The 57,671-nt window shown below is 62.1% G+C and carries 51 protein-coding genes, 1 pseudogene and 1 riboswitch (1 of these 53 running past the window's edge); of the genes and pseudogenes, 25 read left to right on the top strand and 27 right to left on the bottom strand.

Annotated features, from left to right (window positions below; translation table 11 throughout):
* The 3 genes and pseudogenes from IG122_RS21990 to IG122_RS22000 all read left to right on the top strand — a co-directional run.
* Positions 1-221, top strand: a pseudogene (locus IG122_RS21990) (SDR family NAD-dependent epimerase/dehydratase); the annotation flags it as partial.
* 92 nt (positions 222-313) lie between these two features.
* A complete protein-coding gene (locus tag IG122_RS21995) occupies positions 314-1,657 on the top strand; it encodes a surface carbohydrate biosynthesis protein (RefSeq protein WP_193188713.1) in 1,344 nt (447 codons plus the stop codon).
* A gap of 203 nt (positions 1,658-1,860) precedes the next feature.
* Positions 1,861-3,204, top strand: coding sequence for a surface carbohydrate biosynthesis protein (locus IG122_RS22000; RefSeq protein WP_193188715.1), 1,344 nt, complete (start codon positions 1,861-1,863; stop codon positions 3,202-3,204).
* Positions 3,205-3,235: 31 nt separating this feature from the next.
* On the opposite strand, the gene hisH is transcribed toward IG122_RS22000, so the two are convergent.
* Genes hisH through IG122_RS22015 form a run of 3 tightly spaced genes read right to left on the bottom strand, consistent with a single transcriptional unit; the run spans position 3,236 to position 5,992 of the window.
* Positions 3,236-3,877, bottom strand: coding sequence for an imidazole glycerol phosphate synthase subunit HisH (gene hisH, locus IG122_RS22005; RefSeq protein ID WP_193188717.1), 642 nt, complete (start codon positions 3,875-3,877; stop codon positions 3,236-3,238).
* Positions 3,874-4,644 (bottom strand): imidazole glycerol phosphate synthase subunit HisF, encoded by a 771-nt coding sequence (hisF, locus tag IG122_RS22010; RefSeq protein WP_193188719.1) that lies wholly within the window; start codon positions 4,642-4,644, stop codon positions 3,874-3,876. The genes hisH and hisF overlap by 4 nt, the downstream gene beginning before the upstream one ends.
* Positions 4,645-4,669: 25 nt before the next feature.
* Positions 4,670-5,992, bottom strand: coding sequence for an N-acetyl sugar amidotransferase (locus IG122_RS22015; protein ID WP_193188721.1), 1,323 nt, complete (start codon positions 5,990-5,992; stop codon positions 4,670-4,672).
* Between the two features lie 259 nt (positions 5,993-6,251).
* Between IG122_RS22015 and IG122_RS22020 the strand changes: the two genes are divergently transcribed.
* The 4 genes from IG122_RS22020 to IG122_RS22035 are packed head-to-tail and all read left to right on the top strand — an operon-like array spanning position 6,252 to position 10,138.
* Positions 6,252-7,151: an SDR family oxidoreductase gene (locus IG122_RS22020; RefSeq protein ID WP_193188723.1), complete on the top strand. Its 900-nt coding sequence runs from the start codon at positions 6,252-6,254 to the stop codon at positions 7,149-7,151.
* A gap of 35 nt (positions 7,152-7,186) precedes the next feature.
* The gene (locus IG122_RS22025; protein ID WP_193188725.1) at positions 7,187-7,840 is read left to right on the top strand and encodes a NeuD/PglB/VioB family sugar acetyltransferase; all 654 of its coding nucleotides are present in this window, start codon (positions 7,187-7,189) and stop codon (positions 7,838-7,840) included.
* A gap of 6 nt (positions 7,841-7,846) precedes the next feature.
* On the top strand, positions 7,847-8,875 hold the full coding sequence (neuB, locus tag IG122_RS22030) for an N-acetylneuraminate synthase (protein ID WP_193188726.1): 1,029 nt from the start codon (positions 7,847-7,849) through the stop codon (positions 8,873-8,875).
* Positions 8,876-8,920: 45 nt separating this feature from the next.
* Positions 8,921-10,138: an adenylate/guanylate cyclase domain-containing protein gene (locus IG122_RS22035; protein ID WP_193188727.1), complete on the top strand. Its 1,218-nt coding sequence runs from the start codon at positions 8,921-8,923 to the stop codon at positions 10,136-10,138.
* Positions 10,139-10,159: 21 nt separating this feature from the next.
* On the opposite strand, the gene cobO is transcribed toward IG122_RS22035, so the two are convergent.
* The 3 genes from cobO to cobW are packed head-to-tail and all read right to left on the bottom strand — an operon-like array spanning position 10,160 to position 15,658.
* A complete protein-coding gene (gene cobO / locus IG122_RS22040) occupies positions 10,160-10,792 on the bottom strand; it encodes a cob(I)yrinic acid a,c-diamide adenosyltransferase (RefSeq protein ID WP_193188728.1) in 633 nt (210 codons plus the stop codon).
* Between the two features lie 48 nt (positions 10,793-10,840).
* Complete coding sequence (gene cobN, locus IG122_RS22045) at positions 10,841-14,599, bottom strand: cobaltochelatase subunit CobN (protein WP_193188729.1); 3,759 nt, start codon at positions 14,597-14,599, stop codon at positions 10,841-10,843.
* Positions 14,600-14,629: 30 nt separating this feature from the next.
* Positions 14,630-15,658, bottom strand: a complete 1,029-nt coding sequence (gene cobW, locus IG122_RS22050; protein WP_193188730.1) for a cobalamin biosynthesis protein CobW — start codon at positions 15,656-15,658, stop codon at positions 14,630-14,632.
* Positions 15,659-15,747: 89 nt separating this feature from the next.
* Positions 15,748-15,959, bottom strand: a riboswitch (cobalamin riboswitch).
* 127 nt (positions 15,960-16,086) lie between these two features.
* Between cobW and IG122_RS22055 the strand changes: the two genes are divergently transcribed.
* Complete coding sequence (locus tag IG122_RS22055) at positions 16,087-16,479, top strand: hypothetical protein (RefSeq protein WP_193188731.1); 393 nt, start codon at positions 16,087-16,089, stop codon at positions 16,477-16,479.
* Positions 16,480-16,532: 53 nt separating this feature from the next.
* On the opposite strand, the gene IG122_RS22060 is transcribed toward IG122_RS22055, so the two are convergent.
* Positions 16,533-17,123, bottom strand: coding sequence for a class I SAM-dependent methyltransferase (locus IG122_RS22060; protein ID WP_193188732.1), 591 nt, complete (start codon positions 17,121-17,123; stop codon positions 16,533-16,535).
* A 98-nt stretch (positions 17,124-17,221) separates the two neighbouring features.
* The gene (locus IG122_RS22065; protein WP_193188733.1) at positions 17,222-17,869 is read right to left on the bottom strand and encodes a 2OG-Fe(II) oxygenase family protein; all 648 of its coding nucleotides are present in this window, start codon (positions 17,867-17,869) and stop codon (positions 17,222-17,224) included.
* A 45-nt stretch (positions 17,870-17,914) separates the two neighbouring features.
* On the opposite strand from IG122_RS22065, the gene IG122_RS22070 reads away from it, so the two are divergent.
* Positions 17,915-18,148, top strand: a complete 234-nt coding sequence (locus IG122_RS22070) for a hypothetical protein (protein ID WP_193188734.1) — start codon at positions 17,915-17,917, stop codon at positions 18,146-18,148.
* Positions 18,149-18,165: 17 nt separating this feature from the next.
* On the top strand, positions 18,166-19,323 hold the full coding sequence (locus IG122_RS22075; protein ID WP_193188735.1) for a glycosyltransferase: 1,158 nt from the start codon (positions 18,166-18,168) through the stop codon (positions 19,321-19,323).
* A 69-nt stretch (positions 19,324-19,392) separates the two neighbouring features.
* Here the strand turns inward: IG122_RS22075 and IG122_RS22080 are convergent, their stop codons facing one another.
* The 7 genes from IG122_RS22080 to IG122_RS22110 form a co-directional block, all read right to left on the bottom strand.
* Positions 19,393-20,583, bottom strand: coding sequence for a class I SAM-dependent DNA methyltransferase (locus tag IG122_RS22080; protein ID WP_193188736.1), 1,191 nt, complete (start codon positions 20,581-20,583; stop codon positions 19,393-19,395).
* Positions 20,584-20,639: 56 nt separating this feature from the next.
* Positions 20,640-21,353: an acylneuraminate cytidylyltransferase family protein gene (locus tag IG122_RS22085; protein WP_193188737.1), complete on the bottom strand. Its 714-nt coding sequence runs from the start codon at positions 21,351-21,353 to the stop codon at positions 20,640-20,642.
* Positions 21,350-22,012, bottom strand: a complete 663-nt coding sequence (locus IG122_RS22090; RefSeq protein ID WP_193188738.1) for a glycosyltransferase family protein — start codon at positions 22,010-22,012, stop codon at positions 21,350-21,352. Before IG122_RS22090 ends, IG122_RS22085 begins: the two co-directional genes overlap by 4 nt.
* A complete protein-coding gene (locus IG122_RS22095; protein ID WP_193188739.1) occupies positions 22,009-22,689 on the bottom strand; it encodes a glycosyltransferase family 2 protein in 681 nt (226 codons plus the stop codon). Before IG122_RS22095 ends, IG122_RS22090 begins: the two co-directional genes overlap by 4 nt.
* The gene (locus IG122_RS22100) at positions 22,686-23,228 is read right to left on the bottom strand and encodes an SAF domain-containing protein (protein ID WP_193188740.1); all 543 of its coding nucleotides are present in this window, start codon (positions 23,226-23,228) and stop codon (positions 22,686-22,688) included. Before IG122_RS22100 ends, IG122_RS22095 begins: the two co-directional genes overlap by 4 nt.
* Before the next feature lie 8 nt (positions 23,229-23,236).
* Positions 23,237-24,112, bottom strand: a complete 876-nt coding sequence (locus IG122_RS22105; RefSeq protein ID WP_193188741.1) for a shikimate dehydrogenase family protein — start codon at positions 24,110-24,112, stop codon at positions 23,237-23,239.
* 116 nt (positions 24,113-24,228) lie between these two features.
* A complete protein-coding gene (locus IG122_RS22110) occupies positions 24,229-25,050 on the bottom strand; it encodes a hypothetical protein (protein WP_193188742.1) in 822 nt (273 codons plus the stop codon).
* 31 nt (positions 25,051-25,081) lie between these two features.
* Here IG122_RS22110 and IG122_RS22115 point away from each other — a divergent pair, with 31 nt between their 5' ends.
* Positions 25,082-26,002, top strand: a complete 921-nt coding sequence (locus IG122_RS22115; RefSeq protein ID WP_193188743.1) for a pirin family protein — start codon at positions 25,082-25,084, stop codon at positions 26,000-26,002.
* 38 nt (positions 26,003-26,040) lie between these two features.
* Here the strand turns inward: IG122_RS22115 and IG122_RS22120 are convergent, their stop codons facing one another.
* From IG122_RS22120 to IG122_RS22130, 3 genes are all read right to left on the bottom strand, one after another.
* The gene (locus IG122_RS22120; protein ID WP_193188744.1) at positions 26,041-27,072 is read right to left on the bottom strand and encodes a hypothetical protein; all 1,032 of its coding nucleotides are present in this window, start codon (positions 27,070-27,072) and stop codon (positions 26,041-26,043) included.
* 36 nt (positions 27,073-27,108) lie between these two features.
* A complete protein-coding gene (locus tag IG122_RS22125) occupies positions 27,109-27,894 on the bottom strand; it encodes a class I SAM-dependent methyltransferase (protein ID WP_193188745.1) in 786 nt (261 codons plus the stop codon).
* Between the two features lie 129 nt (positions 27,895-28,023).
* The gene (locus IG122_RS22130; protein ID WP_193188746.1) at positions 28,024-28,890 is read right to left on the bottom strand and encodes a phytanoyl-CoA dioxygenase family protein; all 867 of its coding nucleotides are present in this window, start codon (positions 28,888-28,890) and stop codon (positions 28,024-28,026) included.
* Between the two features lie 53 nt (positions 28,891-28,943).
* On the opposite strand from IG122_RS22130, the gene IG122_RS22135 reads away from it, so the two are divergent.
* The 7 genes from IG122_RS22135 (at position 28,944) to IG122_RS22165 (ending at position 36,710) form a co-directional block, all read left to right on the top strand.
* Positions 28,944-30,272 carry a nucleotide sugar dehydrogenase gene (locus IG122_RS22135; protein ID WP_193188747.1) on the top strand — a complete coding sequence of 443 codons (1,329 nt, stop codon included), beginning with the start codon at positions 28,944-28,946 and terminating at the stop codon, positions 30,270-30,272.
* Positions 30,273-30,380: 108 nt separating this feature from the next.
* Entirely contained in the window at positions 30,381-31,391 is a 1,011-nt protein-coding gene (locus IG122_RS22140) for a methyltransferase domain-containing protein (RefSeq protein WP_193188748.1), read from the top strand.
* 106 nt (positions 31,392-31,497) lie between these two features.
* Complete coding sequence (locus IG122_RS22145) at positions 31,498-32,496, top strand: GDP-mannose 4,6-dehydratase (protein ID WP_193188749.1); 999 nt, start codon at positions 31,498-31,500, stop codon at positions 32,494-32,496.
* A complete protein-coding gene (locus tag IG122_RS22150; RefSeq protein WP_193188750.1) occupies positions 32,496-33,680 on the top strand; it encodes a LegC family aminotransferase in 1,185 nt (394 codons plus the stop codon). The genes IG122_RS22145 and IG122_RS22150 overlap by 1 nt, the downstream gene beginning before the upstream one ends.
* A 6-nt stretch (positions 33,681-33,686) precedes the next feature.
* Positions 33,687-34,835 (top strand): UDP-N-acetylglucosamine 2-epimerase, encoded by a 1,149-nt coding sequence (gene neuC / locus IG122_RS22155; RefSeq protein ID WP_193188751.1) that lies wholly within the window; start codon positions 33,687-33,689, stop codon positions 34,833-34,835.
* Positions 34,836-34,860: 25 nt separating this feature from the next.
* Positions 34,861-35,796: a glycosyltransferase gene (locus IG122_RS22160; RefSeq protein ID WP_193188752.1), complete on the top strand. Its 936-nt coding sequence runs from the start codon at positions 34,861-34,863 to the stop codon at positions 35,794-35,796.
* The gene (locus IG122_RS22165) at positions 35,793-36,710 is read left to right on the top strand and encodes a glycosyltransferase family protein (RefSeq protein ID WP_193188753.1); all 918 of its coding nucleotides are present in this window, start codon (positions 35,793-35,795) and stop codon (positions 36,708-36,710) included. Before IG122_RS22160 ends, IG122_RS22165 begins: the two co-directional genes overlap by 4 nt.
* Here the strand turns inward: IG122_RS22165 and IG122_RS22170 are convergent.
* The 4 genes from IG122_RS22170 to IG122_RS22185 all read right to left on the bottom strand — a co-directional run bounded on the left by IG122_RS22170 (position 36,699) and on the right by IG122_RS22185 (position 39,960).
* The gene (locus IG122_RS22170; protein ID WP_193188754.1) at positions 36,699-37,799 is read right to left on the bottom strand and encodes a glycosyltransferase; all 1,101 of its coding nucleotides are present in this window, start codon (positions 37,797-37,799) and stop codon (positions 36,699-36,701) included. The genes IG122_RS22165 and IG122_RS22170 overlap by 12 nt on opposite strands.
* Positions 37,792-38,994 (bottom strand): glycosyltransferase family 4 protein, encoded by a 1,203-nt coding sequence (locus IG122_RS22175; protein WP_193188755.1) that lies wholly within the window; start codon positions 38,992-38,994, stop codon positions 37,792-37,794. The genes IG122_RS22170 and IG122_RS22175 overlap by 8 nt, the downstream gene beginning before the upstream one ends.
* Before the next feature lie 32 nt (positions 38,995-39,026).
* Complete coding sequence (locus tag IG122_RS22180; RefSeq protein WP_193188756.1) at positions 39,027-39,398, bottom strand: hypothetical protein; 372 nt, start codon at positions 39,396-39,398, stop codon at positions 39,027-39,029.
* Positions 39,399-39,519: 121 nt separating this feature from the next.
* Positions 39,520-39,960 (bottom strand): hypothetical protein, encoded by a 441-nt coding sequence (locus IG122_RS22185; RefSeq protein WP_193188757.1) that lies wholly within the window; start codon positions 39,958-39,960, stop codon positions 39,520-39,522.
* Positions 39,961-40,082: 122 nt separating this feature from the next.
* On the opposite strand from IG122_RS22185, the gene IG122_RS22190 reads away from it, so the two are divergent.
* The 5 genes from IG122_RS22190 to IG122_RS22210 all read left to right on the top strand — a co-directional run bounded on the left by IG122_RS22190 (position 40,083) and on the right by IG122_RS22210 (position 47,068).
* On the top strand, positions 40,083-41,099 hold the full coding sequence (locus IG122_RS22190; RefSeq protein ID WP_193188758.1) for a GDP-mannose 4,6-dehydratase: 1,017 nt from the start codon (positions 40,083-40,085) through the stop codon (positions 41,097-41,099).
* 143 nt (positions 41,100-41,242) lie between these two features.
* Positions 41,243-42,319, top strand: a complete 1,077-nt coding sequence (locus tag IG122_RS22195) for a Gfo/Idh/MocA family protein (protein WP_193188759.1) — start codon at positions 41,243-41,245, stop codon at positions 42,317-42,319.
* A gap of 251 nt (positions 42,320-42,570) precedes the next feature.
* Positions 42,571-44,247, top strand: a complete 1,677-nt coding sequence (locus IG122_RS22200; RefSeq protein ID WP_319024951.1) for a tetratricopeptide repeat protein — start codon at positions 42,571-42,573, stop codon at positions 44,245-44,247.
* A 442-nt stretch (positions 44,248-44,689) separates the two neighbouring features.
* Positions 44,690-46,300, top strand: coding sequence for a calcium-binding protein (locus IG122_RS22205; RefSeq protein ID WP_193188761.1), 1,611 nt, complete (start codon positions 44,690-44,692; stop codon positions 46,298-46,300).
* Positions 46,301-46,372: 72 nt separating this feature from the next.
* Positions 46,373-47,068, top strand: coding sequence for an acylneuraminate cytidylyltransferase family protein (locus IG122_RS22210; protein WP_193188762.1), 696 nt, complete (start codon positions 46,373-46,375; stop codon positions 47,066-47,068).
* 32 nt (positions 47,069-47,100) lie between these two features.
* Here the strand turns inward: IG122_RS22210 and IG122_RS22215 are convergent, their stop codons facing one another.
* The 5 genes from IG122_RS22215 to IG122_RS22235 form a co-directional block, all read right to left on the bottom strand.
* On the bottom strand, positions 47,101-47,910 hold the full coding sequence (locus IG122_RS22215) for an FkbM family methyltransferase (RefSeq protein ID WP_193188763.1): 810 nt from the start codon (positions 47,908-47,910) through the stop codon (positions 47,101-47,103).
* A gap of 32 nt (positions 47,911-47,942) precedes the next feature.
* The gene (locus tag IG122_RS22220; RefSeq protein WP_193188764.1) at positions 47,943-50,315 is read right to left on the bottom strand and encodes a tetratricopeptide repeat protein; all 2,373 of its coding nucleotides are present in this window, start codon (positions 50,313-50,315) and stop codon (positions 47,943-47,945) included.
* Between the two features lie 28 nt (positions 50,316-50,343).
* Positions 50,344-51,621, bottom strand: coding sequence for a tetratricopeptide repeat protein (locus IG122_RS22225; RefSeq protein ID WP_193188765.1), 1,278 nt, complete (start codon positions 51,619-51,621; stop codon positions 50,344-50,346).
* Between the two features lie 62 nt (positions 51,622-51,683).
* Positions 51,684-53,072, bottom strand: coding sequence for an HlyD family type I secretion periplasmic adaptor subunit (locus tag IG122_RS22230; RefSeq protein ID WP_193188766.1), 1,389 nt, complete (start codon positions 53,070-53,072; stop codon positions 51,684-51,686).
* A gap of 12 nt (positions 53,073-53,084) precedes the next feature.
* A complete protein-coding gene (locus IG122_RS22235; protein ID WP_193188767.1) occupies positions 53,085-54,947 on the bottom strand; it encodes a type I secretion system permease/ATPase in 1,863 nt (620 codons plus the stop codon).
* 126 nt (positions 54,948-55,073) lie between these two features.
* On the opposite strand from IG122_RS22235, the gene IG122_RS22240 reads away from it, so the two are divergent.
* Entirely contained in the window at positions 55,074-56,360 is a 1,287-nt protein-coding gene (locus IG122_RS22240) for a glycosyltransferase family 4 protein (RefSeq protein ID WP_226893852.1), read from the top strand.
* A protein-coding gene (locus IG122_RS22245) for a tetratricopeptide repeat protein (protein ID WP_193188769.1) crosses the window boundary here: on the top strand, positions 56,357-57,671 show its 5' portion. The gene runs 377 nt beyond the window's last position; the window shows 1,315 of its 1,692 coding nt (coding positions 1-1,315); the start codon lies at positions 56,357-56,359; the stop codon falls past the right edge of the window. Before IG122_RS22240 ends, IG122_RS22245 begins: the two co-directional genes overlap by 4 nt.

Consider the following 57,671-nt stretch of genomic DNA (forward strand, 5'->3'; position numbering starts at 1 on the left):
TCGGCGATATCGAGATCGTCACGACGCCGAGCGACGACAACCGGTCCTACCATATCAATTCGGACAAGATCGCGGAGAAGCTCGGCTTCCGTCCGCAGCATTCGATCGAGGATGCGGTGCGCGATCTGGTGACGGCCTTCAAGGCCGGCAAGCTGCCGGACCCCATGACGGACGATTTCTATTACAACGTCCGACGCATCAAGCGCCTCGGCATGAAGTAAGACCGAGGCGCGGACTTTCCCGAATCCGGGCCATCATGCCGGCGCTTTCCGGTTCAGGTTCGAAAACAGCCGCAGTCTGGCAGGAAATCGACGTGAGCAGTGATTCTCATCAGAGCTACAAGCATCTCTATCTTCCGATCGAGGAATCCGCGCGGGAGTTGAATGCGCGTCTTCTGCTCGTTATCGCGGCGATCAGCAAAGGCTATCGCGTGGTCATCGGTCAGCAATGGCTTTTGGCGCACAATCTCTACAACCTCGCGCCGGGCGTGGTTTTCTTCAAAGGGACGAACCGAATTCAGTGCAACTGGATGAGGATCGCGAAGAAATACGGGCACAAGGTCGTCGCGATCGACGAAGAGGTGACGGCAATTGCTGACGAACGGTTCGTCCTGAAAGAGGTTTGGCCGGAGTCCCTGCCTCTGGTCGACCGGTTTTTTCTCCAGGGTCCCAATCAGTACGAGATCTATGAACGGGCCTTTCCGGAGCACAAGAACCGGTTCGAGATCACGGGAAATCCGAGGTTCGATCTGCTGAGGAAAGAGTTCACCGAAGCGTTCTTGTCCGATGCCATGCAGTATCGTGAGCGCTATGGCCGCTACATTCTGATCAATACGAACTTTGGATATGTGAACACCGCATGGGGGCAGCCTGCGGACTTCGAGCGCATCTGCGGGGAGGTCGGCTATGTCGACCACAACGATCCGGAGGACAACAAGTTTCTCCGGGACTTCCTCCAGCTCGAGACGGAAAACCTCGCCGGCTTCAAGCGCATGATCCGGGGGCTTCGAGACCGGTTCCCGGAACACCAGATTATTCTGCGGCCGCATCCCGCCGAGAATGTAACGACCTGGCGGGATGAACTTCAAGGCGAGGAACGCATACACGTCGTGTTCGAAGGCTCTGCGGTTCCCTGGATGCTGGGGGCCGATTTCTTCGTGCACAACACCTGTACGACCGGAACGGAGGCGATGGTGCTCGGTGTCCCGGTCGCAGCCTATGCGCCGTTCACCAACTGGGTCGAAGCGATCTTCCTGTCCAATCTGGTGACACCTGTGCATCGGGACATGGAGAGTCTCTTCGGAGCCGTTGCCGCGGGAATAGCGGATCGTGAGGCCTTCGTCGCCGCCATGCATTCCGAGAAGGGCGAAATACTGCGTTCGCACATTTCAGGTCTGGACGAGCGGTATGCCATGTCCGGGATCTTTCGCGGCATCGATCAGCTTCCGATAGAACCGGTATCAGGAAGTCTTTTCCGGAACGGAACCCGTCTGACAACGCAGGTGCGGCGAACCGACTACCAGCGCAAGAAGATCGATCTCGATACCGCCGAGTTGAACAAGCGTATCACCAATCTGCTGAAGGCAACGGGACTTGGCTTCATGGCAAAAGCCGAAAAGATCGGCGACTCGCTCTTCGTCATTGCCCCGGTCGACTAGGCAGGGGCGGTGCGGAAACCCCTTGGTAAATTGCCACCGCCTTCGGTTGCTTCCCGATTACCGAGTGCGTTTGCTGTCGTGACTTAAATCCGTGAGTATTTCCGAGACTTTTCGGATTGAATTTTGATAAACCTCCGGCCTTGGTCCGGCGGTCGGCCCGCCGGCGTATTCGATACTGGGATCGGGTCTGACAGGTAATTGACGTGAGCAGTGAATCTCCGCGGAGCTACAAACATCTTTATCTGCCGATTGAAGAATCCGCACGCGAGCTGAATGCGCGGCTGCTTCTTCTCGTGGCTGCAGTCAATCGGGGGTATCGCGTGGTGATCGGCCAGCAGTGGCTGATGGTCCATAACCTCTACAATCTCACACCAGGCGTCGTGTTCTTCAAAGGCCTGAACAGAATCCAGGCAAACTGGATGGGACTGGCGAGGAAATATGGCCACCGCGTTGCCGCGATCGACGAGGAAGTCACCGCAATCGCTGCCAAGCGCTTTGTCCTGAAGGAAGTATCCGAGGAGTCCCTGCCGCTGATCGACAGGTTCTTTCAGCAGGGCCAGAATCAGCACGACATCTACGAAGAGGCTTTCCCTGACCATCATGAGCGGTTCGTGATTACCGGCAATCCCCGGTTCGATCTGCTGCGAAAGCAGTTCACCCGGGCGTTCGAGGGGGATGCCGTACAATACCGGGAACGGTACGGCCGTTACATCCTGATCAACACGAACTTCGGCTTCGTGAACACGGTTTACGGCGCGCCCGAAGACTTCATCGATACCTGCGAGAGGGTTGGCTACGCCTATCGGAATGACCCGGAGGACGCCAAGTTCTTCAAGGATTTCCTGGAGCTGGAAGCGAGGAATATGGCGGCCTTCCAGGTCATGATCCGGGCACTGCGGGACCGCTTTCCCGGGCACCGGATCGTGCTGCGCCCGCATCCGGCGGAGAACATGGCAACTTGGAAGGAGGCCTTGGCCGGCGAGGAGCGCATTCACGTCGTGTTCGAGGGCTCTGCCGTTCCCTGGATGCTCGGGGCCGATTTCTTCATTCACAATACCTGTACGACCGGAACGGAGGCGATGGTGCTGGGCGTTCCGGTCGCGGCCTACGCCTCTTTCACCAACTGGGTTGAGTCGATCTTTCTCTCCAATCTGGTAACGCCGGTATACCGTGACCTTGAGAATCTGTTCGGAGCCGTCGCCGCCGGGATCGCGGATCGTGAGGCTTTCGTCGCGGCCATCCACGCTGAGAAGGGCGCAATCCTGCGCCAGCATATCTCGGGTCTGGACGAACGCCTGGCGACGGGCGGTGTTTTTCACGGCATAGAACAGATTGCTCCCGAGCCGGTCGCGTGCAGCATCTTCAGGGAAGGCGGGCGGCTGAAACATGGTTTCCGGCGCACAGACTATCAGCGCAAGAAGATCGACCTGGATACAACAGAGTTTAAGTTGCGCTTGTCGAATATTCTGAAGGCGACTGGCCTAGGGCTTAATGCGGAAGCCGAGAAGATCGGCGACTCGCTGTTTCTCGTGACGCCGACGGATTGAGGCTGCTGGGCGACGGGTCGCGCCCGGTTTCTCATCCGGCGATGAACTGTTTCAGAATCCGGAGGCCCACCGGTCCGCTCCGCTCCGGATGGAACTGGACGCCGGTGACGTTTTCATGCGCAACCGCAGCGGTCACCCTCGTCGATCCATAATGCGTGGTCGCCAGGATAGCCGAGGGGTGTTCGGGCATGCCGTGGAAGCTGTGCACGAAATAGGCATATTCACCCGGCAAGACCGACCTTAGCGGGGTTCCGTCCCACCTGTCAGGCGCCGGCCGTTCCAGCGGTGCCCAGCCGATATGCGGAAGCTTGAAGGCGTTTTCTCCGGGGGCCGGAGCGAGTTTCTGAACTCTGCCCGGGATTAGCCCGATTCCGGGATGTTCGCCGAATTCCTCACCGATCTCGAACAGCGCCTGCATGCCGACGCAGATGCCGAGCATAGGGCGGCCGGTCTCCGCGAATTCCCGTGCCAGATCGACCGCGCCGTAGCGCCGCATCGCCGCGAGGCATTTGGCGAAGGCGCCGACGCCGGGCAGGATCAGCCGCTCGACCTGGTCGGCCCGCGGACAGGTGTCGACAAGCTCGACATCTGCGCCGCATTTCTCGACAGCACGGCAGACGCTGAAGAGATTGCCGATCCCGAAATCGAGCACCGTGACCTTGGGACTGCTCATGCCTTTGCGATCTCCCGGATCGGAATCTCACGTGAGAGGGCCTGTTCCCGGATTTCGGCGATGGTCATCCGGTCGTAGTGCAGGATATCGGCCATCGCGATGGCGTCGGCATGGCCCTGTAGCACCGCCTTTGCCAGATCGTCGACAGAACCCATGCCCCCGGAGGCGATGACCGGAATGCTGACACGGTCCGCAACTGTGCGGACCAAGTCGATGTCGAAGCCCTTCCGGGTGCCTTCCTGGTCGATTGAGGTCAGTAGCAGCTCTCCCGCGCCAAGCTCCTCGGCCTCGCGGATCCACTCGATCGCATCGCGCCCGGTATGTTCCCGCCCGTTGTCGGTATAGGCTTCCCAGCCACCATTGCCGAGGCGCTTCGCCTCCACGGAAAGAACCACCGCCTGGCTGCCGAACTCCTCGGCGATCTCGGTTAGCAGCGCCGGGCGGGCGATCGCCGCCGTGTTGATCGCTACCTTGTCCGCCCCCGAGCGGAGCAGCTTGCGGGCATCCTCGACGGAGCGCACCCCGCCGCCGACCGTGATCGGCACGAAAACGTGGCGCGCCGTATGTTCGAGGATATCGGTCAGGTTGTTGCGCCCGTAGAGGCTTGCGACCGAGTCCATGTAGATGATCTCGTCGATCCCCTGCTCGTAATAACGCTGGGCATAGAGCTGCGGGTCGCCGATGACCCGGAGACCCTCGAGGTGGATCCCCTTGATCAGGTTCGGGCCCTTGATGTCCAGGCGCGCAATGAGGCGGATGGGGCGCACGGCTGCTGCTTCCGTTCTTCCGAGGTCAGTTTTGCTGCCAGACGGTGCGGCGCAGGGACCAGGACCCGTCCTCCGCGCGCTGCCAGAGATGCGGCGAGCGGAAGCGGTCCGCCAGATGCAGGAAATATTCCTTGGTCATTTCCTTCTGTTCGAAATTCTTCGAGGCGACAGGGAATTCTTTCTCGGGGATGCTCATATAGGCGAAATTGTCCGCCTCGAAGCGGTCCGGATATTCGCCGTCGAAGCGCTTGACCAGCGCCACGCCCTCTTCGCGCAGAATGTCGCGGGAGCGGATTTCCTGCGCCGCGTCGTAGGTCGCCCGGCCGATGCCGAATTTCACATGGGTGCAGAAATAGTGCAGGTCGTCGATCTTGTCGTCGATGCTGTTGTACTTGCTGTAGGTGCCCGGCGTCCGTTCCGGCGAGGCCTGGAAACCGCCATGTTCGACGGCGTAATAGTAGGCGCTCTGCGGGTGCCACTTCAGATAGTAACCCAGATAGTGCACCGAGACCCCGACATCCTCGAGCCGGTCCGGATCTGCGGGCATATAGGGGATGAAATCCTGCTCCTCGAGCCCGAAATCTTCCTGCAGCTCGGTCAGCGAGACACCGCCGAGATAGATGTTGTCGAAATCCTTCGACGCATAATAGGTGTTCGAGCGGATCGGCGAGACCACGTCGCTCTTCGGATTGCCGTACTCGGCCTCGTTCTCGCCGTAGAATACGAGCGGAATGTCAAACTGTTCGGCGAGCTTCGGCGCCAGGTTCTTCTGCCCGAGAATGAACGGTTGGAACGGGTGGTAGAGATTCTCCACCGCGAGCCGCGTCAGCAGCCGGTGTACCCGGCCGTTCGGGGTGCAGAGATAGTTGTCGAAGCCGGCATGGATCCAGGCCTCGAAATTCTTCCAGCCCCAGTCAGTGTGAATGTGCGGCGCCCAGGTGGCGGTGAGCGGATGCATGCCGTACTTGGTTTTCAGGATATGGGCCGCGTAGAAGCTGTCCTTGCCGCCCGAGCCGGGGAGGAGGCAGTCATATTTGCCGTCCTTGCTGCGATATTCGTCGCAGAGCGCGACCAGTTCCTGTTCGCGGGCATCCCAGTCGATCGCGCCATGTTTCTGTTCGGCGACACGGCAGGCATCGCAGACGCCTTCCTCATCGAGCGCGATGGTCTGCTTGCGGCTCTCCTTCGTGTGCTTGAACTCGACGCTCGAGTTCGGGCGCTGGTTGGAGATCACGCAGCGGCTGCAGAACTGCACGTCCTGGGGCAGACCGTAGCGTGTCTGCAGGTCGGAAGTTTCGGGCGCGAATTTCGAGAAATCGATATCGATGTGCGCGGGATACTTGAACATGAAGGCCTTGCATTTTCCGGAGGCGCAGGAAGCCTGTGTCCTACCACGTTTGCCACGCGCCAGATCAAGAAATTTTATCCTGTTTCCCGCCGCGTAAAGCCGACTCCGCCCAAGCTGTCGCACAATCCGGAAGCGCTGCATGAACTCTGCGCGCTTGTGTCTCCACCGGCTCCCGGCTAGGCAGTAGCCGCATTGCTGAATTTCTCCGGGACTCCCGGACTTCTCCAGGTACGGCACGGTTGGCGGAATGCAGGGCCAGATGGACGAATTCAACTCTTTGCCGAAAGGCTCGCTGTTCTGCTTCGGGCTCGGGTTTACCTGCGCACGTCTCGCACGAAGGGTGCAAGAGCTGTCCTGGGCGGCCGCGGGCACAAGGCGGCATGTCGAAAGTCCGGACCGTGAAGGCGAGGGCATTCCGGTGCATGCTTTCTCCGGTCTTGCTCCGATGGAACGGGCGGCGGAGATTCTCGCGAACGTCACCCACATCGTCGCCTCGATCCCACCGGGAGAGCATGGCGATCCGATACTCCGTTTCCACGAAGCCGATCTGCGGTCGCTCCCGAACCTGCAGTGGGTCGGCTATCTCTCGACCCCCGCGGTCTATGGGGACCGGCAGGGTGCGATCGTTCATGAAGATGACGAACCGAACCCCGGATCGGTCCGGGGCGCGCGGCGGCTGGCCGCGGAGCGGGCCTGGGTATCGGCCTTCGACGGGACTGGCGTTTCGGTGCAGGTCTTCCGTCTTTCCGGGATCTATGGGCCGGGCCGGAACGCCCTCGAGCAGCTCCGCGCGGGAACCGCGAGGATCATCAACAAGCCGGGGCAGGTCTTCAACCGCATCCATGTCGACGATATCGGCACGATCCTGATGGCCTCGATGGCGCGGCCGTCGCATGGGCGGATCTACAACGTCGCCGACGACGAGGCCTGTGCGAGCGGGGACGTCATCTGCTACGCGGCCGAACTGCTGGGCATGGAACCGCCGGCGCCGATTCCCTACAACAGCGCGGAGCTCTCCCCGATGGCCCGGTCGTTCTATGCCGAGTGTAAGCGGCTGGACACGGGCCGGATCAGGACCGAACTCGGCGTCGAGCTCGCCTATCCGACATATCGAGAGGGACTGAGGCGCATTCTTGACGATATGGAAGCCGCCGCGTAGAGCGAGTGTGTAGAGGGATCAGAGGGGGGACGGGCATGTCGCGGACACCGGTCCATATCGTCGGCTGCGGAGGACATGCGAAAGTCATCACCTCCATGATTGCGGCCGGCGACCGCTTCGAGATCGCCTCCTTCATCGACCGTGCGCCGGCGGCCGGCACCCGGTTTCTCGACCGGCCCGTCGTGGCCGAGGAAGTGTTCCTCGCCGAGGGGGGCGGCGACGCGGTGGTATTCGGGCTCGGCGAATGGCAGCACCGCGCCGCAGCGGTGGCGCGCTTTAAGGCCGCGGGCTTTTCCAGCTTTCCGGCCGTCGTGGCGCCGTCCGCCACCGTATCGCCGGATGTGACAGTCGGCGAAGGCAGCGTCCTGATGCCCGGCGTCTACGTCAATGCGGGCAGCGAGATCGGTGATTTCTGCGTCCTTAATACCGGCGCGATCCTCGACCATGATTGCTGGCTCGGCCGTGGCGCGGCTCTGGCTCCCGGAGTGACCGTCGGCGGTGGGTGCCGAATCGGTGGCGGTGCTTATATTGGCATCGGCGCCTCGGTGTCGCACGGACGGACGCTCGGAGACGGCGCGGTTCTGGGCGGTGGCGGTTTCCTGAAGGATGATGCTGGGGCGGGCGAATTCTGGGCCGGGGTTCCGGCGTCCTTTATCCGCAAGCGTGCGCCCGGCGAAACGATACTGTGAGTTCGAATGACCCAAGGATCTGACGGCCGGCGCACCTTCGTCATCGCCGAAGCCGGTGTGAACCATAACGGCGATCTCGCGCTTGCCCGGCAACTGGTCGAGATCGCGGTCGATGCCGGCGCCGACGCGGTCAAGTTCCAGACCTTTTCCGCCGGGGGGCTGGTCGCGGCTAATGCGCCCATGGCGGAGTACCAGAAAACCAATACCGGCAGCGACCGCTCCCAGCTCGACATGCTGGCAGAGCTCGAGCTGTCCCTCGAGGCCTTCGCCGAACTCGCCGAGTTTGCGGCTGCCAAGGGCATCGAGTTCATGTCGACGGCCTTCGATCCGGAGAGCCTCGCGCATCTCCTCACGCTCGGCGTCGGACGCCTCAAGATCCCCTCCGGCGAAATCACCAATCCCGAACTTGTCCGCGCTATCGGTGAGGCCGGGCTTCCGGTGATCATGTCGACAGGCATGGCCGACCTGGAAGAAGTCGGTCAGGCGCTCTTCTGGCTGAAGGAGAGCGGAGCGGCGGATATCTCGCTGCTGCATTGCGTCAGCGATTATCCGGCGGACCCGGCTGACGCCAATCTCGCGGCGATGGATACCATGCGGACCGCCTTCGGTCTGCCGGTCGGCTGGTCCGACCATACGCTCGGCGATACCGTGACGATCGCCGCCGTCGCCCGGGGCGCGTCCATCGTGGAGAAGCATTTCACCATCGATACCTCCCTGCCGGGCCCGGATCACAGGGCCTCGCTCGATCCGGCCGCGCTGAAGCGGATGGTGGAGAATATCCGCATCACCGAATCCGCCATCGGCACGGGTCTGAAACAGCCGACCGCGGCGGAGCGCAAGGTGGCACTGGTCGCCCGCCGCAGCGTCGCCTCGCGGCGCGAGATCGCGGCGGGTGCGGAGATCGCCATGGCGGATCTCGCCTTCCTGCGCCCCGGAACCGGGATCCCTCCCGCGAAGGCGGAAATGATCGTCGGCAGACGCGCGGCGCGCACCATTCCGGCGGGGACAATCATCGAGCTTTCCGACCTGGCCTGACCGGTAGCACTTGCGCCGGGCGCCGCGGCACCCTATTTCCCGCGGATGCCGACGAAAACGCAGCCTCTTTCCGCCCCGTCCTCGATCCTCTCGGTTGAGGATTCCCTGACCGCGCGTGAGATCGCGGACTGGCTTCTGCAGGCATCACGCAATCAACTCGACCTCGGAACGCTCTGGGGCGAGTTCTGCCATCGCCTCGCGCTTGCAGGCGTGCCCGTCGAACGCGGCACCGCGATCCTGATGGCCCTGCATGCGATCAGGGAGGGCGTGCATTGCGAATGGCGCATGGGGCAGCAGACAGAGGTAAAACCCTGGCATTACGCGCCGGGCAATGCGCAACTCTATCAGGAGAGCCCGCTCCGTCTCGTGCACGAGACGAAAAGCTGGCTGCACCGTCGGATCGACGCGAAGAGCGCGGCCGAGTTCCCGATCCTGAAAGACCTGCTGGCGCTCGGCTACACCGACTATGTCTGCGTGCCGATCATCTTCGCCAACGGAATGCAGAACGCGCTCACCTTCGCCAGCCGGGAAGCGGAGGGCTTCTCGAAACGCGATCTTGCCCTGCTGCGCGAGGTCATGCCGACGGCGAAGATCGTGCTCGAGCTTATGACCATCTACCGCAGCATGGACGATGTGCTGGCGATGTATGTCGGCCGCGAGCCGGGCGGACGCATTCTCGCGGGTGAGGTCCGGCGCGGCACCGTCAACCGAATGCAGGCGGCGATCCTGGTCGCCGACATGCGCAACTACACGCTGCTTTCCGACCGGCTCGGCGATCTGCAGACGGTCGAGCTGCTCGACGCCTATTACGACTGCATCATTCCCCCGATCCTTGAGCGCGGCGGGGAGGTGCTGAAATTCACCGGTGACGGCGTGCTGGCGATCTTCCAGGACGCGAGCGGATGCGGTGAATGCCATATGTGCCGGGGCGGCGCGCTCGAGGCCGCGATCGAGGGCCAAAAGCGGCTCGCGGCGCTCGACACCTCACGCTGGGGCGAGGATGTCGAAGTGCGGGCCGGGATCGCCCTGCATCACGGCGACGTCGCCTTCGGCAATGTTGGCTCCGGCGAACGGCTCGACTTCACGGTGATCGGCAAGGACGTCAATCTCGCCGCCCGGCTCGGCGCCAAGTGCCGGACGCTGGACGAGCCGATCCTGATGTCTGAAAGCTTCGTGGAAGGCCTGGAGCAGGGCGCCCGCCATCTCGGCGATTTCGGCCTGCGCGGCCTGCCCGGAAACCACGCGATCTACGTGCCGGCCTGAGCCGGAACCGCTGTCTCTCGATTAGAACTCGATCCCGGCCTGCGCCTTGAAGCCCGAGCGGAAGGGATGCTTGATCTGCGTCATCTCGGTGACGAGATGGGCGGCCTCGATCAGCTCTTCCTTGGCGTTGCGGCCGGTGACGATGACATGCAGGTCTGGGCGCTTGTTCCTGAGCGTCTCCAGCACCTCCTCCAGCGGCAGGTAATCGTAGCGCAGGACGATGTTGAGCTCGTCCAGCAGCACCATGTTGATCTTCGGGTCCGCCATCAGCTCCTTCGCCTGTTCCCAGGCGGCGCGGGCGGCGGCGATGTCGCGGTTGAGGTCCTGGGTGTCCCAGGTGAAACCCTCGCCCATGGTGCGGATGAAGACCTGGTCGGCGAAGGCCTCGAGGATCTTGCGCTCGCCGGTTTCCCACTTGCCTTTGACGAACTGCACGACGCCGACATTCATGCCGTGGCCGATGGCGCGGCAGACCATGCCGAAAGCGGCGGTGCTCTTGCCCTTGCCCTTTCCGGTATGGACGATCAGCAGCCCGCCGGTCTCGGTCTTGGTCGCCATGATCTTGTTCCGGGCGGCCTTCTTCTTCGCCATTTTCTCGGCGTGACGGGCGGCCTTTTCCGGATCGATCTCGCTGCCGGTGATGTCGTCGCTCATGATCTCTCTCCCATGTCCCTCATCATGGCACCCCGGAACCCATCGGGGTCAACCGGCGAGCGCCGTCAATTCCCCGTGCACTGCGTTCCGGCGCGGGCGCCAGAGTCCGCGGTCGAGCGCTTCCTTCAGTCGCGCCGCCATCTCCTTCAGCGCCGCCGGATTGTGCCGCTCGAGAAATTCGCGCACTTCCGGATCGTCCAGATAGGCATCGAACACGGCGTCGAAATGATGATCGCCGACGCAGCGCGCGGTGGCGGCGAAGGCGAACATGTAATCGACCGTCGCCGCCATCTCGAAGGCGCCCTTGTAACCGTGCCGCATCACGCCCGCGATCCATTTCGGGTTCACGACGCGCGCCCGCACCACCCGCGCGATCTCCTCGTCGAGCGAGCGGATGCGCGGGCTCTCGGGCCGCGAATGGTCGTTGTGATAGACCTTCGGCTGGCTGCCGGAGAGGTGCCGGATCGCGGCGGTGATGCCGCCCTCGAACTGGTAATAGTCGTCGCTGTCGAGCAGATCGTGCTCGCGGTTGTCCTGGTTGTGCAGGACCAGCTCCACATCCTTCAGCCGGGATTCGAAGAGCGCGTGCGCGGCCTCGCCCTCGGCGCCCTTGCCGTAGGCGTATCCACCCCAGGCGACATAGGCCTTCGCGAGATCCTCCTCGCTCTCCCAGAGCTGCTCGTCGATCATCGCCTGCAGGCCAGCCCCGTAGGCACCGGGCTTGGAGCCGAACACCCGGTAGCCGGCCTGCTTCTCGGCGGCTTCGCGGCTGGCGCCGGCCTCCTCAAAGGCGGCCGCATCGGCGCGGTAGCGGGCGGCGAGCGGGTTCTCGGCCGGCGTCTCGTCGAGCTTCGCGACGGCGCGGGCGGCACTGTCGAGCAGGTCGATCTGGAACGGGAAGGCGTCGCGGAAGAAGCCTGAGACGCGGAAGGTGACATCGACGCGCGGGCGGTCGAGTACCGAAGTCGGCAGGATCTCGAAGCCGGTGACGCGGCCGCTGGCGACGTCCCATTCCGGCCGGACGCCCATCAGCGCTAGGGCCTGGGCGATATCGTCGCCGCCGGTGCGCATGTTCGCTGTGCCCCAGGCGGAAAGGGCGAGCCTTTCGGGCCAGGTGCCGTTCTCCTGCCGGTAGCGTTCCAGCAGCAGCGCGGCGGATTTCCAGCCGAGCTGCCAGGCCGCCGGGGTCGGAACTGCGCGGGTATCGACGGAATAGAAGTTGCGGCCGGTCGGCAGCACGTCCGGCCGCCCCCGCGTCGGCGCGCCGGAGGAGCCGGGGGCGACGAAGCGGCCGGCGAGGCCCTTCAGGAGGCCGTCCAGTTCGGCATCGCCGCAGCTCGTGACGGTCGGGCGGAGATGCGCGTCGACCGCGTCCAGCACGGCGCGCGTGCGCTCCCAGGCCGGCTCCGGGTCGGCGTTCCCGGCGACAAGCGCGTGGGCCAGCAGTTCGAGCCGCTCGACCGTATCGCCGTGACTGCGCCAGGGGGACTCGTCGATCGCAGCGAGCGCTTCCGGCCTGTCGCCGGCCCAGTCCTCGGCCATGTCGGCTGCCAGCGGGTCGAACGGTTCGCCGGCCACCTCGAGTCCGAGATCGCGGGCGAGCGCGCGCTGCAGCGAGGCGTCGCCGCCTTCGCCCTGTGCCCGCGGCACGCGAACCAGCGCCGTCAGCAGATCGTCCAGCAGCCGCCCTTCCGGTGCGACGCCGAAGATGTGCAGCCCGTCGCGGATCTGCAGTTCCTTCAGCTCGCAGAGATAGCCGTCGAGCCGGTTCAGCTTTTCCGCCGCGTCGTCGGTGGCAATGAGGCCGAGATCCTTGTCGAGGCCGATGGCGGCCATCTTCTCCAGGATCTGCTCCGAGAGCAGCTTCAGGCGGCGCGGATCGACCCCGGCGGCCTGGTAATATTCGTCGACCAGCCCCTCCAGCTCCTTCAGCGGGCCGTAGCTCTCGGCGCGGGTCAGCGGCGGGGTCAGGTGGTCGACGATGACGGCGGCCGACCGGCGCTTCGCCTGCGTGCCCTCGCCCGGATCGTTGACGATGAAGGGATAGAGATGCGGCACCGGGCCGAAGACGGCTTCCGGGTAGCACTCTTCCGAAAGCGCCAGCGCCTTGCCCGGCAGCCATTCCATGTTGCCATGCTTGCCCATATGGATGACGGCATGGGCGCCGAATTCGTGGCGCAGCCAGATGTAGAAGGCGAGGTAGCCGTGCGGCGGAACTAGGTCCGGGGAGTGGTAGGTCTCGGTCGGATCGATATTGTAACCGCGCGCCGGCTGGATCCCGACGACCACATTGCCGAGTGTGAGCACGGAGAGCCGGAAGGTGTCGCCGACGACGAAGGGATCGCTCTCAGGCGCTCCCCAGCGATCTTCGATATCGCTCCGGACCTTCTCGGGTAGGCTCGCGTAAGCCGCCTTGTAGGCATCGAGAGAGAGCGTGGCGCCCCCTTTGCGGCCGGCGCGGTCGGAGAGATCGTTGGTCGGGCCGGAGGACATGCGGCCGATCAGGGCGTCGCCGTTGATCGGCATGTCGCGGACGCCGTAACCGGCATCGCTCATGGCGCGGAGCACGTTGATGGTTCCCGCCGGCGTGTCGAGCCCGACGCCATTGCCGAGCCGGCCGTCCCGGTTCGGATAGTTCGCCAGCACCAGCGCGATCCGGCGCTCTTTGGCCGTCGTCGCACGCAGCTTCGCCCAGCCCGCCGCGAGCTTCGCGGTGAAGGCGATGCGGTCCGGGACCGGGGCGTAGGTGACGATGGAACATTCCGTCGCCGCGTCCCGCCGCGCCTCGGCCTTGAAGGAGACGGCACGGGCGAGCACCCGTCCGTCCACCTCCGGGAGGGCCACGTTCATGGCGATGTCGCGGGCGGAGAGACCGGCGGTGGACGTTTCCCAGCCCTCGCGGTTGCCGCCGGAGAAGATCACCTGCAGCACGGTGCAGTCGGCCGGATCGAACGGTGTTGCGCCGCCGGGCGCGCCCGGTTTGGAGACGGCGAAGCCGGTGGCGTTCAGGATCACGCCCGGCGGTGCGCCTTCGATCGCATCCCGGATCAGGTCGGCAGAGACCGGGTCCTTCAGGCTGGAGACATAGAGCGGCACCGGCGCGAGGCCCTCCGCGCGCATCGCCTCGACGAGCGCGTCGACGGGCGCCGTGTTCCCCGCTTGCACCAGCGCCCGGTAGAAGGCGATCGGCGCCGGGATCGCGTCCGGCGCGGAGGCGGCGAGCACTTCCTCCAGCGACGGATGGTTGCGGCCCGCGAGGTAGTATCCCGCCTTCGGCAGCGGTGCAGGCTCGCGCCAGTCGGTTTCCGTTCCGATCAGGCTCGCGGCATAGCGGACGGCCTCCGCCGCGTTGCCGATCCCGCCCTCGATCAGGTAGCGCCAGAGCCGCTGGCAGGCGGCGGTATCGAGCGTGCCGTGCCCGCTCAGGTCCGGGTCCGGCTGGTCGTCTCCGGGCAGGAAGGCGAGCGGGATCTTCTTGCGGCGGCAGAAGGCCGAGAGCTGCTCGACGCCGTAGGGCCAGTAGCCGGTGCCGCCGATCACCCGCGCGACGACGAGTTTGGCGTGCGCAACCATCTCCTCGACATAGAGATCGACGGAGAGGTTGTGGCCGAGTTGCATGAGATTGGCGAGACGCAGGCTCGGGAACGGGCCGTCATGGCCGGCCGTCACCTGCGCATAGCCCTGGGCGAGGCAGGAGAGTTCGGTGTCCGCCGCGCTCAGGATCAGGATGTCGCCCGGCGTCTGGCCGAGATCGACCGCCTCGCTGCCGTCGGTGACCGTGCCGGGTGTTGCCGCCAGAAGATGCATGGGGCCTCCGCTGAGGAGAGGCCGGGTCTGTTACCCGGCGATGGCGGCGGCGATGGCGGCGCGGTCGAGCCCGTGATGGCCGATCACGACGAGGCGGGATTCCCGCGTCTCCCCGCCCTTCCAGTCGCGGTCGAAATAGCGCTGGATGCGCGGGCCGACACCTTGGATCACCTGGCGCATCGGCTTGCCCGGGATGTCAAGGAAGCCCTTCACGCGGAGGATGTCGTGGTCGCGCACGGCGGCGACGATGCGCTCCTCCAGCGCCTCGACGTCCTCGACGGACGCGAGCGGCAGCACGAAGCTGTCGAAATCGTCATGGTCGTGCTCGTGGCCGTCGTCATGGTGCGAGGGCCGGCTGTCGAGATCGTCCTCCGCCGCGGCGCCGAGGCCGAGCAGGATTTCCGCGCCGAGCTGGCCGTGTGCGCTGGCGACGGTCTTCACGCCGCCCCGGAGATAGGGAAGGACGGTCTCCCGCACTTTCGAGAGACTGGTCTCGTCGAGCAGGTCGGTCTTGTTCAGCACCACCATGTCGGCGCACTGCAGCTGTTCCTCGAACAGCTCCTCCAGCGGACTCTCATGGTCGAGCGACTCGTCGGCCTCGCGCTGGCCCTGCACCGCGTCGTGATCGTCGGCGAAACGGCCCTCGGAGACGGCGGCGGCGTCGATCACCGCGATGACACCGTCGACGGTGGTGCGGGTGCGCACTTCCGGCCAGGCGAAGGCCTTGACCAGCGGCTTCGGCAGGGCGAGGCCGGAGGTCTCGATGATGATGTGGTCGGGCTTGTCCGGGCGGGCGAGGATCGCCTCGATGGTCGGCAGGAAATCGTCCGCGACCGTGCAGCAGATGCAGCCGTTGGCGAGCTCGATCACGTCCTCGTCGCTGCAGCCCTCGATGCCGCAGCCGGTCAGCAGCTCGCGGTCGACGCCGAGATCGCCGAATTCGTTGATGATGAAGGCGAAGCGGCGGCCGCCATTGTTCTCCACCAGGTGCCGGATCATGCTGGTCTTGCCGGCACCGAGAAATCCGGTGATGACGGTGGCGGGGATCTTCTCACTCATGTCTGCCTCCTCGGGCCTTCCAAAGGCCGGTGATGTCACGTCTCGTCACCGAACGGAAGACCGTGCCCCGGACACACCCCGGACCGAAGCGGGCGACGATGCTGACGGCAGGTCTCCTGGCTCGCCGGGTCTTCGCGCTCCATCCGCCTTCCCGGCGGCAGTTCCCTGCCTCCAGTGGCCTCCGGTCGAAGCGCTCGCCGGCTACAGTTGCGGGGGCAGCCGCGGCTTGGACCGGCCAGATTGACCGGACCTCCACGTTCCCTTTTGATCCCCGAGGGGAACCGTCTGCGGGACTCTTGTCTGATGGGGCGGCTTTCGAGTCAAGGACCGTCGGAGCCGGAATCGACTCCGGAGGACAATATCGGTTACATTGCCTGCGAAAAAATGAGTCGATTGGACCTGAACGGACGAGAATCGAAAGTCACCAGATGGCGATTGCATCAACGACTTCGGTATCCCAGCAACTGAGTGCGCTCAACCTTGTCGGAGCGGCGCAACCGGCGGCTTCCGGGGGCTCCCCGACGACCACCACCCCGCAGCCCGTATCCGCCGCCGAAAGTCCCGCCGTCGCGGCCAGTTCCGTAATCGGCAGTTCCAGTCAGCAGAGTGCGGCTGTCTCGCAGGCGCAGTCCGCGCTTCAGGCGGCCGAGCGGGTCGTCGCCCAGCGCGAGGCCGACCTGCGCGACGCGAGAAGCGCCGTGGATGCCGCTTCCGATACGGCTGATCAGAGGCGTCAGGCCCTGTTCGATGCGGAATCGGCGGAACGCGTCGCACTCGCCGAGCAGCTCGAACGCGGCTCGCTGGTCAATATTTCCGTCTGAACATCGTCAGAGGACAGGGGCGGGCCCTGAAGTGCCGGGCCGCCCGGAAATCTTCAGATAATCACCAGTGTTTCAGCGGGGGGCTTCAGCAGGGAGCGTTCTCTCGGTCTCGCGGGCTTGATCGCGGTGAGCTCCACATAAAGCTCCTTCACGATGCTGTTGCACGTTCTGACCATCATCATGACTTCGTTCTTCGTTTTCCCTTGCACAACGTGCCGCTCGATGCGGAGCTCGCACCGTGTCAAGTCCCAGTCGCCGGTATAGCCGTAGTCCATGCCGTAGTATTTCGGCTGCCCGAAATACTGAAACGTTTTCGGGAAGTACGGCCGTGTGTGCGTCGGATCGACCCATGCGTCCTCATGAAACCCGTGCGGGATGGCGATCTGAAACACGGCCCCCGGTTTGGCGACCCGATAGAGCTCCTGCATGACGTCGAGCGGTTTCTGCAAGTGCTCGAGGGTGTGATGCATCAGAAATTTCGAGAAACGGTTATCCGCGAATGGCAGCGGGTTGGAGGCCACCGCATCCAAGTCAAACGCGAGATCAACCCCGTCGCCGGCAACGATGTCCAAGTTGATCATATCATCGAGAATTTGGCTTCCGCAGCCAAGATGCAGTCCGTCTTTCTGGTCGAGGTGATTCAAGGATCCGGATCCTTCATGAAATCGGCATTGTTGACGCACGAATACGCACCTGTTTGGCCGGATGTTAGCGTCTTGATGGCGGTAAGCCGATGCCAGGCTTAACGAGTGGTGCCGATTCTTTCCAAATTGGTTACCGTTGCCGTAAGCGTCAGCGTGACGCGCTCCCCGTCCCCGAAATAAGGATTGGTGCGTATATGCAGCCAGCTAGGCAATACGATCAGCTGACCGCTCTTGGGGGTGATCATCACGGAACGCCCCACCGTATCGATCGGCAGGCCGGCAAGTTCCGCCTGGGCGCGCGGATCGTCGATCTCGATGGTGCCGCTCTCCGGCGCGTCCTCGTTCGGCGCGTCGCCGGCATCGATGCTGTAGATCATTGTCAGATGGTGGCCTGGCGAAAGATGACGCTTCTCGTAGCCGCCATAGCGTAGAACGCTGACGTATCCGGACAACTCGGTCTCGAAGCTGCTTGCACCGCCTGCGATCTGCGGAATGACCGCTTGCAGGGCGCCGGTCGCGGTCTGCCGGATCGTGTCAATGCCGTGATCCGCCCAGTTGAAAAGGTTACCGCTCGATCTCCAGCCGCCGATGACGCCTGCCGCGCCGGGTTCGCCGGAGGACTCGCGGGTCAGGGCGGCGGCTTTCAGCGCTTCGTTGAGCGGCTCCGCGCCATGGATCGAGAACATGAAAAGGCGGGTTGGAAAGACCTCGATAATGTCCGTGCGTGAATCAAACTTGAGCTCCATAGGCCGGTCCCCCTCGGCATGCCATGCGGTGCCAGTATGATTAGCATGGGCCAGCGCGACGGGGACAAACTCTGCAATGTCGCAGATTTGTGGAGTCGGCAATTTCGGCGCGGGCTTCACAATGCTGCGGCGATTGCGATCTTCGGCGCTGCGGCGAAGAAATTCGATCGCTATAGTCTGGGCTGGTTCGCTCCGATCGGGTTGATGGACGGTTGTCTTAACGTTGGTGTCGGGTATTTCGGTGTCTTCAATAATAAGAATGGTAAATATCGCACCTAGTCTGGGAGTTTGAAGATTTGAGAAGAAGAGCGTTCGTCAACATTATCAATCGCACGAATGAATTTACCTATTTTGCATCGCAGGACATCGTAAACGAGCTGAGCGCGCGCCGGTGGAGCGTTGTCAACGGGCCATTCGACAGTTTTGTGGAGTATGTTTACGAGGACATTTCCGCTGAGGATATCTGTTTTCTGATGAACAACTCGGCGGAGTCCCTCGGTCTGCCAAAGCACTTCAACGCGCTGAGCTGGCATCAGGACAATCCGTTTCAGATCCATCACTCTCGCGTGCTGGGCAATTCGGAGAGGCAATTCTGGCTGTGCGCCGATGGCGATGCGATCGATGATATTCCCTACTGGTTCGGATCGACGAATACGGCGCGTCATTTTCCGCATTGGGCCACGGACCTCGGACCGATGGTTGCCGACGAGGATTTTGTTTCCCGGACATTCCGGAAGCGCCCGGTCGAGTTGCTCTTTGTCGGCAGCATCGACCTGGAGAAAATGAAGCCCTCCAGTGAGAGATTGAACGCGCTGCAGCCGCCCTATCGCAAGTTTGCCGCCGCCGTGTCGGAGCGCTTGCGAAGCGGGGAGCGGAAGTCCCTTACGCAATTGGCGTTCGATACGGAACGGGACCTCGGAATCGACATATCCGGTTCCGACAAGCCAGCATTGCGGCGGATCCTTTGCTGGATCGACAATCTTTATCGCGCCGAAAACCGGCTCCGTATGTTCAAGGCTCTGAAGGGGTTCGACAAACTGACCGTTGTCTCGCCGCAAAAGGAGCTGATCGAGAGGATCATCGAGCGGCCGGTTACATATTCCAACCTCAACCCGGGTTTCGGCACCGGGCTCTTTACGATGTGCCTTGCGAAAATGACGTTCAACCACCTTCCGAACTATACCAACGGAGTGACGGAGCGCTTTTTCAATGCCCAGAACCGGGGGAGTGCGGCTCTCACGGAGCGCAACCGGTTTATCGAGAACAATTTCGAGACTGGCAAAGAGGTTCTGACCTTCAATCCGTTCGATCTGACGCATCTCAAGGAATACATCGAGGATTCCCTGGCGGATGTGGACGCGCTGCGCGATCTGGCAGTGGCCGGAATGATGAAAACGCGTACCGAGCACAAGCTGAAGAACCGCTTCGACAGTCTCCAGGGTGAGCTTATCTGAGAAAGTCCCGTTCTCGATTTTGCGCTTTCGGGAGCGGCTCCACCTTGCGAAAGCCGAACCGGTGCGGTTTCAGACGGGTTTCGCGAATGCAAGGAAGAGGGTGGCAAGGGGCACTCCGCCCTCCTCGCGCATTGAGCCGCGACGGGCTTCAAGAAGAGTTAGTCCCGCTGCCCGGGCGGCCTGTTGGAGATAGTCAAGGCTGTGGCTGTGGGCGCCGTCGAGGCCGATGCCGATCCCGTCTTCATCCGCTCCGGTTGGTTCATGCGCCGTCATCAGAAGTCCCCCGCCGGGCTGCAGCCTGGCGCTCACGGCACGGAAAAACGGCTCCAGGTCGCCGATGTAAGAGCTGACGTCGGCTGCGATCGCGACATCGTAGAGCGCGTCTTCCCGCTCCAGCACTGAGACGGCGTCGCCCGCCAAGAGCCGATGATAGATCCTCTTCTCCTCGGCGACGCGCAGCATCTCGGAAGAAATGTCGATCCCGGTCATTTCCGCGCAATAGGGGCGGATTGCGGCGCCGGTAAGGCCGGTTCCGCAGCCCAGATCGAGGGCACACGCGGCCTTGCGCTTTTCCGAGAGGATCCCGGAGGCAAGGCCGAGAAGCCGAAGCGTCTCGGGGCCCGAGTATTTGAGCCGCCCGGTCAGGTGAGCGTCGAAACTCTTCGCATAGCCGTCGAACACCCTTTTGACATAGGTGCTGCTGTAGGCCTGGCGCACCGGCGCGACGCCGTGGCGCGCCAGATCTCGGCGCACCCCCATCGGGTCTTCCGGGGCGATGCACAGGGTTGCCCGGTAAAGCCGGACGGCTTCCCCGGCGCGTCCGGCCAGATCGAGGAACTGGCCGAGAATAAAGGTCGCATCGAGATTCCCCGGGTCCGAAATCCGGAGCCGCCGCAGGATCCGGAACCCGCGTTTCCGCCTGTCGTTGCCCAAGGCCCTGAGGGCGCTCATCAGCGCGGCCGGGATGTGCAGCGGGTCGAGTACAAGCAGGCGCTCCGGGGCCGGCGTTGGGTCGCTTTCGCCCGCACCCAGATCGTTGAGATAGCCCGGGACATCTGGATCGAGCGTGATGGCCCGCCTGAGGGCGGTGGAGGGGTCCTGACCGGCCGCGCGCTGCACGGTGGCGAGGTTCGACCAGTGCAGGGAGTCGCCGGCCGCATCGAGTGCCTTGCGCTGCAGGATCGGGAGCGCGGCTTCCCAGTCGCCGGAGCCGACGGCGTCGTGCAGGATATCCACCTCGGTCCCGGGATCCTCAGCCATGACCGCATCGTAGAGGAGGCCGGTCCTCTCAGGAAGGACAGGTCGTAAAGGGCGGTTCAGCGCCCGCCCTGCTTCGCGAAATATTCCAGCGCCTTCTCCGCCATGTAGAGGTCGAAAGCGTCGTGGATGTCGATGCCGGAGGCGAAATCGTCGATCTCCAGGATGTCGACCTTCATGCCGGTGCGCTTGCCGGCGCGGATCAGGTCTGCGCGGATCGCGGAGGCGAGACCTGTATCCTCGCGGAACAGGGGCTTGCGGGTCTGGCGCGGTCCGTAGATCGCCATCCAGTCGAACACCCGCTCCCATTCGCCGGCCTCGTTGCGGGACCAGAAATTCTTGTGCGTCTTGTTGGCGACGAAGACGGTCTCGAGGCTGTCGTCCGCCTTAAGCCGCGTCACGCATTCGGCGATCCATTCCGGCTTGCGGAAGATGTCGGTCGGCTGCAGGAAGACGACGATGCCGAACGGGCCGTCGAGCGCCTCGGCGCGCTCCAGCGCGTCCTTCAGCACCGGCTCGGTCGGGGTCAGGTCCTCGGCGAGCGTTCCCTCGCGCAGGAACGGGCACCAGGCGCCCGCGGCGACGGCCGCGTCCCGGATCTCCTCGCTGTCGGTGGTTACCAGCACCCGGTCGCAGGCCCCGGAGGCGAGCGCGTGCTCGACGGAATGGGCGATCAGCGGCTTGCCGCCGATCGGCTTCACGTTCTTGCCCGGCAGGCCCTTGGAGCCGCCGCGGGCGGGCAGGATGGCGAGGACGCGGTCAGACTTGCTCATGCGATGGAATTCCTGAACTCGGTGAAACGGTCCGCGACCATCTCGGCCATGGCGAGGCTCATGTCGTCGCGGATATCGACAAGGGCCCAGAACTGGTCGACCACCTCGAAGCCGACCGCGTCGCCGAGCCGGCGGCCTTCGCGGATCAGCTCCGGACGGGTGGCGAGCGCGAGGCCGACGACCTCCTGGAAATAGGTCGAGCTGCGGCGGTCGCCGCCGGGGCCGAGGGCCTGGATCGTCTTGTCCGGATCGAGGCGCCAGAGGCTGGCGTCGAACTGGCGGACGCAGACCACGCTGTCGAGATGCTCGCGCGCGGCGAGGTTCTCCGCCGTGCGCCGGATCAGGCCGCGCGGGCGGAAGGGATGGGTCGGCTCGATAACCACGATCTCGTCCGCCGGGAAGGCGTCGAGCACGTCGACCAGGGCGTCGGTGTAGGATTCGGCCGTGCGGTCGTGGATGGTGATGCGGTCCGCATAGGGTGCCGCCTCGGCCTTCACCGCGTTGTCGTCCGCGGTCAGCACGATGCGCGCGTCCGGCAGATCCTCGAGCGCGGCCTCGATGGTGCGCGCCAGGCTCGAGGTGCCGTCGAGCGGTTTCACGATCCGCGGCGTGGAACTCGCGCCGGAATAGACCGGGATGATGATCAGCGTGTCACTCATGGCGCACTCGTCCGGATATAGTCGATGACCTCGGCGACGCGCTTGGCGCGGCCCTCGTCGCGGCCCTGGTGGATGCCGTGATGGTGATAGACTCGGAGCCCCGGCTCGTAGAGGATCTCGTGGCCGAGCGCGATCATGCGCTTGCCCCATTCCCGGTCCTCGACGCCGCGGATCTCCTCGTCGAACGGATGCTCGTCCCAGATCGACTTGCGGATGCCCGAATTGGCGTTGTGGAAAAAGTAGTCCCGGCGCTGGCGCACCCGCTCGTCGCGGAAGGTGGTCCAGAGGTCGCGGCGGTCGACCGCGCTGGTATCCGGCAGCGGCTCCTGGCGGCCGTAGATGCCGCAGAGCTTCGGATCGCCGTTCGGCCCGAGATGGGCGAGCAAATAGTCGGCCCAGAGCTCGTCCACTGGCACGCAGTGCGAGGAGATCAGCGCGACCGTGTCGTATTTCGCCGCCGCGATGCCGATATTCAGCGCCCGCCCGTAGGAGAACTCCTCGCGGCTGATATATTTGATGTTCACGCCGTAGGCCTCGGCGATCGGCAGCGTGTCGTCGGTCGAGTCGTTGTCGACCAGGATGACGTCGATATCCTTCACCCGCTGGTGCTTCAGCGCGGTCAGGCAGCGGCCGATCCAGGCGGCCTCGTTCTTGGCCCGGAGCACGACGCTGATCATGACTTCCTCCAATCGTCCTCGTCCACGACCCCGAAATCGAGGGCCGCGCCCTCGCCGAGATCGTAGAGCGCCTTCTTGCCGAGGATCGTTTCCCTGAGGCTGGCGCAGATACCCGGCCCGCCCTTCTCCTCGGCGATATCGGCCGCCTCGAGCACCTTGCCGAGCGGGATCGGCCGCGCCGCCTTCAGGGTCGGCCGGGCGAGGCGGTGCAGCTCAAGCCGCGCGACCGGCGTCGGCGCGAAGAGGATCGGGCCCTTGAGGTCGCCCGCCTCCTCCAGCACCCGGAGCCGCTCCAGCGCGTCGAGATCGTGCACCAGATAGGCCGCCCGCGTGCCCGCCTTCAGCAGCGGGGCCTTGGTCAGGTGGTCGGCTGGAATGACGATGTCGAAATCGCCCGCGACCTGTTCCAGCTCCTCGTGCCGGATGGCGTCGAGATGGATCGGCCAGGCTTCTGCTTCCACCGTGTCCGCATGGTCGCCGAGCAGGATCACGCCGTGCTCGAAGGGATGTTCGTGTTCGCCGAGAGGCCGGATCTTCATCGCGCCACTTACCCCGCGTTCCGCATGGCGTCGCGGACCCGGTCGATGGTCAGCGCGCCCGGGTTGGCTAGTCGGAAGGCGATCACCGCCTGGTCGAGATTCATGCCGAGCCCGTTCCGCGTCTTCAGCCCGCGCGCCGCAGCACGGGAGAGCAGCTCGGTTTCCAGCGGCTGGTAGATGATGTCATAGACCAGCGCGTCCGACGGCAGCGCCGCCAGCAGCGCGTCGGCCTCGTCGCCGAGCGGTGTGCCGGTCGGGCCGTCCTGGTAACCCGCCGTGGTGCAGTTCACCAGCAGGCTGCACTCCGAGAGCAACTCCGCCGTCAGCGGCAGGGGTACGGAGGAGACTTTCTCGCCGAGCCGGATCGCCGCTTCCTTCGCCTTGGCTTCGGTGCGGTTGGCGACGACCAGTTCCTTCACCGCGCCGGCGAGATAGGCCGCGACCGCGATCCCGGCGCCGCCGAGCCCGATCAGCACCGCCTTGCGGGAGGCGAGATCCGGCAGCGCGTCCGCGATCTGCGAGAGCGCGCCCGCGCCGTCCGTGTTGGCGCCGACGAGATCGTCGCCGTCACGGTAGATCGTGTTCACCGCGCCGATCCTTTCGGCCTCCGGCTCCAGCCGGTCGAGCAGGGCCGCGATCGCCTGCTTGTGCGGTACCGCGACCGCACCGCCGATATAGCGCCTGTCGGCCTTCAGCGCGGCGACGAGCCCCGCGAGGTGGTCCGGCGTCACGTCCATCGGCACCATCGCCGCGTCGATCCCGCCGGCCTTGAAGGCGGCGTTCCAGAGCAGCGGCGAGCGCGCGCCCCTGGACGGCGTCAGCCCGAGGATCGCGGCGTATTTCGAGGTCGTGATGTTCGGGTCGTTGTCGAGAAAGTCCTGCACGTGGAATGGGTCCCGGTTGGCAGTGCGACACGCGGCGGAATCCCGCCGAAAAAACTGGGTGATGGTTTAGCGCAGGTGGGGCAGGGGAGGGAAGGGAGATTGCGGCTTCATATTCCTCATTGCGATCCAACAGGAGGCTGGTCTGAGGCCACTTGGGACATTTGAGGTGGCGAGCGCTGGTCTTCGCTTGCGCCTCGACTCTGGTAGTAGCCAAATGGAGGAAACCAAATTTCTATTGCTGGAGGTTGCAAGGCGCCGAGAAATTGGAAAAAAACACCAGTTCTTCCGAGGGGGTAGAAATTGTATCCAGTGATTTGGTGTCCGTAAGTTTCGATAATTGGTCTCTCGTATTCTATCGGTATTGTAAAGGTAATTGCTAAGTTATCATTGTGGAATACTACTCCATTGGGTTCATTTTGGTTTTGTGACTCCATGCGTGTAATTGCTTGTTGCCAACTTTCTATGTTTGATCCGGATACTTCGACATACTGTCCATTTCCACTGGGGTCTAATCGTAAACGAAGCCGAGTGTCAGGACGCACTGGTTTTTTCTTAGGCCACCCAAACCAGTGAGGTTTCCAATGTGCGACAGTTGCGCCAGTCAAAACGCCAAGCGCAAGCACCGTCCAATATCCGGCTTGATACCAAGGAAGGTCAGGGATGAAAGACGAAGGATCTCCAAGATTGGGGAACCATTTCTCAAAAGAGCGGCTTCCCAAAGGAGCTACAAAGAACTCAACGATGAATGTCGCTAGGACAAACCAAAGTATGCGCTGCATGGGTAAATGATAGCCAGAAATAGCCAAAGATGCACTGGCGGGTTTTTGTTGGCAGAATGGGGCTTTAAGGTGGGCCCGCAAACAGATTGTCCGCATCCACGAACAATCTCCCTCTCCAAATGCGCTATGATCGCCCCATCTCTCATCCCGTGCGGTCATCCCGCCGCACCTTGAGACCTGGAGACAAGCCATGTCGATCCGTGCCGTGAAATCCGAGTCCGTTGCCCGTCCGACGATGGAAGGGGCGGGGGTGCATCTGCACCGGGTGTTCGGCTTCGGCGATCCGACCGAGTCGGACCCGTTCCTGATGATGGACGATTTCCGCAACGACGATCCGGCGAAGTACAAGGCCGGCTTCCCCTGGCATCCGCATCGCGGCATCGAGACCATCACCTATGTGCTGGCGGGCGAGGTCGAGCACGGGGATTCGCTCGGCAACCACGGCGTGCTCGGCGCGGGCTCGGTGCAGTGGATGACGGCGGGCTCCGGGATCATGCACCAGGAGATGCCGCGCGGGAACGCGGCCGGGCAGATGCACGGCTTCCAGCTCTGGGCCAACCTGCCCTCCTCGGAAAAGATGACGACGCCGCGCTACCAGGACATTTCCGGCGCCGATATTCCAGAGATCACCGACGACGACGGCACGAAGGTGAAGATCGTCACCGGCGAATTCTGGGGCAAGCGCGGCCCGGTCGACGGCATCGCGGCGAACCCGCTCTATCTCGACATCTCGGTGCCGCCGAACACGACGAAAAGGCTGCCGGTCGATACCCACATGAACGCCTTCGCCTATGTTTTCGCCGGCGCGGGCCGCTTCCGCGACGCCTCCGATCCGGTTGGTGTGCTGGTGGAGAAGGAGTTCCAGGGCGAGGAGCTGAACCTCCGCGACATGACCGGCAACCGGACGCTGGTGCGCTTCGATACGGGCGACGAGATCACCGTGACGGCCGGGCCGGAGGGCGTGCGCTTCCTGCTGGTCGCCGGCAAGCCGATCAAGGAGCCGGTCGCCTGGCACGGGCCGATCGTGATGAACACCCGCGAGGAGCTGATGCAGGCGATGCGGGACCTCAACGAGGGGACGTTCATCCGGGAAGGCGCGACGGGGATCTGAGGGCGGTTTCCCGTCCCGGCTCCCGTTTTGCCGGCAAACTAGACGGCGACCAGCCGGTTCAGATACGCGATCTGGTCGTTGCTGTAGGCGCCGGGATAGGCCGCGTTGATCTCGTCCCGGAGGTGGGCCAGGGGCGTGATCGACACCTCGTCCTTGATGGTCGGCAGCATCGTGTAGAGCGCTGAGAAAATCAGCCTCTTCTTCGATTTCGGCAGCTGGCCCTTGTGCAGGCTCCCGGTGTTTCCCAACAGGACCGTGCCGGCCTTGCCGGTCTTGGTGACGATCCGGTCCTTGCCGAAGAGTTCCTCGACCTCCGCATCCGTCTTGCGCTGTTTTCTGAGCAACTCCTGGTATTTGGCGAGCAGCGCCGGATCGCCGCCGGACTTCTCCTTGAGGAGCCTGCCGTGCGCGGCGTAGTCGCCGCTGCCGCTGACATAGACATGCGGGCCGGATTCCTCGTCCACATCCGTCAGATAGAGGAACAGCTTGCAGAAGCGGTAGCAGTGCTGGTCGACATGAAAGAGCTGGGCATGCTCGGCCTGGTCCCGCGGAAACGACCAGAAGGCCTCGAGCGACATGAGAGACGGATACATTCCGAGATAGCGGTGAAGCACCGAAATGATCCTCGGATGGTTGGCGAGCCGGACCAGATGCGGCGCCATCGCGATCGTGGTCTGGTCATAGCTCGCGACGCTGACCTGCTCGGGCGCCTCGTCTGGCAGGAACGGCGGGAGGGACTTGTCCCAGAGATAGGTGGTTTTCCGCCCCTTGAGGTATGCGAGAATTTCGTCGATCGACTTCTGGTCGATCATCTGTCCGAGTTCGACATAGCCTTCCTGACGTATGCCGCGCGCCCAGTCGTCGAGTGTCGCCATGTCGTCGCCGTCGTACGACGGCGCGCCGAAGCCATGAATCTGGTTCATCGACTTCGCGATGATGTCGGCGAAATTGTTGTAGTCCCGCGGATTGATATTGTAGCGCAAAGAGAGAAGAAACCTGCGGTACCAGTCCAGATTGTCGTACTGGAAAAATCTGGCTATCGGCGTCGTTTTATCGATCAGGTCATTCACTAGAGGCCTCGATTTTTCCGGGCATTCAGGCGCGATCTACTTCAGGCGTACGATCAGCAGAATGACGCCCTTGCGCGACTTATCAAGAGGATCATGTCGGAACGCGACCTCGTCAATCCGCTCCTCGCCGATAAGCCCCAGAATGTCATCCGAGTGCGTATTGTTGATGCCGCCATCGGCTTCCGCGCGCCTGAACTCGTCCGTTCCCGGAGGAATGCGGGTGAAGCCGATGCAGAAGAGGCCGCCGGGTTTCAGCACTCTGCACATCTCGTCGACCGCGGTCTGATGATCGGTGCTGTAGGGCAGGGCCCAGCCGTTGATCATCACGTCGAAACTGTCGTCCGGGTGCGGGATCGCATGCATGTCCCCGATATCGATCAGGGGGGAGTTCGAGACCTGGTCGATGGCGGAAATATTCTCCGGATGAAAGCCGTGGGCGATCAGATTGAAGATTTCCATCTCGTTGCGCGGGCCGATTGAAAGAACGCGCATCTCGGAAGCTTTTTCATAGACCGGATCGATCACGGAAAGCGGGCGAATGAGGCGTTCGACATGGGACTCGACGAAATTGTCCATCATCCGTTTGTTGTGCGGGATTGTTATGTCGATCGCCTTGTCGCTCGGATTGCCCGCCGTTCGCTGGAAATTTGCGAACATTTCGGCCCGCTTTTTCGCGATATAGACCCTCAGGTCGCGCGAGAAAAACAGGGTCTGGGGACGCCGCCGCAAGTATTTGAAAATCTCGTCCCAGTCGGACTGTTTCAGGCCCAGGGCGTGTTTGTTCTTCTGAACATCTCTATCGGAGGTGTCGGTATCGCTCATGTTTTTGCTATCCGTTGGAGATCCTGGCCGGCAGGCCACCGAGGATGCTCGCCTGAACATTCCGGCATGGTGGCGCGGTTAACAGCGAAGGTGTTCCGGTTTCGCGCTCTCGGTTCGCGGTGGCCCCGGTCACGCCTTGTGCTTCGCCTGCTGGTCGAAGAAGGACGCCGTCGAGGGCAGCTGCGGCAGGGTGATCTCGTAGGGGATCGACCGCACCCGGCCGGTCCTCACGCCGCGCACGATGGTGCCTTCGAATTTGTTCGGCATCGGGCTCGGCGAGACCGGGACCGCGTCCTCCGCCGAATAGACCGAGATGAAGAGTGTCCGCGGCTTCGATGAGAGGTTCGGGGCGGAGCCGTGCAGCAGGCGGGTATGCATCAGGCAGACCGAGCCCGCCGGGCCGGTGCAGAGCGCCGCCTTTTTCTGGCACTCCGCCGCCACATCGTCGTCGATCGCGCCGGTGAACACCCCCTCGTGCCAGAGCCCGTGGATCTCGCCCCGGTGCGAGCCGGCCAGCACCTCGAGCGGGCCGTTCTCCTCCGTCACCTCGTCGACCATGAGCAGCGCGGTGATCACGTCGTCGTTGGTGTGCGGGGTGAAGGGGAAATCCTGGTGCCATTTCACCTGGGTGGCGCCGCCGGGCAGCTTGGAGTTGATCTTGGAATGGTGGAATTTCACGTTCGGTCCGATCAGGTCGGCGACGCAGTCGGTCATGCGGCTGGAGGCCATCGCCTCATAATAAGCCTCCGAGACCTCTACCGGTGCATTGACCCGCCGGAGGCCCGGCTTTTCCGCCGTATGGCCCGGCTCCAGATCGAAGCGCGGCTTGTTGTTGATGGTCTCGCCATAGGGCGTTTCGTGCTCCCGGCTCTCCTCGACCCAGCCGTCGAAGGTGTCTCGCAGCCGCCCGAGCAGGTCGGGAGAGACCGCGTTCTCGATGGTAAGGAAGCCGTCGCGCCAGAAGGCGTCCTTTTGCGCGTCGCTGAGGCCGGCCATTCTCTTTCTCCCGTGCTTGCGTGCAATCCGGCTTCAGGCTACGGACAGTGCCCATGAGCGTGCAAGCATTCCTCGACAAGGTGGCGGCGAAAGAGGCGCGGGTCGGCGTGATCGGCCTCGGCTATGTCGGCCTGCCCTTGGCCCTGGCCTGTCTCCGGTCGGGCTTCCCGGTCACCGGCTACGATATCGACGGCGCCAAGGTGGAGATGCTGAAGGCCGAGCGCTCCTACCTGCCGCATATCCCGGTCGACGGCATCGGCGCAGAGATCGCTTCCGGCCGCTTCCGGCCGACCAGCGCGATCGCCGATCTCGGCGACGCGGACGCGGTGCTGATCTGCGTGCCGACGCCGCTGACGCCGGAGCGCGACCCGGATCTCCGCTATGTCCGCGACACCGCCGCCGCACTGGCGCCGGTGCTGAAGCCGGGCGCCCTCGTGGTTCTGGAATCGACGACCTATCCCGGTACCACCGAGGAGGTTCTGCTGCCGATCCTCGAAGGCGCGGGACGCAAGCTCGGCGAGGATCTTTTCCTCGCCTTCGCGCCGGAACGCGAGGATCCTGGCAACGCGCATTATTCCATCGGCCGGATCCCTAAGGTGGTCGGCGGCATGGACGACGCCTCCGGAAAGGCAGCCGAAGCGCTCTACGGCGCGGTGCTGGAGAAGGTGGTACCGGTCTCCTCCGCGTCGACGGCGGAGGCGGTGAAGATCACCGAGAACGTGTTCCGCGCGGTCAATATCGCCCTGGTGAACGAGCTGAAGCTGATCTACGGCGCCATGGGCATCGATGTCTGGGAGGTGATCGAGGCGGCCTCGACCAAGCCGTTCGGCTACATGCCGTTCTATCCCGGCCCCGGGCTCGGCGGGCACTGCATCCCGATCGATCCCTTCTATCTCGCCTGGAAGGCGCGCAGCGTCGGCCAGACGACCCGTTTCATCGAACTCGCCGGCGAGATCAACCGGGCGATGCCGGACTACGTCATCGACCGGCTGCGCGAGGCGGTCGATCTGCAATCGGGCAAGGGGCTGCGCGGCGCCGGTATCCTGCTGATCGGCATGGCCTACAAGAAGAACGTCGCCGACCAGCGCGAGAGCCCGGCTCTGACCATCCTCGAGAAACTGGATGCGGCGGGGGCGGCGGTCTCCTTCCACGATCCCTGGATTCCGGAGATCCTGCCGAGCCGCGAGTTCGGCCATCTCGCAGGGCGCGCCAGCATCGCGCTGACGGCCGAGCGTGTCGCGGCGGCGGACGCGGTGCTGATCGTCACCGATCACGACGATGTGGATTACGGTCTTCTCGCGGAACGGGCCCGCCTCGTTGTCGACACCCGGAACGCGCTGCGCGCGCGCGGCCATGCCGGCCCGCACATCGTTTCGGCCTGACCGCTTCCGAGCAGGTGAATTTGCCGGATTTCCCGCATTGACGGGCGGTTCGAAGATGGCAGACTCTCGCGCACGAAACTTCCCCGGGCAAGAGGAGCAGAGGTGGACGTGAACGCATCGCCCGCGGTTCAGAGCCGCAAAGAGAAAGTCCTGCGCTGCCTGGATGTCAGAAACCAGACCGGTGTCGAAATCGGTCCCCTGGATCGCCCGATCGTGTCGCGGTCCGAGGGGAACGTGCTCTACATGGACCATCTCGATACCGAGAATCTGAAGCGGAAATATGCCGAGCATGCCGTTCAGGGCCTGGTCTCCGTCGAGAAGCTCGTCGATGTCGATCTCGTTGCGGACGGGCGCAAGTTCGCCGAGATCCTCGGGGATCGCGGACCCGTCGATTATGTGATCGCCAGCCACGTCATCGAGCATATTCCCGACCCGGTCGGCTGGTTGTGCGACCTGGCCGAGGGTTTGACCGACGGGGGGCTGGTTTCGCTCGTGGTGCCGGACCGGCTGTTCACCTTCGATCATTACCGGCGGCCTTCGAATGCCGGCGATCTGATCGATGCGTTTCTGCAGCACCGTGAGATGGCGACACCCGGGCAGATCTTCGATTACGTCGCGAATGTCGCGGTCGTGGATCCGATGACGGTGTGGAAAGGCGAGCTCCTGCAGCGTGTTCCCTCACCCGGCCATACGCCGGAGCAGGCGCTGAACCTCGCGCGGTTGCGGCTGAGCGACAATGTGGCGCCGGACGTCCATTGCTCGGTTTTCTCCGCGAACGACTTCGCCGATGTGTTTCGCCAGATCATTGCCTTGGACCTGCTTCCCTACGAGATCGCGGCGCTTGAACCCACGGCATTCGGCGAGATCGAGTTTTTCGTCACGCTGCGCAAATCCTCCGCGTCCGCGAAAGAGCGGGCGGCGACGGTTCCTCTGGACGTACCGGCACCCGCATTGGCCGAGGGAACAGCCTCCGACCCGGACCGTTTCTCCCTGGTGATTCCGATGCGCGTGCCGGGATGGCTGCGCGCGATGATCCCTGCGCCGGTCAAGAAGGCGCTGAAGGGAAGTCTGGTGCATCGGTCCTCATCCAGGCGATTTCCGGGAGCCCGGAGCTCTTAAGCGAAACCTTTGCGTTCCGCTTTCACTCGCTACCCCGCTTGGGGTATCGTGCGCCCGCACATCATGACGGACGATTGCGCTCGCGCATTCTATTTCGGGGACAGGTATGACGGGTCCGGTTCTGGTGACCGGCGCCGATGGTTTCATCGGCTCGCATCTGGTTGAAACTCTGCTGGAAGAGGGCCGCGAGGTCCGGGCGCTCGCGCTCTACAATTCCTTCGGTTCCACCGGCTGGCTGGAGACGATCCCCAGGGAGTTGCGCGGCGGGCTGGAGATCGTTCTCGGCGACATCCGCGACCGCAGCTGCGTCGTCGGCGCCGCCAAAGGGACCTCGGCGATCCTGCATCTTGCCGCCCTGATCGCGATTCCCTACTCCTACAGGGCGCCCGAAAGCTACATAGACACGAACGTGACCGGTACGCTGAACGTGCTGGAAGCCGCCCGGCTCTGGGAAACGGGGCGGGTGGTGTGCACCTCGACCAGCGAGATCTACGGCACCGCGCAGTTCGTGCCGATCACCGAGGAGCATCCGGTCAATCCGCAGAGCCCCTATGCGGCCTCGAAGGCGGCGGCGGACCATCTGGCGCTGTCCTACGAGAAAAGCTTCGGTCTGCCGGTGGCGGTGCTCCGGCCCTTCAACACCTACGGTCCGCGCCAGTCGGCCCGCGCGGTGATCCCGACCATCATCACCCAGCTCGCCCGGGGAGCGGAGGAGATCCGACTCGGGGCGGTCTCGCCGACCCGCGATTTCACCTTCGTCCGCGACACGGCCGCCGGTTTCGTCGCGGCGATGCGGGCGGACAGGGCGATCGGCCGGGTCACGAATATCGGCAGCGGCTTCGAGATCTCCGTCGGCGAGACGGCGGCGGCAATCGGCCGGGTCATGGGGCGGAATGTCGAGATCGTCTCGGACGAGGAACGTCTCCGGCCCGAGGCCAGCGAGGTCGAGCGTCTGTTCGCGGGTGTGGAGGTCGCGGAGGACATTCTCGGCTGGGCGCCGGCGCATGGTGGCCGCGAGGGCTTCGACAAGGGGCTGGAGAGGACTATCGAGTGGTTCACCGAACCCGCCAATCTCGCGCGCTATCCCGAAGGGTACCAGGTGTGATGACGGCCGCATTGAAGAATACCAGCTACGATGAGGACGCGCTTGTCGCCGCCGTGACGTCGGTTCTGCCCGGGAGCCGCCCGCTGCCGCTGCACGAGCCGGAATTCATCGGCCGCGAGAAGGAATATCTGGCCGATTGCATCGATACCGGCTGGGTCTCCTCGGTCGGCTCCTATGTCGACAGGTTCGAGACGCTCGTGGCGGAGAAGTCCGGGACGAGGTTCGGCGTTGCCTGCGTCAGCGGGACGGCGGCCCTGCATATCGCTTTGGTCGCCGCCGGGGTGTCGCGGGACGACGAGGTGCTGGTGCAGGCCCTGACCTTCGTGGCGTCGGCCAATGCGGTCTATCATGCTGGCGCTCTGCCGCATTTCGTCGACAGCGAGTACGCGACGCTCGGTCTCGATCCGGACGCGCTCGACGCCTATCTCGGCGAGATCGCGGAACTGCGGGACGGCGCGGCCTGGAACCGTCTGACCGGACGCCGGATAAGTGCCGTCGTGCCGATGCATGTCTTCGGTCACCCGGTCCGGATGGAGCGGCTCGCAGAGGTAGCCGAGCGCTGGCATATCATTGTTGTCGAGGATGCGGCCGAGAGCCTCGGTTCCAGCCGAAACGGTCGTCCCATGGGGAGTTTCGGCAAACTCGCCGCGGTCAGCTTCAACGGCAACAAGACGATCACGACCGGCGGCGGCGGCGCCGTCGTCACCGATGACGAAGCTCTCGCGAAGCACCTCAAGCATCTGACGACGACGGCAAAACTGCCGCATCGCTGGGCCTTCGACCACGACGAGGTGGCCTACAATTACCGGCTGCCCAACCTGAATGCCGCGCTCGGCTGTGCGCAGTTCGAGATGCTGGACCGGTTCCTCGCGGAGAAAAGGGCGCTGGCCGAGGCGTACGAACGGGCGCTGACCGGCATTCCGGGAGTGGAGTTTTTCCGCGAGCCGGACGGGTGCCGCGGGAATTATTGGCTGAATGCGGTTCTTGTTCCCGACCGCGCCGCGCGGGACAGCCTGCTCGAGCGGCTGAACGGCGAGGGTATCCATGCCCGCCCGTGCTGGACACCGATGCATGAGCTGCCCTTCAACCGGGATTGCCCGCGGGGCCCACTCGGCGTGACCGAAGCTCTGGTGGACCGGATCGTCAATCTTCCGAGCAGCGCCAAACTCGGCCGCAGAGTGTAGCGCGTCATGGCGGAACGTATCGCCGGCGTGACCGGAAGCCGCGCTGATTTCGGAATCCAGAGACCGGTGCTCGACGCGCTCCGCGCGGCGCCGGACTTCGAGCTGGATCTCTATGTGACCGGCATGCATCTCTCGCCCCGCTTCGGGCATACGGTGGACGAAGTCGAGGCGGCGGGTTTCGAGATTGCGGGAAAGATCGATTGCGACGCTTCCGGTGGCAGCGATCTCGAGGTCGCGCATTCGACCAGCGCGGCGCTTGCCGGATTTGCCGACGCGTGGGCCGGACGGCGTCCCGATCTGGTGCTGCTGCTCGGTGACCGCTTCGAGACCTTCGCCGCCGCGTCGGCGGCCTATCTGCTCAATATTCCGATCGCGCATATGATCGGCGGGGACGTCACCTCCGGATCGCTCGACGATGGATTGCGCCACGCGATCTCGAAATTCTCGCATCTCCATTTCACGACCAACGAGCCCGCACGGGAGCGCCTGATCCGGATGGGTGAGCATCCGGACACGATCTTCACCACCGGAACACCGGCGCTCGACGCGATCCTGTCGCGCGACCTGCTCCCGCGGGAGCAGGTGGAACGCCGGGTCGGCGCCCCCCTCGGGGCGCGTTTTCTCGTCGCGACATTCCACCCCGCGACAGCGGACAAGGGGGCGCCCTCCGAACAGTTCGCGGAGCTGCTTGCCGCGTTCGAGGATTTGCCCGCGGACATGACCGCGCTCGTCACCTACGCCAACGCGGACTCGGGAGGAGCGGAACTCAACCGGCTCCTGGAGGTAGCGGAAGAACGTTCGGACCGGATCATTGCCCGCGACTCGCTCGGGCAGGAGCTCTATTTCTCCGCCCTGAAGCACGCCGTCATGGTTGTCGGCAATTCTTCGAGCGGCCTTTACGAGGCTCCGTCGTTTGGGATCCCGACGGTGAATATCGGGTGCCGGCAGGATGGCCGCCTCAAGGCGCCGTCGGTCATCGATTGTTCGCCCGAGCGCAGCGCGATCACAGCCGCTATGGTCAAGGCAGTCGAAATGGATTGTTCGGGGACGGTTAACCCATATGGCGACGGTCGCGCGACGGAACGTGTGCTATCGGCTCTCAGAAAGTTCATGCCGTTCGAAAAGCTCGGCATGAAACGGTTCTTCGACGCTTGAAGCCGCGGATCCGGGCGAACCAGATATGGCTCAGATTATCTATCTCTCAGTCAAGAACCTCGAAGTTCCGATCGGTGGCGTAATCGTGCAAGCCGAGCATGTCGCCACACTCTGTCGCGCGGGTTTTGACGCGAAGGTTTCGAGCACTTTCGAAGGCGGGCGCCCTGACTGGATCAATCCGGATGCATCGTTCGCAAATGGAAAGCTGCTTCCGATCCGGTCCGGCGATACGCTCGTGCTGCACGATTCGCTGCCTCGGCATATCTTCGATCGTTTCATATCTCTGTCCGTCCGGCGCGTGTTCTTCTGCCAGAACCATTATTATCTCGACAGCACGCTCCAGCCTCATGAACGGCTCTCGGATTTTCCAATCGACGCGTTCCTTTGCGTCTCCGAGCCGATTGCGGAATATCTGCGAAAGGTACACGGAGTCGAGAATCCGGTGATCGTCCGGCCGGCAATTCGTCCCGCTCCGATGGTCGACGGGCCGAAGAAGCTGCAGGTCTGCTACATGCCGCGAAAGCGTGTCGTGGAATTCGGTACGGTGATGTACGGAATGTACTTTCAGTATCCGGAACTGCGTCAGACTGCCTTCTCCAGTATCCACAAGATGCATCCGGACAAAGTCGCCGAGCGCATGGCGGAAAGCGCGATCTTTCTATCGTTGAGCACGCATGAAGGCCTCGGATTGCCGCCGTTGGAAGCGATGGCAGCGGGGTGCGTGGTCGTCGGCTATCACGGCGGTGGAGGTCTCGATTATGCGACGGAGCAGAATGGCCGCTGGTATGACGAAGCGACGCCGGACAATCTCGTGCACCTGCTGGGCGACACTTTGACGCGTCTTCGAGCCGACCCGGACTGTTTCGCCTCCATGATCGAGGCCGGCCGGCGGACGGCAGCCGGGTACTCCCAGTCGAACATGGAAAAGCAGCTGCTCGATTTCTGGAGCGCGTTCTGTTGATCGGTTTCGTTCTGACCGAGGGGGAAGTGGCCCGTGAAGAGAAGCTGGCCTTTTACCGCAGCCAGACAGCGCGGCTCGGAGTCGCGGGGGTCGAGGCGCAGATTTTCAAGTTCACCGGTGCCGTCGAGTCGCTCCCGGAACCCGGTTGGCTCGTCGTTTTCGATGTGAACCGTCCTCCGGCATTGCAGGCCGCATTGGACGAATCGGGGCATCTCCTGGCGCCGCTTGTTTGGAACCCCTACGCGTTTTTCGGGGGACCTCAAGCAAGGATACGCAAATCTGCGGCGACCCTCGCCGTCATTGTGCCGGGTGAGCCATGGCGGCAGAAACTCAGCCGCTATCGTCTTGGAAAACATGTCCTAGGCGTCAAGGTCACGACCGATTTTCCGGGCCGGGAGTCGGGCGCCAGACAGTCTGCTCCGAGGCCGGTTTCACGGATCGGGTATTTTTCGGCCGGCAAGTCCTATCTCGCTCATATACGCGGTTCGGTAACACGGATAAGGCAGGATTTCGCGGATCTCGAATGGGTCGAGATGGATTACGAGAACCCCGTTGCGTGGCGGCGCGCTGTCCCGGAATGCGACCTGTTCCTCTCCATGCGCGGCCTATGCGGGTCGGCATTGCCTCTTCTCGATCTGATGGCCGCGGGTGTTATCGTCTGCGGTACCCATAGCGGGGGGCTGAGCGAGGTCGCGACGGCGGAAAACGGTCTGTGGGTCGACAGTGCGACAGCCGACAGGTTCGTCGAGGTTCTGATGGACGGACTGGCACGGGCGCGCACAGATCCGGAGTGGCGTCGAAGTTTGGCCGAGAATGCGAGGGCGACGGCGCTCGCGCTCGATGCAGATGCGACTTTCGAAACGAATCTGCCGATCTGGAAACAGCTTCTGACACTCGCTGCGTCACGTTCCTAGGCGGGCGAGAGCCACGTTTGCCGCGTCGTCCCAGGTGAAATGTCCGAGAATATGGCGCGAACCCGCCATACCGCGCCGGGCTGCATCTTCACGGTTCCTGTAGACGTCTCGCAGAAGTTCGCAGAGATGATCGGGGTCCGGCTCGGCCCAGCGCCCTCCTGCGGTTGCGGACGACAGGTAAAGCGGGTCAGTGATCTCCTCGATCTCGCAGCCGATCCGGTAGACCGACTCGTCCATGAATTCCGTCGGGCCGCTATAATCCGTTGCGATCACTGGCAAGCCGCAGGCCATCGCTTCGCAGACTGGCAGACCCCAGCCTTCGGCCCGGAAAGGTGCGACGAAAGCATCGCAGGCCCGGTAGAGTTCGGCAAAGCGCGCGTGGCTGCGCACGGGAGGTATGAACGCGATCCGTCCAGGATAACGAAGATTCAGCGAACGAAGAATCCTGGCAATGTCGAAATCAGGATCATGATGGTTGTCGCAGGCCAGGATGAGACAGACCTCGTCGTTCGGCCCGAAGGCCCGGTCGAAGGTCTCGATCAAGAGGCGAGTTCCCTTGCGCGTCTCGAACCGCCCGACATTGAGGAATTTAAACCCTGAAAAGGCCTGGAGCGCGGTGGTGGGCACAATCGCGGGGTTGAAGAGCGCCGGATCTACCCCCTCCGGCACGACATGGACGGAGTCCGGTGCAAGACCATTTTCAATCAGGATCCGCCGGCCCCATGCAGACGGAATCCAGACCTCGTCGGCAGACCGCAGTTTCTCGATCCAGTTGGGCGGATAGACGGTAGATTCCCAGACCGTATAGGCGATTCTCCGGCCCGGCGCCCCGTCGAGGATATCCATCATCTCCGCGTACAGCAGTGCCACGGTCGCCCGTGGTGTCAGGGCGGGGACTCGGCACAGAATATCGCGGTCTGCTTGCCATGGCCCGTCCTGCAGCATCAGGGGAGAGGCTGCGACAGGAACCAGACGCGCGAGGCTGTCGAAAAAATTGCGCGTGTGGACGTTGTAGCCGAAACGCCCTTCAAACCAGCCGATCGCGTGGACCGGCGGATTCGTGCTTTTCGCGCGGCTTTTCTCAGTCAAGGCCATGGGCTTCGATGAAGGCGAGCAGTTTCGCGATTTGCCGATCCCAGGAAAGCTCATGCATCCGCTGCGCGCCCTTGCGGCCGATTTCCGCGGCTTCATCCCGGTTCTGATAGGCGAACTCCAGTGCCTCGACGATTTCATCGACGGAGGATTCGCCCCATCCGGCGGTATCGATGCTCCTGTGGAATGCGGGGACCTCGTCCTGAGACTCCAATGGCAGACATGCACCGTCATGAATGATGTCGAGGTGGCCCGTATTGCGGGAAATGATTGTCGGCAGCCCGCAGGCCATTGCTTCCATGGCGACGAGGTTGGTTCCGCCCTCGCAGCGGTTCGGGAAGAGTCCAACATCCGCTTCGCGCATCAGGGCCGCGGTATGAATGTGCGGAAAGGAGCTGAAGGCATGGAGATTCTGCCGACCCAAGCCGAACGCCTCGAACCATTTCGGAAGCTGCAGGCGACCTTCCGCGTCCGGCGGCGGCACAGAGTCGATATATGGAGAACTTATGAACTGCTTGTATGACCAGGCTTCCGGCCAGTGATTTCCCCAGACGCAGAGCAGCAGGGTGTCCGGGTGCCGGTCGACGAAGATCTTCACCGCCTTCAGCGCGATATCCTGGCCCTTGCGATATTCCATCTTGCCGCCGGCGAATATCACAAATCTGCCCTCGAAACATCCTCGCTTCGGCGCAGGGTGGAAGAGGGACGGATCGACGCCCTGCAGGATGGCCGCGACATTTTTCACTCCGGCGGCCTTGAGGAGGCTCGCATTCCATGTCGATCCCGCGCCGACACTGGCGAAGCGATTGTATATGTCGACATCGCGGGCAGTGATCCTGGCGTTCTCGAAAAACGTCAGAGCATGGTTCCTCCGGCCGATGACCCCATTGGAAAGCTTGGAGAATTGGGGGGCCGCGTTGCCACCGCGGGCGTGGAGAACCGGGAATGGAAGACGTCTTCCGGTCCCGGCATACGGCGCCAGGCATTCCGGGTTTTCGTTCAGCGGGACGGAGGTTCTGTCTTTGATCAGGCCCGCCTCGAGCGGGTCCACGAAGCCAAGGTCGGATACCTCCAGAGCAACCGGAGTGTACTGGGTGCGAAGGCAGAGGTGCCGGATGATGTTGTATCCGTAGATGCCCCAACCGGATTTGGGATCCACCGCCCAGGCTATGCCGATCTTGTCCGCCGCCATTCTGATCTGGTCCTGCCGCGCGTGAGCCGATTTCAATCGCCGTCGCGTTCCAGATCGAACGAGTAGATTTTGCCGCGAAAATATCCGACGGCCGTCATCCTGACTTTGTCCGGGTTTACCTTGTCGTGGTAAATGGTAAGGACCCTGTTTTCGTTCTCGAACTTGACCAGGGTGCGGCCTTTGTTGGTGGAATATTCCGCTGGCCGAACGGTGTCGTTCAAATGGACCGCTTCTGGTTCGAATTGCACGACGAAGACGTCGCCGTCGATTTCACCCTCGATCTGGAGTTCCTTGCGCGCTTCCTCGGAGATCGTGCCGATCCACCTGCCGTCGATCCTTTCCTCGTCCGAGGTGCACGCGGCGAGGCTGGTCAGAATGGCGAGGGTCGCGAGAATCTTTTTCATGAGGGAACCTGTTGCGATTTCAGCGTCGCAGATGTGCGACTCTTGTATCCGGATACGCCGCGTTACTCTCGAGTCCAAGCCAAAATGCGAGTCTGGCGGCGAAATGGCGCGGTACGAGCACTCACTGCGGATCTTTGCTGTAGAGCTGCATGATTTCGTCTTTCAGCGCATCCGATGCACGGTGTTTCAATTGCTCAAGGACGTTCTCGACCCTTTGGCTCTGGATCTTAAGATCGCGCGCATCGGCCCGGTTGATCTGCGTAAGCAACTGAATGACCTGATCGTCTAGCACGGGATAGATTCGGGTGCGACTGGTCTCTTTCAAGTCATTCTCGGATGTCACTTCGATCAGGAAAAGCTCGAAGTCCCGGTTGCGGACGACAAGGTGCGAGAGGGCGCGCATCCACAGGACCGAACTCCGGCAAAACGGTGTCGGATAGCTCAGCGCCGAGACCCGCGTCGGGCCTGGATATTCCCTGATTGCGTTCGGATTCAGGCCCGCGAACCTGACCGCCGGCTCAAGAAAGAGCAGGTCTGTTTCAAGCACCCATTTCGTCGGCATTTCATGCCCATCGGCTCTGATTGCGATCCGTCATAGTAAGCTGTCCGTGCTCCTGCATCTTGTGATATGGAGCGAGTTATCCGAATTATGCGCCTGATTTTCAACAGAGGGGGTCGCGCTTCATGGGCGGAACCAGTGTGCAGGGCATCGCAGTCGTCACTGGCGGGGCGGGCTTCATCGGCAGCCACATGGTCGATCTCTTGCTGTCGGAAGGTTTGCATGTCCGTGTCGTCGACAATTTCGTCGGTGGACACCGGAGCAATCTCGAACATCATAAAGGCGATGCGAATCTGGAAGTTTTCGAGGCGGATATTCGGGACATGGACTCGATCCGCCCGGCGTTCGGCGACGCGCGCTACGTCTTTCACTTTGCCGGTATCGGCGACATCGTGCCCTCGATCGAGAGGCCGATCGATTATATGGCGACGAATGTCCAGGGTACGGTTCACGTTCTCGAATGCGCCCGCGCTGTGGGGATCGAGAAGCTCGTCTACGCCGCTTCGTCGTCCTGTTACGGACTTGCCGAGACGCCGACGCTGGAGACCCATCCGATCCGGCCGCAATATCCCTATGCCCTGAGCAAGTTCCAGGGAGAGGAAGCGGTGATGCATTGGCATCAGGTCTACGGTCTGCCGGCCAATTCGGTCCGAATTTTCAATGCCTACGGCACGCGGGTCCGTACGACCGGGGCCTACGGCGCGGTGTTCGGAGTGTTTCTGCGTCAGAAACTTGCAGGCAAGCCGTACACGGTCGTCGGCGACGGCACCCAGGAGCGTGACTTCATCTATGCATCCGATCTGGCGAAAGCCTTCCTGGCAGCGGCGCGGACCGAGAAGAGCGGCGAGATCTACAATGCGGGTGGCGGCAATCCGCAATCGATCAACCGGCTCGTCGAGCTGCTTGAGGGTGAGGTCGTCTATGTGCCGAAACGGCCCGGCGAGCCCGACGTGACCTGGGCGGACATCACCAAGATCCAGAGCGAACTCGGCTGGGCGCCGGAGATTCCGTTCGAGGAGGGCGTGCGCCGCATGTTGGCCGATATCGGGCGCTGGAAGGATGCGCCGCTCTGGGACCCGGACTCGATCGCAAACGCGACCAAGACCTGGTTCACTTATCTCGGCGACGGGCCGAAGGGTTGAACTTCTGCCTGGCCGATGCCCGGTTCGGTCAATACCGAAAGCCTTTAAACCCTTTTCTTAGCACCGGCTTCCATGCCATTTAGCGTGGCATGGCCGCGGCCACTCAGGCGGTGCCGGCATCCAACGGGTGGAGTGAGACGACGATGAATGCGGCGGGGGCGAATCGGGCTCGGATCGGGGTTCTTGGGTGTGGCCGGGTATCGGCGCGGTACCGAGAGGTGTTCCGCGACGAGCTCACCGATATCGCGGATGTCGTCGCCGTCACGGATTTCGATGCCGGCAAGTCAGCCTCCTTCGCCAAGGATGTCGGCGGCAGCCCCGTGGTACAGGATATCGACGCGCTGATCGCGACGAAGCCGGATCTGATCTGCATCCTGACCGAGTCGGGAAACCATTATAAGCACGCGAAGAGGGTGCTCGAGGCCGGGATCAACGTGATCGTCGAGAAGCCGGTCGCCCTGCGTCTGGAGCACGCCGCCGAGCTTTCGGAGATCGCCGGGACACGGGGGCTGATCTGCGCCGAAATCAAGCAGAACCGTTACAATCCGGCGATGCGGTTCCTGCGCCGTGCCGTCGATGAGGGCCGTTTCGGGAAACTCGTGACGGTCGGCATCAGGGTGCATTGGAGCCGCGACCAGTCTTATTATGACGACCCCTGGCACGGCCGCTGGCTGATGGATGGGGGCGTGCTGTCCCAGCAGGCGATCCACCATATCGACGCGATGCGCTGGCTCGGCGGTCCGATCGAGGCCGTCTGCGCCCAGGGACGCGCTGTCATCAACAAGCTCGAGGCCGAGGATACCGCGACCGCGATCGTGCGCTTCGAGAACGGGGCCATGGGCACCATCGAGGCGACGACCGCCGCGCGGCCGAGGGATTTCGAGGCCTCGCTCCATATCGTCGGGGACAAGGCGCTGGCCAAGGTCGGCGGCCGCGCGATCAACTTGGTGGAAACTTGGGAATCGGTCGAGCCGCAGCCTGGCGACGAAGACGTGATCGAGACCTGCTCGCAGGAGGTTCCGACCAGCTACGGGCTCGGGCACGGACCCTATATCCGCGAGGTGATCGACTGCTGGCGTGCCGGCAAGACGGATGTGCCGGTTTCGGTCGATGAGGGCAGCAAGGCGCTCGCCTTTCTACACGCGCTCTATCGCAGCATGGAGATCGGTGGCTGGGTCGAACTGAAGGACGGCCCGAAATCGGAGCGTCTGGGGCTCTAGATCATGGCCGGAGGCCTGCCGGTATGACGCGCGCAAGCAGCGGTGACGGTGGAGATCCGATCGGTCGTCTGAAACAGGTTCTGCAGGGACGGGCCGGCGGGGAGCATCAGCGCGCTGCCCGGCGTAGTCTGGCGATGATCGATCCGTCCGAAGCCGGCCGCTGGGCGGCTCTCGCCGGGAGCTGGCCCGAGCGTGGGCACGAGTTCCTGTCACGAGCGCTCGTTGCCGGTCCGGAGGATTTCCGGCTCCATGTGAACCTTTCGAACAAAATGCTTCAGCGCGGAGCTGTTCCTGCGGCGGTCGCGGCGCTCAAACGGGCGGCCTTGCTGGAGCCTGGGCATGGGCGTGTTTTCGGAAATCTCGGGGCCCTGGCGGAAAGTGCGGCGAAGGCCCGGGAGCTTCAGGCCAGAGCTTGGGTCTGGAGTAGCGCCTCGGGTCCAGGCGCCGGATGCGCCATTGCCGAACGTCAGCTTGAACGGGGCCGGGTGGTTGAAGCGCTTGAAAACGTGTTGGCGGCACTACGGCAGGATCCCAGATCGAGTGAGGCATGGCGGCTACGCGGCATCATTCATCAACGATTTCATGAGATTCCGGAGAGCCGTCTCTGCCTTTGCCGATCGATCCTTTGCGATCCGTCCGCCGTGAACGGATATATCGCGGCGGCCGGGAATCTTATCGATTCCAGAAAATTTCCCGGCGCGCGGCGGTTGCTCGGATTCGCGGAAATTGTCGCGCCCGGCTCGCAAGCGGTCGCGATGAACCGCGCCGCGATCCTCGAAAGATCCGGAGACCTTGATGGGGCTCTCGCCCTGTCCCGCGGCCAGGTGATTGTCGATCCGGCGAACGCCGAACGGTATTTTACCTTCGGGACAATCCATATGGAGCTGGGCTCGGTTGATGCGGCATTGAAATATCTGATGCGGGCGACACAGCTGACGCCGGATGACCTGCGCTTCCAGAACAACCTTGCTCTCGCGCTGCTCAAGTCAGGACGCTACGCTGAAGGTCTGAAAGCGTACGAAAACCGATGGTTCACTCCCCTGGAAGCGCCTTTGGGAGAGCGGACGCTCTGGCCCAGGGCCTCGTTCGACCTGCCGCTCTGGGAGAGCGGCCGAATCGCCGACAGAGAGATTCTGATCTGGGGAGAGCAAGGTCTGGGGGACGAGGTTTGGGGATTGTCCTACCTGACCGCGCTTCGCGGTCGCCCGGAGCGTTTCACGGTCGAGGTCGATGCGCGCCTGGTGCCGCTGGTCGAGAGATCTTTTCCGTTCGCGAAAGTTGTGGCCAGGCGTCCCGATGCGGACCTCGACATTTCCGGGTTCCAGTCGCAACTGCCGCTGCTCAGCCTTCCGCACAGGCTGGGACTGGAAACGAAAAGGACTCCCTCGGCCTGGCTGCGGACCGATTCTGGCCGGGTCGCGCGCCTTCGCCGGACAATGTCCGCGGACGGCAGATACGACCTGGTTGGTCTCGCATGGCGCAGCATCAAGCCGCTACAGCATCGGTCGTTCGAAATGGAGATCGAACGGTTTGCCTCACTGAGCGCGATCGAACGCATTCGATTCGTCCCGCTGCAATACGGAATGGACGACGCTGACCGGAACCGACTTGAAGCGGTATTGGGCGACGACCGCATCGCTTGGCCCGAATTCGATGTCAGGGACGATCTCGAAGCGCTGGCCGAAGCGCTTGCGGCGATTGATCTGGTCGCAACCATCGCGACGGCCCTGGTTCCGATGGCCAACGCCGTTGGAACGCCGTCGGTCGTCCTGCTGCGCGAGCAACAGAAAGACTGGAGATACCGGGTGGGAGCAGCGGTTTCCCCGGTGCTTCCCCTCAGCGTGCTGCAATGGCCGTCCGATGCGACGCCGGAGGAAGCGTTGCTCGACGCAGTGAGGCTTCGCCTTCCGAAGGTTCAGGGTGGCTGACGTTCCGCTCGTTCGGGCGCGTCTGTTGCCGAGAAGTCACGGTCTAGGACCGGAATTCCAGCTGAATTGCCCGATATCGGATAATTTCCCTCTGCGCGGAGATGCCCGATCCATCGCATGACAGATGTATGACGGTTGTGATCGGCGCTTAGTCGTCTGAAAAAAAACAAAAATATCTGCGATCATGGAATTAACGCAAAGTGAGAAGGTGGACTCGAACGGTCTTTCGGGATCGGTGTGGCAGCGGGCTAAAACCGCCGTCTAACCGCTTGCGTTCATTAGGCAAGCGGTGTAATAAACCACCCGAGCCGTTTCGTCGCGGCTAGTAATAGGACTGGCGTTCGCTTGGTGTGCAGGATTTTTTGGTTGACGAAATCCGACTGCAGCACCAAAGCTAACCCAGACAGTTTGGTGTAGCTTTGATGCTAACTAGGGGGTTGTAATGGCAACGATAACGGGCACCAGTTCACCGGATACCATCACGGGTACGGGTAACGCTGATCAGATCACCGCACTGGGTGGGTCTGACATCGTCTCCGCGCTCGGTGGTGCGGATCTTATCTATGGTAACCAGGGCGGCGACACTGTTCTCGCTGGTTCTGGCGCCGATACCGTCTTCGGCGGTCAGGATGCGGACGTTCTGTCCGGTTCCGACGGCAACGACGTTCTGTACGGTAACCTCGGCAACGACAGCATTCTTGGCGAAGGCGATTCTGACCTCGTGTATGGCGGTCAGGGCAATGACACGATCGATGGCGGCTCTGGTGCCGACACCATCTTCGGTAACCTCGGCGGCGATTCCATCTCCGGCAACGACGGTTCCGACGTGATCTATGGCGGTGCCGGTAACGACACCATCTCCGGTGGCGCCAGCTCCGACCTGATCTACGGTAACTCCGAGCGTGATACGATTGTCGGCGGTGCCGGTTCCGACACCATCTTCGGTGGCGCCGACAACGACGCGATCTCCGGCGGCGCGGATGCGGACCTGATCTATGGTAACCTCGGTGGCGACGTCATCCTCGGTTCGGGTGGTGCTGACACGCTTTACGGTGGTGCCGGTGCGGATACCCTCACCGCTGGTACCGGTGGCGCGATGTTCGGCGGTGCCGATAACGACGTCATCAGCGGCGCGGGTGGCAACGACCTGATCTATGGTAACACCGGTGCGGACGCGATCTCGGGTTTTGCCGGTGCGGACACCGTCTTCGGCGGCCAGGACAACGACACCATCTCCGGTGGTGACGGCAACGACCTGATCTACGGTAACGCCGGTCTGGATACCATCTTCGGTTCGAGTGGTGCCGACACGCTGTACGGTGGTGCTGGTAACGACGTCGTCAACGGCGGTAGCGATGCCGACCGTCTGTTCGGCAACGCCGGTAACGACAACCTGCAGGGCACGATCGGTGCGGATACGCTTTATGCCGGCGACGGCGAAGACACCCTCTCCGCTCTCGGCAACCTGACCACCGTCCTGATGTATGGTGGTGCCGGTAACGACCTGTTCTACGCGGGTACCGGTGGCGACACTCTGTTCGGTGAAGACGGCAACGATATCATGTATGCCGCAGGCACTAACGGAGATCTGATCTCCGGCGGCGCTGGCAACGATATCATCTATGCCTCGAGCGCTGGCGACGACACGATCTACGGCGGCGACGGCAACGACGTCCTCTATGCCGATGGTGGTGCGACCGGTGGTACCGATCTGCTGTATGGTGACGGTGGTAGCGATACCTTCGTGATCAACGACATCTCTCTGGCGGCCCCGGCGACAGACATCCAGGCTGGTGCAACCGTTGCCAATATCTTCTCGTTCGAAGATGGCAGCGATATCATCAACCTCTCTGGCTTCGGCTTCTCGAGCGGTGGTCTCCCGGCCTTTGCGACGTCTGCTGCCGGTATCACCGGTGCGGCGAACTCGATCACGCAGGTCTCCGGCTCCAACTCCGTGCTCGTCGGTATCAACGGTACTGCTGGTACCGACTACGCGGTGATCCGGGTCTTCGGTGTCACGACCCTGGACCTGAACGACTTCACCTTCAGCTAAGTTCAGGTTCTAGACATAAAGCGTGCGGGCGGACCATTCGGTCCGCCCGTTTGCGTTAAAGAGATCATTTCAGTGAAAAACGCAAAGGACGTGGTCGCCATCATTCCCGCGCGCTGCGGATCGAAACGTGTTCCACAAAAGAACCGCCTCGTCATAGGCGACAGATCCCTCCTGGACAGAACCGCCGGCTGCATCGAGCGCTCGGGCTGTATTGACCGGATCATCCTTTCCACCGACGATCCGGATCTTGCCCGGGACGCAGCTTCTTACCCAAGCATTCGGGTCGCCGCCCGCCCGGACCGCCTCGCTGGCGATGACGCAACAACCGAAGACGTGATCCGGCACCTGATCCGGACCGAAAACCTTGCAAAGAGCACAATCGTCCTCCTGCAACTGACGTCGCCCTTTCGTACAGGTAGAGATATCGCGGAGCTTCTTGAGGAAATGCGCAAAACAGCAGCCAAAAGTGGTGTCGCTGTCTGCCGCTGGCGCCTGCCGCCCTCGCCGCCCTTTGGGGAGGTTTCAGACATGCATGTTTTGGGACGTTCACCCCGAATTGACTACTCGCCGATGAGGTCCATCCACAATGAACATTGGGCCATCAACGGTGCGATGTACATTTTTCAAGCAGACGAGTTCGGCAGATCGGGAAAATTCTACGACGAAAATTCAGCCATTCATGTTATGCCGAACTGGCGCTCAATTGACATTGACTATCAAGACGATGTCGAAATCGCAACAGCCATAGCGAAAGCCCGCAATCTCTAGGACTGGGCGAAAACAAGCGGAACTGTCCGTGGCTAGATATCCTCGATCTCTCTAAAATGATCCGCACATCGCAGAGATAGTATATTGCCGTCGGTAATTTCCCTTGAGGAGAAACCGCATTCCTCCAGGAGACTAAGGATTTCCGCCTTGCGGGGATTTTGCTCCACACCAATTCGATACTCCCAGAGAACGCCAGCAACCCGGCCGGAAACAAGCAACTCACGTCCGCCGGACAGAACATCCAGCTCCCGACCCTCCGTATCGATCTTCAGCCAGACGGGGCGGTGAGCAAACGCGTCTGCCTGAAGGCCGGAAAGTAAAGAATCGAGTTTCCGCACTTCCACTTCAATCTCGGGGCTCCCGGCCCCGGAAACCTGGGTAACAAGATGGTGACCCATGCTCGAATTGAGCCGAAGCCGTCCCGATCCTGTGCCGCGCCCAAGGGCGCATTCGAGACACTGAACCCGGCTTCTGATCCCCGCGAGAGCGACATTTTCAACCAGGATCGAAAAATTATCGGGAGAGGGTTCTATCGCGACACAGAGGATACCGGGAAAGCGCTCGCACAGGACGAGCGGATAGAGCCCAAAATGCGCGCCGATATCGATGAAAATGGCGTCGTCCGAAAGGAAATGGGCCAGAACCGCACGTTCGCGAGCTTCGAAACCCGACTGGTGAAACTCCTCGAAAACAAAGCGTTGGAGACCCGGGTCCGAGAGCTGGCCCTCAGGAAACCGCAAAACGGGACCGGCTTCCGAATCCCCCAACAGTTTCAGCGGCAGATGAAAATACCCACCGTGAAAAAGCCGCTTGGGAAGCCTAAGAACATCAGGTTCATTCACTACAACCTGTCCATCCGATTTCATTCCGGCAGTCATGCCCGTCGCGAAAGAAGCCAGCCCCGCGCCTCCAACAGATCGTCATGAATACGGCTAATAACGTCTTCCCAACCCACGCGCGGATCCCTGAAGCAGAGCTTGATCTCGGGGATCCACGGTATGTGCGGCGTCCCGAGCTGATGCCAGGTGGCCTTGAATTCCGACGTACGGAAGACCCATGTCGGTATCCCTAGAACGCCTCCCATAAATGCCGTGGAAGTCATCGGTGTCACCACGGCGTCTAACGCTGCTATAAGGTCGATCACATCGCTTAAGTCGTCCTTCAGATCGAGCCCCTCGAACGTCGTCAATGTAATCCCGCGCGGAGACGCGGCGCTTTCAAACTGCTCAATCTCTTCTTCTTCAAACACGTACTGTAGATTGATCGCCACTGTATTATCCGGGAGGCTCGCCGCAAGTTCGTCAGGCGCCAGATATTGCAACTTCCGTGTCCGCGTTATTTGCCCGCTTCGCCACGCCACTCCGATTGCTGGCCGATCCCCAGAGGCAATTTCACGTACCTTGCTTTTCCAGTGTGCTACTCCGTCTGCGTCCGGGACGATCCAGCCGTGGCCTGCCACCCGGGGTTCGACTGCCAGAGCCCATCTCTCCCTGATCAAAGTCCTCAGCTCAGCCGTAAAGAGACTTGGCAAATGCCCGATCGGGAGTTTGTAGAGAACATCGTCGGCGAGGAGACGGGGATCCACCGGAGCGTCCCGGCCTCTGAACTCGATCGAAGGGAAAGAGCGCTCGAACACCGGAATAAGGCGCGGATCGCATTCGACAACAAGCTGACCGGGAACAATCATGTCAGCATAGCGCAGGAACCAAGAGAACATCAACTCGTCCCCCATCCCCTGTTCCATATAAATAAGGGTCTTTTTTCCGGGAGGAAGCTTTTGAAGTGCCCATTCTCTCTGTGGGAACGGGCGTTTCTGCGAGGGAAAGTTTTTTTGCGCCCAACGGCTACGGTAATTGTGAAACCCTTGCTCGATAGCACCGATGGTCAGCTGATTGAACGCTACTCCCATCCGGGCGACGGCATCTCTCGGGTGATATTCCAGCTGTCTGAGACCGGCTTCGATGGCCTTTCCCAAATTACCCAGCCCACGGTAGGCCATCGCAAGATTTGTGTGTCCGGACTGTAGAGACGGATCGCAGACTAAGGCGCGCTTGGCAGCTACTACTCCTGGTTCGGGGTCCAGCATTATCGAATTTGACACTGAATAGGCACTCAGTGCCTTAGCATAAGCAGGCTCCATGAGAATCGCCCGTCGGACCATCGGATAGGCCGTCTCCGCGAAAGATTTCTCATTGAAATGGCTCGCGATGTTGTAGAGGAGCCGCGGACTTGCTTTGAACTTGTCCGCCAGCCGTTCGAGATAGACTAGGCATATCTCCTGATCCACGAACTTGAGGGCAATGGCGGCATCGTTGGCGGTATGATCCTCAACATTCGGGAGAATGGCCGCGACCTTTGCCCATCGGAGGAGCCACTCCGCGTTCTGTTGCGCAAATTCGTGCTCGTTCGGCAATATCGCCCGCATCCCCATCCGATCGTCTGGATGCCAGATCAGTGCCCGGCGGGCCGCGTTTCTGATCGCGCTCTGGTCATGCTTGAGTTCCAGATGATAAGCGGCGGCATAGCCAAGGCTTTTGCCTCCGCTCCGTACGATCAGTTCATGCGACGCCAGGACACTTTCAAGCGCTGTTTGATGTCCGTAACGCAGAATCCAGCGAAATACCTTCCGTGCGAGCCAATCCTCTGCAAACAGGACATGTGCCGTTTCCAGGATTAAGTTCTCGACGTCCTCGGAAGACCCGGGATTCGCGCCTCTTTCGAGCAAGTTGCTGACGACCTTAGCCGGATCGCTGTCCCGGTCAGAAATCTGAGGAGCGATGCATAACCAACTGATGGCCCGGCATATCCGCCCGCAATTTCCGAAGGCGATGCCGACGAGCATCGCGACGTCTCTGTGGAAGTTCACCCACTCCGCGGCGGATTCACTGGACATCAGATCCACGATCCTGTCCCATTGTGAAAGCTGGCCGAAGCAGCCAACCGCTCGACGCCGTGCGTCGCGCGAAAGTGCGGACCCGCTATTGGCCACTCTTACATAATGGCCGGCTGCTGACTCGATGTCTCCGTTGAGCTCAAAAGCCATCGCGAGGCGATAGAGGCCGTTCTCGGAGTAGGGCGGCCCGGAAATCGCGGATCGTTTGAAAAAGCGAAGAGCGGAGCGGATGTCCTGGCCCCGTATCAGTTGCTGACCAGTCAGATCCCAGGATATCGAATCGCTCGGAGTCTCAAGGAGCACGAATGCGTCTTTTCGGTCGATCGCGTCCAGGATTGCAGAAACGGCCACCATTTAGTCCTTTGTCACTCAAATCAGAATTTTATTGGCTGCGTTCCGAGGGTTTTGCAAGGAAATGATCCAGCTCCTCTCCAACCCGGTCTATGAGATCCGGCCAGCCGTCGGTGATGCGGAAAAGCCGGACGGAATCGTACCAGAGACTCTCGTTTCCCTCGGCAAGCCAGCGCCAGTCCGGCTGGTGTCCGATCATGAGCCAGGTCGGAACACCGAGGGCGCCGGCAAGATGTGCCAGACTGGTATCCACGGAAATGATGAGGTCGAACGAGAGAAGCTGCTCCGCTACGTCCGCAAACGTGGCATCCGGCTCACAGATGGGACGGAGCCGTGAAAGCTGCTCGTGGGTTTCAGAAGAAAGATCGAAAGGTAGTGCGTAGAACTCGACGTCGGGCAAGGTCTTGATCAGGCGGGCGAACAGATCCGGCGGACAGGATCTGACCGCATCCCGGGAGTTTTGCGGATTGCCTTTCCAGGCGAGTGCAATTTTCTTTTTGCTGGAAAGCTCGGAAGCGATGCGTGCCACAGCATCTGGCGGTGCCGTGAGATACGCGGAACGCAAAGGAATGTTGTCCGGCCGTGTGTTGAATAGTCTGGGCAGGCTCATGGCCATGACGGTGTAATCGAACGAGACCTTGTCATTGTCGAGCGCGACCTCGTCGATTGCGGGCATCCATGCGCAAAGCTTTTCCAGGAGCTCTCGGGTGAAAAATGTGACGCGCGCACCCTTGTCCTTGAGGAGCGCGCAATAGCGCAAGAATTGGATATGGTCGCCATGTCCCTGTTCGCCGACCACGAGGACGTTTTTTCCGCGCAGATCGGCGGTACCGTCCCAGATCTTTTCTTTTCCGATCGATTTTTCGAGGGAAACCGCACCTTCGCGCAGATCGTACAAGGCAAATCCCTCTTCCCATTTGCCGAGCCGCAACAGGGTAATGCCAAGCGCGATGGCAGTAGCCCGGTCATCCGGGGCGATTGAGAGTGCCCGACGATACCATCGTGCCGCACCGGAAAAATCGCCAAGCATCGAGCATGCATGGGCGAATTGGGCGGGTGCAAAGGGGATATCCGGTCTGTAAGTCATCAGCCGGGTCAGGCAACACGATGCCTTTGCCGGTTCGTTTGTCTCGTTATAGAGACGGCCTAATCCGCTCAGGCCTCTGATAGAGAAGCTCTTTTTCCGGAGCGCCTCATCGAAAAGGCGCTCCGCAATGGGAAAGTTCTTCTTTCTCAAGGCCTCTTCGGCGGTCGAGAGGATAATTCGCAGTGGCAAAGACCGAACGGTTACTTCGGTACCCGTACTCACATCAGCTCTCTCATCTCCGTCAGCCGCACGCTTAGACATACTGATCCATCAGCATGTTTGGATCATGGCTCACGCATTGCCTGATCCAGGCTCTGGCTCAACGGCGTGACGATATACTCGAACAAAGTCCGCTCGCCAACGGAGATCAATGCCGAAACTGTCATGCCGGCCGTGAGCTTCACGCCCGGTAGATTGTGCGCCAGCGACACCGGATCGATCGAAATACGTGCTTCGAAGGACTCCTGCCCTCTCTCATCTCGAATGACGTCGGCCGAAACCGACGTCAAAGTGCCTTCGATCGGCGGCGTTGTCCTGGGATTGAATGCGGAGAGCTGAAGTTGCACAGGCGCGCCGACCAGAATGACGTCGACATCCTTTTGTTTGATTTTAGCTGTGACGATCAGCTGATCATCGAGAGGAACGATGGTCATAAGCGGTTCGGCAGGGCGAACGACGCCATTCAGGGTATGGACATTCAGGTTGACCACCTGTCCGCTGCGCGGCGCCCTTATCTGAATGCGTTCGCGGCGATCGCGCCAGACGTTTTCCTGTTCTTGAAAGTCGACGAGCCGGACAGCATTGGACCTGAGGCGATCCGAGATTTCTCTCTCCCGCTCATTCGCAAAGGCTTCGAGCCTCAGCTTCTGCTCGTTGATCTCCTGCTTTAATTGCGCGATGAGCGCTTCTAACTGGCCGGCGGTACCCCTCAGGGATTCCTTTCCGCGCTCCAGGGCCAGCAGCCTCGGTTTGCGCTCGAGACCCTTCTCGTAAAGAGCCCGGACTCCGTCAAGTTCCTCCTCGACGATCTCGATCTGCCGGCGCGTCGATTCCAGACGTTCGACCGATCCTCTGATCTGGGTCTGGAGTTGCCCGATCCTTTCGGTGACCAGCACTTTCTGGTCATTTGTGGATCGGCGCGTTTTTTCGAACAGGCTCGTTTCCCGCGCTACCAAAGCTGCGATCTGGGGATCGTCCAACTGACTCATGATCCGCTCGGGAAACTCGATTTCCGGTCGGTCGTCACGTTCCGCTTCCAGGCGCGCGCGCTCGGCGAGCAACGTCAGAATCTGATTTTGGAGCTGGGCGTACTGGGACTCTGTCTGGAGCGGATCGAGGCGGACCAGCACGTCACCCTGATCGACCGTCTGCCCCTCATGAACGAGGATCTCTTTGACGATCCCGCCTTCTAAATGCTGGATCACCTGCTCTTCGCTGATGACATGGAGCTTGCCCTGGGCGCGGACCGCGCTCGCGAGGGGCGCGACGTATGACCAGCCGCCAAAGACCACAAGGAAGAGAAAGAGGACACTCCAGCCGAACAGGGATGCTCCGGTCCAGCTCCTTGATGAGATCTGAAATTCGCCGGAGACCGCTCTCACCTGATCCCGTGCGGGGATCGGCAGGCGCTTCTGAAGTAAATCTCCGTCAATCGCGGGCACGGAATTAGCCATTGAAAGCTCCTATCAACTTTCCGCAATCGCCTTGGCGGACGGCTGTTCGATTCTCGACTGGTTCACGACACCGCCAATCAACGGCATGACATCGTCGCGATTAGAGAATTTCTGCACCATCCCATTCCTCAGAACGAGAATCTTGTCCACGATCTGCAGGATATTGGGGCGGTGCAAGATGACGACAACTGTCGCACCGCGGGATTTCAGGATCTCGATCGCGTTCTTGAGCGCCGTATCGCCTTCGGTATCCAGATTGGCGTTTGGCTCATCCAGAATGACCAGTTTCGGGTCGCCGAGCAGGGCACGGGCGAGACCGACGCGCTGTCTCTGACCGCCGGAAAGAAGGGTGCCGTTATGGCCGACCTCCGTATCGTATCCCTGTTCCATTTCCAGGATCATGCGGTGCAGACCGGCCATTTCTGCGGCCTGGATAACCTGTTCGTTCGTGATCGAATCGTCGAACCTCGAAATGTTGTCGCGGATCGTTCCCTCGAAGAGGAGCACCTGCTGCGGCAGGTAGCCGACATGGCGTCCGCGATCCTCGCTCGGCCATCTGTAGACGTCCGCACCATCGAGGCGGACGACGCCAGAGGTCGGATGATCGATACCTGCCAGCAATCGCGCGAGTGTGGTCTTTCCGGCCGCCGAGGGGCCGATGATTGCCACGGATTCACCGGGCTCGAGTTCGAACGACACCCTGGACAGAATATTCCGCTTCATGCCCCGAATGCCGTAGTGAACGTTCTCGACCGAGAGTGCGCCCTTAGGCTCCAGCGGATATACACTGTCTTCAGGCTTGCCTTTTTCGCCTTTGAGGATTTGTGACAGGGATCTGTATTTCTGGATTGCATCCGAGACCTGTGCCCAGGACCCGACCACGACTTCCAGCGGCATGAGCGCGCGTGAAACCAGAATAACGGACGCCATCATTGCACCGCGGGAAAGGCCGCTCGTCGGGTCGACGATCTGGATTGCGGCAACGGTCATCACTGCCATCATGATGCCCATGCGCATCATTTTGATGAAGGCTTGGACGGTTCCGGACGCCCTGCTGGCATCGCTCTGCAGTGTAAGAGCGAGCCGGTTGTAGGCCGTCCAGGTGGACATTAACGACTTCCGCATCCCCATCGCTTCGACGATGTCGGCGTTTTCGCTTGCCGAGCGGCTGATCTTGCGCGCCCGGTTTGCAGCCGTCGTCGCCCGCGCCAGGTGCGAGTCCGAAATCGACCGGTTTATGAGCGCCAGAATCAATAGGATCCCGCCGCCGATTGCGGCCGTCATTCCTATCCCGAAGTTCAGCATGAACAGGACCAGCATGAAGATCGGAATAAACGGAATGTCCATGAGCATGAAAATGCTCTGGCCAGCGAGAAATCCGCGCAGGCTTTGGAGTTGATCGAGGGCGTCGCTGCCGGCGCCGCCACGGGTCAGAGCGCCTGTCACAGATTTCTCGAAGAGCTGCGGCGAGATCTGTTCGTCGATCCAGGTACTGACTTTCGTAAAGACGTAAGTACGGGCAATATCGACCAGGGCTTGGACGAGCAGTGCTCCCATGGCCATCAGAGCCAGCAGTGTGAGCGTCGCCATGTTGCCTGTGCCGAGAACCCGGTCGAACAGCGAGAACATATAGAGCGGCATCGTCAGAACGAGCATGTTCACGACGAAACTGAACACGCCCGCTGTCACGAAGGCATCGCGGCAGGTGCTGAAAATGCGCTGCAGCGGGTCGTCGATCGTCTGACTCGCGTCTATCGGCGTTTTTGATTTCGCCATAAAGCTCTTGCCCGTACAAATTGATCTATCGCTGGAGTATAGCAGAACAAAGCGACGCCATTCGAAATGAGAGATGCTCCAAAATTCACTGTATGCCACAGGAACCGAGCTTGCATCGCAACGTCGGGGAATTCATAAGCGCGTACGGTAAGAGTATCAATGATAATTCGTAGCCTGTGACAACATGGTTCAGTGCCAATGAGAGTCCTTTTCGCCCACCAAAATATGCCCGGCCAGTTCAAGCACCTCGCGCCTGCATTGGCGGCCGACGGGCATGAGGTGGTCTTCCTCACCAAGCCCAGACGTCCGAACCTCCCCGGCGTGCGCAAGGTCGAGTACGAGCTTCATCGTCAGGCGGGAACCCCTCCACACCGGTATTTCGACCGTTTCGAGGACCAGATCCTGCACGGCCAGGCGATCACCCGGGTAGCCCTCAAGCTGCAGTCCGAAGGTTTCTCACCGGACGTAATCTGCGCCCACACCGGCTGGGGCGAGGCGATGTTCCTCAAGGACGTATATCCCGAGGCCCGCCTGCTTGCCTTTAACGAGTTTTTTTACCGCTCCCACGGTACCGATACCGATTTCGTCAATAAGAAGCCGGACATCGACCGGGATTGCCGGACCCGCGTGCGCAACGCCCACATGCTGCTCAGTATGGCGGCGGCGGATTGGGGATATGCACCGACCTATTGGCAATGGTCGACCCATCCGAAGGCTTTCCGCGAGGGCATGACGGTGGTTCATGACGGGATCGACACCGACGCATGCGTGCGCGAGCCAGACGCCTTTATCGATCTCGCCGACGGACGGCGGCTGACTGCGAAGGACGAGGTCGTCACATATGTCGCCCGGAACCTTGAGCCTTACCGAGGCTTCGACGTGGTCGCCGGAGCGCTGGAACGGATCCTTCAGGCACGACCGAAAGCTCATATTCTGATCACCGGCGGCGAAGAGATCAGTTACGGCACTGGCCCCGGCTATGCCGACAGCTGGAAGGACGCATTGATTCCGCACCGGAAACTGGACGCGAGCCGGCTCCATTTTCTCGGCCGTCTGCCCTACGGGGAGTTCGGACGGATGCTGTCGATCTCCAGCGCGCACATTTATCTGACCTATCCTTTCGTGCTTTCCTGGTCGATGCTCGAAGCGATGGCGAAGGAATGTCTCGTGGTCGCGAGCGATACGGCCCCGGTTCGCGAAGTGATCAGGCATGGCAAGAACGGGCTGCTCGTCGAATATGGCAATCCCGATCTTCTGGCGGACGCAGTGATCGACGCCCTGGCGAAAGGCAAGAAAATGAACCCGGTCCGCAAGGCGGCGCGCAAGACGGTCGTCGAGCGGTACGATCTGAAGAGGGTCTGCCTGCCGATACAGAAAGACATCGTCGAACGGCTGGGGCGTGGCGAGAAACCGGAACCGACCAGCACCATCCCGTCCGACATCGCCGAAGCGATGGGATGGAACGCGACGAAGACAAGCGACCTTGCGCTATGGTCCGAACTGGGGGCTTGACGCCTTCGCCGGGTGACGAGGCCCGACGCGCGGAACTAAGGGCGGAAGCGGGAGCGGCCTTTCGCGCCGGCAATATGGCTGCCGCCATCGACATGCTGCGACGCTACGTATGCCTCTTTCCGGAGGACGCGGGCGGATACGGCAATTTGCTTGCTGTTGCACGCCGGACCCGGATGAACAGCGACGTGCTTGTCCGTCTCGCCCGTCATGCGCTCTTCCTGGAGCCGGCAGTGCCCGGCCCGATGGCGGCTCTCCTCACGGCCCTTGCCCAGCGCCGGGAAGCGTTGCCGGCGGAGCTTGAGGAAATCATGTCCCGCTATGGCGGCGCTCAGGAGGTTGCACTCGCAAGAGCGATCCAATTGCACCGGCTGGGCCGGCCGGTTTGCGCGGAAACGATCATCCGACGCACTTTGATCGAGATGCCGGACCGTCCGCGGCTTTATCAGCAACTCGGGTTGCAGCGGCAAGAAGACGGCGGCCGCGATCCCGGCCGGGCGTTCAGGGAGGCGCTTTTCGCCGCGGATGCAAAGAGCCCGGAGATGGCGGCGGCGTCCGAGCATCTTGCCGCCAATCTGCACGCGGCCGGCGATCTGCTGCGAGCAGTCGATCTGTATCGCACGGCTTTGGCGCGCGCGCCGGGGGCCGCAGGCCTTCGTGCCAATCTCGCCGCCGCTCTGGTCGATTGCGGCGAAGCGGAGGCTGCCGAGACCGAGCTTAGGCAGACCCTGATCCTCGACCCGAAACATCGCGACGGTCTGTGGCTCTCCTCCTGCCTCCGGATCGGCGCCGGCGATCTGTCGGGCGGATACCGGGCGCATCATGTGCGTTGGACGGAGCCTCACGAAGGTGCGCGCAGCCTTGAGTTCGGTTCTCTCCCGCTCTGGCTCGGGCAGCCGGTGAAGGGCCGGCGCATCCTGGTCTGGGGCGATTTCGGGATCGGCGACGAGATCATTTTCGCACCGCTTGCGCAATGGCTGGCGGAGCTGGGAGCCGAGGTGACTCTGGAGACCGATCCGCGTCTGGTCGCGCTCTGCCGGCGCAGTTTCCCAGGGGTGGCAGTAGAAGCGCGGGACGACGCCCCGCGGCATCTCGAGCGGTTCGACTATCATGTTCCGTCAGCCCTGCTTGCATGCTTCCACGAGCGGACGGGCCGCTCTCCGGATCTTCATCCGTTCAAGGCGGATCCGGATCGTGTGACCGAACTCGGCGAGGCGCTCGGATCTGCCCGCGGCGGCGCGCGGTTGGTCGGATTTTCATGGGGTGGCGGCGGCGCGCGGACGTCCTGGTCGAAATCCACTGAACTCACCGAAT

The organism is Nisaea sediminum (genome assembly GCF_014904705.1).
GTDB classification, from domain to species: domain Bacteria; phylum Pseudomonadota; class Alphaproteobacteria; order Thalassobaculales; family Thalassobaculaceae; genus Nisaea; species Nisaea sediminum.

Coding starts and splice junctions, on each gene's coding strand:
- hisH (WP_193188717.1), bottom strand. CDS start 3,877: ATGAGCAGTCCCAAGGTCACGGTGCTCGATTTCGGGATCGGCAATCTC.
- IG122_RS22015 (WP_193188721.1), bottom strand. CDS start 5,992: ATGTTCAAGTATCCCGCGCACATCGATATCGATTTCTCGAAATTCGCG.
- IG122_RS22020 (WP_193188723.1), top strand. CDS start 6,252: ATGGACGAATTCAACTCTTTGCCGAAAGGCTCGCTGTTCTGCTTCGGG.
- IG122_RS22025 (WP_193188725.1), top strand. CDS start 7,187: ATGTCGCGGACACCGGTCCATATCGTCGGCTGCGGAGGACATGCGAAA.
- neuB (WP_193188726.1), top strand. CDS start 7,847: ATGACCCAAGGATCTGACGGCCGGCGCACCTTCGTCATCGCCGAAGCC.
- IG122_RS22035 (WP_193188727.1), top strand. CDS start 8,921: ATGCCGACGAAAACGCAGCCTCTTTCCGCCCCGTCCTCGATCCTCTCG.
- cobO (WP_193188728.1), bottom strand. CDS start 10,792: ATGAGCGACGACATCACCGGCAGCGAGATCGATCCGGAAAAGGCCGCC.
- cobN (WP_193188729.1), bottom strand. CDS start 14,599: ATGCATCTTCTGGCGGCAACACCCGGCACGGTCACCGACGGCAGCGAG.
- cobW (WP_193188730.1), bottom strand. CDS start 15,658: ATGAGTGAGAAGATCCCCGCCACCGTCATCACCGGATTTCTCGGTGCC.
- IG122_RS22055 (WP_193188731.1), top strand. CDS start 16,087: ATGGCGATTGCATCAACGACTTCGGTATCCCAGCAACTGAGTGCGCTC.
- IG122_RS22065 (WP_193188733.1), bottom strand. CDS start 17,869: ATGGAGCTCAAGTTTGATTCACGCACGGACATTATCGAGGTCTTTCCA.
- IG122_RS22070 (WP_193188734.1), top strand. CDS start 17,915: ATGGGCCAGCGCGACGGGGACAAACTCTGCAATGTCGCAGATTTGTGG.
- IG122_RS22080 (WP_193188736.1), bottom strand. CDS start 20,583: ATGGCTGAGGATCCCGGGACCGAGGTGGATATCCTGCACGACGCCGTC.
- IG122_RS22085 (WP_193188737.1), bottom strand. CDS start 21,353: ATGAGCAAGTCTGACCGCGTCCTCGCCATCCTGCCCGCCCGCGGCGGC.
- IG122_RS22090 (WP_193188738.1), bottom strand. CDS start 22,012: ATGAGTGACACGCTGATCATCATCCCGGTCTATTCCGGCGCGAGTTCC.
- IG122_RS22095 (WP_193188739.1), bottom strand. CDS start 22,689: ATGATCAGCGTCGTGCTCCGGGCCAAGAACGAGGCCGCCTGGATCGGC.
- IG122_RS22100 (WP_193188740.1), bottom strand. CDS start 23,228: ATGAAGATCCGGCCTCTCGGCGAACACGAACATCCCTTCGAGCACGGC.
- IG122_RS22110 (WP_193188742.1), bottom strand. CDS start 25,050: ATGACCGCACGGGATGAGAGATGGGGCGATCATAGCGCATTTGGAGAG.
- IG122_RS22115 (WP_193188743.1), top strand. CDS start 25,082: ATGTCGATCCGTGCCGTGAAATCCGAGTCCGTTGCCCGTCCGACGATG.
- IG122_RS22125 (WP_193188745.1), bottom strand. CDS start 27,894: ATGAGCGATACCGACACCTCCGATAGAGATGTTCAGAAGAACAAACAC.
- IG122_RS22130 (WP_193188746.1), bottom strand. CDS start 28,890: ATGGCCGGCCTCAGCGACGCGCAAAAGGACGCCTTCTGGCGCGACGGC.
- IG122_RS22135 (WP_193188747.1), top strand. CDS start 28,944: ATGAGCGTGCAAGCATTCCTCGACAAGGTGGCGGCGAAAGAGGCGCGG.
- IG122_RS22145 (WP_193188749.1), top strand. CDS start 31,498: ATGACGGGTCCGGTTCTGGTGACCGGCGCCGATGGTTTCATCGGCTCG.
- IG122_RS22150 (WP_193188750.1), top strand. CDS start 32,496: ATGACGGCCGCATTGAAGAATACCAGCTACGATGAGGACGCGCTTGTC.
- neuC (WP_193188751.1), top strand. CDS start 33,687: ATGGCGGAACGTATCGCCGGCGTGACCGGAAGCCGCGCTGATTTCGGA.
- IG122_RS22160 (WP_193188752.1), top strand. CDS start 34,861: ATGGCTCAGATTATCTATCTCTCAGTCAAGAACCTCGAAGTTCCGATC.
- IG122_RS22175 (WP_193188755.1), bottom strand. CDS start 38,994: ATGGCGGCGGACAAGATCGGCATAGCCTGGGCGGTGGATCCCAAATCC.
- IG122_RS22180 (WP_193188756.1), bottom strand. CDS start 39,398: ATGAAAAAGATTCTCGCGACCCTCGCCATTCTGACCAGCCTCGCCGCG.
- IG122_RS22185 (WP_193188757.1), bottom strand. CDS start 39,960: ATGCCGACGAAATGGGTGCTTGAAACAGACCTGCTCTTTCTTGAGCCG.
- IG122_RS22190 (WP_193188758.1), top strand. CDS start 40,083: ATGGGCGGAACCAGTGTGCAGGGCATCGCAGTCGTCACTGGCGGGGCG.
- IG122_RS22195 (WP_193188759.1), top strand. CDS start 41,243: ATGAATGCGGCGGGGGCGAATCGGGCTCGGATCGGGGTTCTTGGGTGT.
- IG122_RS22205 (WP_193188761.1), top strand. CDS start 44,690: ATGGCAACGATAACGGGCACCAGTTCACCGGATACCATCACGGGTACG.
- IG122_RS22220 (WP_193188764.1), bottom strand. CDS start 50,315: ATGGTGGCCGTTTCTGCAATCCTGGACGCGATCGACCGAAAAGACGCA.
- IG122_RS22230 (WP_193188766.1), bottom strand. CDS start 53,072: ATGGCTAATTCCGTGCCCGCGATTGACGGAGATTTACTTCAGAAGCGC.
- IG122_RS22240 (WP_226893852.1), top strand. CDS start 55,074: ATGCCCGGCCAGTTCAAGCACCTCGCGCCTGCATTGGCGGCCGACGGG.